Here is a 56,233-nt window from a genome sequence, read left to right as displayed (position 1 = left end):
CCGCCGATGCCATCTCGTTCGGCACCATTTTCTGGACGGCGATGTTCGGATTCGCCGCGACGGTTCTCGTCACCGGTTGGCGGGGCAGTGCGTGGTGGCGCCGAATCGTATCGGTGCTGTCGGTGGTGTTGACGGTGGTGTGTGGTCTGGCCGCACTCAACACCGCGACCGGCTATTTCCCCACGGTCCGGGCGGCCTGGCTCCGGGTGACGCACACAGAGCCCGAACAGTGGATCGACGAATCCCAGCTCGCCGCGCTTCGAGAGTCCGGTGAGCTACCTACGCGCGGCACGGTGGTACGCGTGGACATCCCGTCCGACGCATCGGGTTTCGCGCACCGGACCGAGGTGGTCTACCTCCCGCCGGCCTGGTTCGCCACCAACCCGCCGCCGCAACTACCCGCGGTCATCATGATGGGCGGCGAATTCAACCATCCCAACGACTGGCTGCAATCGACCGGCGCCTTGCAGGCCCTCGACGACTTTGCCGCGCTGCACCACGGCAATGCTCCGGTCTTCGTATTCCCCGACATCGCAGGCAAGTTCAGCAACGACACCGAATGCGTCGACGGCACCCGTGGCAACGCCGCATCCCACCTGACCAAAGACCTCGTGCCCTACCTGATTTCACGTTTCGGCGTCAGCCCGAAGGCGCAGAACTGGGGACTGGCCGGGTGGTCTTCAGGCGCGACGTGCGCCCTGAACACCGCGGTGCGCAATCCCGAGATGTTCAGCGCCTTCGTCTGGCTGGACGGCACACTCGGCCCGAATGCGGGCACCAAGGACCAGACCATCGCACGGCTCTTCGGTGGCGACCGGGCGGCCTGGGAGGCATTCGACCCCAAGACCGTGGTCACCCGGCACGGCCCGTACGACGCCATGGCGGCATGGCTCGGTGTCGGCGAAAGCACGCCGACCGTCCACCGTGACGGCACCACCACGCCCCCGTCCGAAGAGGCGATAGCCGGCTGGGACACGTTCTCCGAAGAGCACGCCTCCAACGCCAACAAGCTGTGCGCCCTGCTGAGCGGTTACAACGTCGAATGCTCGGTGGTGGGCTACAAGGGTGGACACGATTTCCAGGCGGCCAGTGCGGCATTCGACGCAGCACTGCCCTGGTTGGCCTGGCGGCTGGGTACCCCGAATGTACGGGAAAGGACCCTGCCGGGAACAGGCGAGAAGTAGCCGGCCACTACTTCCAGAGCGCCTCCAGCGACGTCACCGACTGACCGAGGGCCCGGGCACTCAACGCCCGCAGCGCACGCCGCTCGACGACCTCGAAACTCGCACCCACGTGTTCGTGCAGCGCGATGCGGCCGGCGTCGAGCTCGTCGTCGAGCAGCAGGTCGACGATCTGCAGGTGCTCGGTGATGGTCGCGGTCACTCGCTCCTCGGTGACGAAGTCGTACATCCGGATCAGCCGGATCCGCCGGTTGACGTTGTCGAGCGCAGCCACCATCGCCGCGTTGCCCGACGCGGTGCACAACGCGATGTGGAACCCCTCGTCCAGCAGCACCATGTCCGCCTCCGGCGGGGGCGGGCTGGCTTTCAGTTCTGCCCATTCGGCACGTAGTGCGGCCAGCCGGTCTTTCTCGTACTGCAGTTCGTCGGTTTCCAGAATTCGTGCGATGCCGCGCAGTTCGATCGTGACGCGCAGCTCGTAGAGGTCCCGGACACCGGCGATGTCGAGGGCCACCGGGTAGTACCCGTCCGCGCGTCGCTCAAGCAGGCCGTCGGAGTGCAGCCGCACCAGCGCCTCTCTCAGCGGGGTCCGGCTGACGTCGAGCGCCTCGCACAATTGGGTCTCGACGAGCCGGGTGCGGTGATCGATCTCGCCGACCATGAGCTTCTTACCCAGGTCCACATAGACCCGGTCACGCAGCGATACCGGCTGCTCGACCCGGGTGCCGGTCATTGCAGCTCCTTGAGCGCGGCCACCACGTCGATGCTCGTGGCGTGCGCCCCGAACACCCCGCCCTGCATGGTGATCATGTCCAGCGCCGCAACGTGATTGGCGTAGTCGGTCGCCCCGGTGGCATCCGATACGACCAGGCACTCGTAGCCGCGGTCGTTGGCGTCACGCATGGTGGTGTGCACGCACACGTCGGTGGTGATGCCCGTCAAGATGAGGTGCGTGATGCCGCGGGTGCGTAGCACCAGGTCCAGATCGGTCGCGTAGAAGCTGCCCTTGCCAGGCTTGTCGATGACGGGTTCTCCTGGCAGAGCAGCCATCTCGGGTACCAACTGCCAACCCGGCTCGCCCCGGGTGAGGATCCGGCCGCACGGTCCGGTCGATCCGATCTCGGCGCCGATCTGCGCCGACCGCCACCGTTTGTTGGCGGGCAGGTCCGACAGGTCTGGGCGGTGGCCCTCGCGGGTGTGAATTATGAACAATCCGGCCGCCCGGGCCGCGGCGAGCACCCCCTGCGCAGGACCGAGCGGGGTACGGACCAGGGACAGGTCATAGCCCATGCTGTCGACATAGCCGCCCTCACCGCAGAAGTCGACCTGCCAGTCGATGTTGATCAACGCGGTGCGGCCGGCGGGAATGTCACCGTCATACGGCCAGACGTAGGGGTTGGCCTCGATCGTGATCATGCGGTTTCTCCCACGAGGGCCGGTTGCACAGCGCGGACCGGCAGGTACGCCAACGCGGTGAAGGCCAGTCCACCGACCACCATCGCCACCACCGCGTCGGACAGTTGCGGGGCGTAGAAGTGCGTCAGCAGCGCGCCTCCGGCTCCGATTCCCCACGCCGCGAACGGTTTCCAGGCAATCGCCGCCGTGGCCCGACGGCGGGCGAACACCAGCTGCTCGAGGATCAACACGATGCCTATCGGGGGCACCAGCACCGCGAGGATGTTCAGCCACGTCGCGAAGTATGACCAGATGCCTGCGACGGCGGCGACAGTTCCCACCACACCCAGCACGATCGTCAACTGACGCATGGTCTTTCCGGTGATGTTGCCGAACCCGACCGCACCGTTGTAGAGGCAGTGCGCACACACGCTGCCGAGGTTGACGAAGACGAAGACGATCGCCAACGGCACCAGGACTCCCCCGGCGCCGACCAGGACATGCAGGAAGTCACCGCCCGCCGTACCGGGTGCGGCAGCGGCGCCCAGTGCGACCACGAGCGCGCCGGCCAGCTGAGCGATGAGATAGGCGACCGGAAACGCGGAGAATGCCGCCAACGCGCCTTCTCTGCCGTTGCGGGCCCACCGGGTGAAGTCAGCGGTCATGGTCCCCGAGTCGGCGAAGCAGGCGAACACCATGGTCACCGCGACGCCGAAGCCGAAGGCGCTCACGCCGGCGCCGCCGCCGTAGGACAACGCGGAGCCGATACCGTGATCGGCCGCCGCCAACACCACGGCCACCACTCCGAGCGGGATGAACAGGACCGACGCCACCACCCCGATCCAGGAGATCGCCCGGATCCCGACGAAGGTCAGCGCGACGAACAGCACCCCGGCCAACAGGGTGATCCACGGCGCGCTCCATCCCATCGAGAGGTTGAGCGTGGATCCGACCATGCCGGTCTGGAAGGCGAACCAGCCGATCACCAATGCCGACAGGAAGGCCGAGACAATGCGGAAACCCTTGGCCCCGAAGGTGTCCGCTGCGGTGAGCGCGAAATTCTTGCCGGATCGGCCGGCCAGGTAGCTCAACGTGCCGACATAGCCCATCAGGATCAGGTCACCGACCACGATGGCGCCCATGCCCATGACGAAGCCGAGGTTGTAGACGACGATGCCCGCGAAGACGGCCGAGGTCATGATCATCGGGAAGCCGACCCACACCGCGGACACCGCGAACAGTGACTTGCGGGCGGTCAGTGGGACGGGCTGGTTCTCGTACTCCTCACCAAGCGCCGAATGCTGTTCGGCGAGCGCTGTATCCATGGCTGTATACCGTCGGGTATACGGGTTTCCCTGGCATTTCTGTCGATGAACGTTCCGTAACGAGGTCCTCACGGCCGTCCGGTACTCAGCTTTACGTCGTCGCAACACAACAAGTCGGTCCACGTAACAGAAACGTCGTCAACTCCCAGTGATCGGCCCGACCGGGCCGCCACCCCCCAGGAGATGTTGATGGATACAGGAACCACGGCGTTCATGCTGTGTTGCATCATCGGCCTCACGCTGATGATCCCCGGCCTTGCCCTGTTCTACGGCGGCATGGTCTCGGTGAAGAGCTCGACCAACATGATGATGATGACGTTCGGCGCGGTGGCCCTCGTGGGCGTGCTGTGGGTGCTGTTCGGATTCTCGATGGTCTTCGGCACGTCCTACGGCGGATTCGTCGGCAGCTTCACCGAATTCGCCGGCATGAAGGACCTCATGGAGCCGATGACGACGGTCGCGGGGCTCCCGGTCAGCTTGTTCTCCATCTTCCAGGCCCTGTTCGCGGCCATCACCGTGGCGCTGATCTCGGGTGCGGTCGCCGATCGGATGAAGTTCGGCGCCTGGATGATCTTCGCCGCCGCCTGGGCGGTGCTGGTGTACTTCCCGGTCGCACACTGGGTTTTCGCCTTCGACGGTGTCGTCACCGAGAACTCGGTCGGCGGCTGGATCGCCAACAAGCTGCATGCCATCGACTTCGCCGGCGGCACCGCCGTGCACATCAACGCCGGCGCGGCCGCCCTGGCCGTGGCCATTGTGCTCGGCAAGTCAGCCATGTTCGGCCAGCTGCGCAAGCCGCACAACGTTCCGCTGACCCTGCTCGGCGCGGGCATGCTGTGGGCCGGCTGGTATGCCTTCAATGGCGGATCCGCCCTGGCCGCAGGCAATTCCGCGGCAATCGTCATGGTGACCACTTTCGTCGCCACCTGCGCGGCCGTGTTGGCCTGGATCGGCGTCGAGAAACTCAAGGACGGCCACGTCACCGGCGTGGGCGCCGCCTCGGGCGCGATTACCGGCCTGGTGGCCATCACCCCGGCCTGCGGTGCGGTCACCCCGATCGGTGCGATCTTCGTCGGCGGCATCGCCGGGGCGATCTGCGTCTACGCCGTCGGCTTCAAGGAGAAGCTGGGCTACGACGACTCGCTCGACGTGGTCGGCGTGCACCTGGTCGGTGGCGTGGTCGGCACTCTGCTGATCGGCTTCTTCGCCAGCGAGGGCATGCCCAATGCCACCAACGGCCTGTTCTACGGCGGCGGATTCGACCAGCTCTGGAAGCAGGCGGTTGCAGCCGGTGCGGTGATGGCCTACTCGTTCGCGGTTGCCTTCGCCATCGCGTTCGTCCTGAAGAAGACCATCGGAATCCGCATCTCGTCCGAGGAAGAGGAGAAGGGTATCGACACCACATTCCACCGGGATTCGGCCTACGAGCTCGAATTCGCCTGACAGAGAAGATGATCCCCGGCCCGGCTGCCGAGGACCCGCATCCGCGGCAGCCGGTGACCGGGGTTTCCTCGACTTGCCGAAGTTTCCTACCGTGATACTTTGATTCTCAACAAGAGACGAAAGTGCTGGTGCTATGCCCTCCGATCTCGCCACCCTCGCCGAACAGTCCGGCACCAAGTTCATCCTCGCGCTGTTCGTAGACCTTCGCGGAAAGCCCTGCGCCAAACTGGTTCCCGTCGAATCGGTCGAACTTCTGGCCACCGACGGCGTCGGCTTCGCCGGCTATGCCGTCGGCGCGATGGGCCAGGAACCCAAGGACCCGGACCTCGTGGCCATCCCCGACCCAGCCTCCTTCACCCCGATCCCGTTCATCAAGGAGGGCCTGGCTCTCGTGCACTGCGACCCTCACGTTGGGGGTGCACCGTGGCCGTATGCACCGCGGGTGATCCTGAAGGGCCTGATCCAGCGTGCCGCCGACGCCGGGTTCGAACCCTGGGTGGGCGCCGAGGTCGAGTACTTCCTGTTGCGGCGCAATGCCGATGGCGTCCTGGCCACCGCTGACGCCGCCGACACCGCCGCCCAGCCCTGTTACGACGCGCGTGGCGTCACCCGCATGTACGAGCACCTCACTTCCATCTCGACGGCGATGAACACCCTCGGCTGGTCCAACTACGCCAACGACCACGAGGACGGCAACGGGCAGTTCGAGCAGAACTTCGAGTTCTCCGACGCGCTGACCACCGCCGACCGGGTGATCACGCTGCGCTACCTGCTGTCGATGATCGCCGCCGAACGCGACATGGTGGCCACCTTCATGCCCAAGCCGTTCAGCGACCGCACCGGCAGCGGCCTGCATCTGCACCTGTCGCTGACCAGCGGCGGTACCCCGGCCTTCCCTGCCGACGCCGACGAGCGGGGCCTGGGTCTGTCCGAGACGGCGTACGCATTCATCGGCGGCATCCTCGACCACGCCTGCGCGCTGCAGTCCGTCGTCGCCCCAACGGTCAACTCCTACAAGCGGACCGGCGCGACCTCGACCGCGTCGGGTGCCTCGTGGGCCCCGCGCAAACCCAGCTACGGCGGCAACGACCGCACCCACTACATCCGGGTACCCGACAGTCAGCGCATCGAGTTGCGCGGTGGCGACGGCTCGGCCAATCCGTACCTCGCGATCGCCGCGGCACTGGGCGCCGGGCTCGACGGCGTCAAACGCAGCCTCGATCCAGGAGCCGTGGGCGCCCAGGGACCGGCCGCACTGCCGCCCACGCTGCTGCACGCGGTCGAATCACTTGAGACCGATCCGATCGTCACCGGGGTGCTCGACGTCGCGGGCGACGGCGTTGCTTCCTACTTCGCCGACGTCAAACGCGAGGAGTTCTTCGCCTACCACGGCACCGTCACACCGTGGGAGATCGACCAATACCTGACGGCCTTCTAGAAAGGGAGACAACACATGTGCGGGATCGTGGGGCTACACCTACGCACACCGGAGCTGTATCCGAGGCTGGGTGAGCTGCTCGCCGCCATGCTCGGCGAGATGTCGGACCGCGGTGCCGACTCGGCGGGGATCGCGGTCTACGGGGACCCGGAGTGGTCACCGTACGGGCAGGGCTGCGTGTCGGTGACCGATGTCGTGGAGCGGCCCGATCTGGGTCCGGATGTCGATGTGGTGCAGGTGGATTCGACGTACCTGCTGTCGGCCGACATGGATTCCGAAGAGCTGCTGGACCTGGTGCGGACGGCCTACCCGACTGCACTGATCTCGGGGTTCGGCGCCGATCTGGCGGTCCTCAAAGGGGTCGGCCATCCCCGCGCGCTCACCGATGCCTGGGGCTTGGCCAAGGCCCAGGGTTGGCAGGGCGTCGGGCACACGCGGATGGCCACCGAGTCGGCGGTGACACCGTCGGGCTGCCATCCCTACACGGTCGGCCCCGGCCAGTGCCTGGTGCACAACGGATCTTTCGCCAATCACGCCACCATCCGCCGCGAGCTGCGCCGGGCGGGGGTGATGTTCGACAGCGAGAACGACACCGAGGTGGGCGCCCGGTTCGTGGCCGAACAGCTGGCCGCGGGCCGCGACGTGGCCACCGCGCTCAAGGAGCTCTGCGCCACATTTGATGGCTTCTACACCCTGCTTGTCTCCGATCACGACTCGTTCGCGGTGGTGCGCGACGCCATCGCCTGCAAGCCCGCGGTGATCGCCGAGACAGCCGACTGGGTGGCCATGGCCAGTGAGTACCGGGCGCTGGCCGGGCTGCCCGGCGTCGAGCAGGCACGTATTTGGGAACCGGAACCGGAGGTGGTCTACGCATGGAGACGCTAGTTGGATATGACCTGCGCACAACGCCGTTGCGTGAGGTGAATGCCGCACTGCATCAGCCAGATGTCGAAGGTGACCACGTCATCGCGCATCCCGACGGTGCCCACAACGTCGCCGTCGGCCTCAACGCGCCGGTGCGGGTGACCGTCGAAGGCCACGTCGGCTACTACGCCGCCGGGATGAACCAACTCGCCGAGGTCACCATCAACGGCAACGCGGGGACCGGCGTCGCCGAGAACATGATGAGCGGCACCGTGCGGGTCACCGGAAACGCCTCACAGTCCGCGGGTGCCACGGCACACGGCGGCCTGCTGGTCATCGAGGGAGACGCAGCCGCACGGTGCGGCATCTCGATGAAGGGCGTCGACATCGTGGTGGGCGGCAGCATCGGGCACATGAGCGCGTTCATGGCCCAGGCCGGACGCCTGGTCGTACGCGGCGACGCCGGGGAGGCGCTGGGCGACTCCATCTACGAGGCCCGCATCTACGTCCGCGGCGAAGTGGCCTCGCTGGGCGCGGACTGCGTGGCCAAACCGATGCGGCCCGAGCACCACGCCGAGCTCGCAGAGTTGTTGGCCGCCAGTGGCTTCAGCAATGACGACACCGCGACCTACACCCGCTACGGCTCCGCCCGAAACCTCTACCACTTCCACGTCGACAATTCGAGTGAGTACTGATGCGCGAATCCGCCACCTTCGATCGATCCACCATCGCCGACATCCAGCGAGCCGCCGAAACCGGGATCTACGACATCCGCGGCTGGGGCGCCAAACGCCGCCTGCCCCACTTCGACGACCTGCTGTTCCTGGGCGCATCCATGTCGCGCTACCCGCTGGAGGGCTACCGGGAACGCTGCGGCACCGACGTGGTGCTCGGTGACCGGCACGCCAAACACCCACTGCACCTGGATATCCCGGTCACCATCGCAGGCATGAGCTTCGGCGCACTGTCTGGCCCGGCCAAGGAGGCCCTGGGCCGCGGGGCCAGTGAGGCCGGCACCTCGACCACCACCGGCGACGGCGGCATGACACCCGAGGAGCGCGGGCAGAGCAAGCACCTGGTGTACCAGTACCTGCCCTCGCGCTACGGGATGAACCCCGACGACCTGCGCAAGGCCGATGCCATCGAGGTCGTGCTCGGCCAGGGCGCCAAGCCCGGCGGCGGCGGAATGCTGTTGGGGCAGAAGATCTCCCCGCGGGTGGCCCAGATGCGCACCCTGCCCGAGGGCATCGACCAGCGCAGCGCCTGCCGGCACCCGGACTGGACCGGACCGGACGACCTGACCATCAAGATCAACGAGCTGCGGGAGATCACCGACTGGGAAAAGCCGATCTACGTCAAGGTCGGGGCCACCCGCACCTACTACGACGTGAAGCTCGCCGTGCACGCCGGGGCCGACGTGGTGGTGGTCGACGGGATGCAGGGCGGCACGGCCGCCACCCAGGAGGTGTTCATCGAGCACGTGGGTATCCCGACTTTGGCCGCAGTGCCGCAAGCCGTTCAGGCACTGCAGGAGCTCGGCGTCCACAGGCAAGTGCAACTGATCGTGAGTGGCGGCATCCGCTCGGGCGCCGACGTGGCCAAAGCCCTCGCGCTGGGTGCCGATGCCGTCGCAATCGGCACCGCCGCGTTGATCGCACTCGGCGACAATCACCCCCGCTACGCCGCCGAGTACGAGAAGCTCGGCAGCGCAGCCGGTTACTACGACGACTTTCAGGACGGACGCGATCCGGCCGGCATCACGACTCAGGACCCGGAACTGGCGGCCCGGTTCGACCCGGTCGAGGGCGGCCGCCGGCTGGCCAAATACCTGCGCGTGCTGACCATGGAGGCCCAGACCATCGCTCGAGCCTGCGGCAAGGCCCACGTGTGTCATCTGGAACCAGAAGACCTGGTCGCGGTGACCATCGAGGCGGCGGCCATGGCCAGGGTGCCGCTGGCCGGCACGAACTGGATCCCGGGCCAGTGAACACCGCGGATGTCGTCATCGTCGGCGGCGGACTGGAAGGGGCCGCGGCCGCGTGGGCCCTGAGTCAGCGCGGCGTCACCGATGTGACTGTGCTGGAGCGCAATACCGTCGGCTCCGGGATGACCGGTAAATCCAGCGGGATCGTGCGCTGCCACTACGGGGTCAGCTCGCTGGCCGCGATGGCGACCGTCGGTCTCGAGGTGTTCGAGAACGCCGAGCAGATCTTCGGCACCGACATCGGGTTCCGGCAGACCGGCTATGTCGTCGGTGTCGGTGAACCCAACGTCGACAACCTGCGCAAGAGTCTGGCCGCCCAACGTGAGGTCGGGGTGCAGACCGAGGAGATCGACGCCGCCGAGGTGGCCAAGCTGTGGCCGTGGGCCGATCTGGAACCGTTCGCGGCCTTCGGCTGGGAGGCTCGCGGCGGGTACGGCGACGCCTACCAGACCGCGCAGGCGTTTGCGGTGTCAGCCAGGGCCGCCGGGGTGCGAATCATGCAGGGCGCCAACGTGACCGCGCTGGTGATCGACGGTGGGAGGATCACCGGCGTCGAACTGGCCGACGGAACCCGGGTTACGGCGGGCACCGTCGTCGTCGCCACCGGCGTGTGGACCGGGCCGTTCCTGGCGCCCTATGGCGTCGACGTGCCGATCCGCGTGCACCGCGAACAGATCGTGATGATCAAACCCGGGGTGGACACCGGCCCCGTGCCCGTCTTCTCCGACCTGGTCTCGCTGCAATACATCCGGCCCGAGCCCAACGGCGAGTTGCTGTTCGGAAACTCCGATCTGGCCGAACTGGAACCCGCCGACCCGGACGGTTACCTGAACCGGGCCACTGACGATTTCGTCGACCTGACCGTCGACAAGGTCGGCACCCGGTTCCCGGGCTTCGGAGACGCGGCGATCAGCGGTAGCTACGCCGGCTGCTACGACGTCACCCCGGACTGGAACCCGGTCATCTCCCCGACCGGAATCGACGGCCTGCTGGTGGCGGCCGGATTCAGCGGGCACGGCTTCAAGATCGCACCGGCGGTCGGCAAGCTGGTCGCCGATCTGGTGACCGAGGGGCACAGCTGCGACCCGCGGATACCCGAGTCGGATTTCCGGCTCACCCGGTTCGCAGAGGACAATTTGCTCAAGAGCCGGTATCCGTACGTCGGTGCCGGGGAGATGCGTTAGACGGGAGTGCAGTGAGCGACCTGCTCCGTAACGCCGGCACGGCCCGCGAACGCGATCCCCACGCCTCGGTCGAAGAGCTCGAGTTCGAGGCGGCGATCGGGCGCAACGTGCGGCAACTCCGGCAGCAACACGGGCTCACCGTCGCCGACATGGCCGCGCGAGTGGGTATCTCCAAAGCGATGCTGTCCAAGATCGAGAACGCCCAGACCTCCTGCAGCCTGTCCACCCTGGCGCTGTTGGCCAAGGGCCTCGACGTTCCGGTGACCAGCCTGTTCCGCGGGGCCGACGTCGAACGCCCGGCGGCCTTCGTCAAAGCGGGCACGGGGCCGGAGATCGTACGCAACGGCACCAAACAGGGTCACGAATATCAACTGCTCAGCTCGCTACGCGGGGAGCACAAGCGGCTGGAATGCCTGCACGTCACGCTGACCGAGAAGAGCCAGACCTACCCACTGTTCCAGCATCCCGGCACCGAGTTCATCTACATGCTCGAAGGCGTCATGGACTACAGCCACAGCCGCTCGGTCTACCGGCTGCAGCCGGGTGACTCCCTGCAGATCGACGGGGAAGGCGCTCACGGACCGGTTGACCTGATCGAACTGCCGATCCGGTTCCTGTCGGTGATCGCCTTCCCCGATTCGCAGGTGTGAGTCATCCCCCCGCTCACTCGTAGATGCTGGTGATCCGCTGCGGGCCGTGGTGGTTGTGCCAGCCGGGCTTCATGCCGGGGGCCGGGGTGGCGTAGGTGTCCGGGCTGTACAGGTTGCCCGAGCCCTGCGGCGTCTGCGCAGCGGCAGTACCGGCCAGACCGAGCGCGACGGCGCCGAAGACGCCAGCGGACAGGATGGGCAGTGCCAGAGCCTTGGTGAACTTCGTCATGATCGTGAATCCTTCTGTCTCAGTGAGTATTTCGGTTTCTTCTGCGGCCTGTTCGGCCTCTGAGACAAGAATGCGATCCGGACGGCCCCTGGTCTGTCCGGCAATCAGGCGATCAACCTGGTGAAGATGCGTTCCCCCGATCGGGGGACGTGTCGGAGTTGGCAGGCAGCCACGCGGGTGTCACTGTGGTTCCATGCGCCACCGTGCCCGTCAAGCGGTCCGCGACGCATCCACCGGCCTCGCCGTGATCGTTCGGATGGCGTTGACCAGCGCGATCGCCGTCGCGCCCAGCCTGGTCGGCCTGATACAGGAGAACCGGGTACGGCCGGTGGCCGCGGTCCTACCGTTGCCCGACCTCGCCGGCCAACCCTGGGCGGCGCTGCCGTCTGCGCGTCCGACTCCCGCGGCGCCGGCCACGACGGGGTCACCGCCACCCCCGGAGGTTCGGGCACCGGGCGGGGTGCACATCCCCGCGATCGCACTGGCGGCCTACCAGAACGCAGACGCCATGATGGCGCAAAGCCAACCCGACTGCGGTGTGACCTGGAACCTGCTCGCCGGGATCGGGTACGTCGAGTCCACGCATGCGTTCGGCGGCGCCGCCGACGAACGCGGTGACCCCGTCAGTCCCATCTATGGCCCCGCCCTCGACGGCTCACTGCCGGGCAACGAGATCATCGTCGCCGGCAGCTTTGGCGGCGGCACGCGCTACGCCCGCGCGCTGGGGCCCATGCAGTTCCTGCCGAGCACGTGGCTGCTGCACGGGGCCGACGGCGACGGCGACGGCCGGGCCGATCCGCACAACCTCTTCGATGCCACCCTGGCCGCGGCCCGCTACCTCTGCAGCGACGGTGCGGACCTGCGCAACCAGACGCAGCTGACAAGCGCGGTGCTGCGCTACAACCACTCGATGCCCTACGTCGCCAACGTGCTGGGCTGGGCGGCGGCCTACGCCGCCGGCGTGGCTCCGGTGAGCCTCCCGCCGCTCACCGCGCCGCGTTCGCCGAGCGTCGCCGTTCGCGCGGTCGACGGCACCGCTGCATCGGCTGGCGGCTCGACTGAAACCGCCACCGCCACACCGGACAAGACCGCGCGTCGAGACGATGGCCGCGACACCGGTTCATCGACACCCCGGTCGGGCTCATCGGTGCCGAGCAAGGGCTCCGCCAACACGAGCGCGACGAGCGGGTCCCGGCGCAGCGCCGGCACCGCCAAACCCACGGTGAAGATCGGCAACGGCCGTTCCGGCAGTGCGCGCTGACGCCACGGACCGGCATCTAGCGACATTTTGGCCAACCAGGCCCCCGGGCGTACAGTGAACGACGTGCAGCGGGTGCTCCTTCTCGGACGCCGCGACGGGGTCTGACCAGACCGGCTTCCCGTCGCGGGTTTTTTGCGATGCGCCGGTCGAGTCCCCCTGATCTCCCGGAGCAAACATCATGACCAGCCCAGACGCCTACACGTCCGCCCGCACCATCACCACACCGTCCGGCCCCGGCAACCCCGATCAGCCCGTCTGGAACACCCAGCGCGGCTCCGCCATGCCGGTCAGCCGCTATCGCAGCTTCGCCGACGAGGTGCCGGGCGGCAGCCCGGCGTTCGGCCAAGGCGTTCCGTTCGACCGCACCTGGCCGGACCGCGTCATCGACACCGCGCCTCAGTGGTGCGCAGTGGACCTGCGCGACGGTAACCAGGCCCTGATCGACCCCATGAGCCCCGCGCGCAAGCGCCGCATGTTCGACCTGCTGGTACGGATGGGCTACAAGGAGATCGAGGTCGGCTTCCCCTCTGCCAGCCAGACCGACTACGACTTCGTCCGCGAGATCATCGAGGACGGCGCCATCCCGGACGACGTCACCATCCAGGTGCTGACCCAGTGCCGGCCCGAGCTGATCGAGCGGACGTTCGAGGCCTGCGCGGGAGCTCCCCAGGCGATCGTGCACTTCTACAACTCGACGTCCATCCTGCAGCGCCGCGTGGTGTTCCGGGCCGACCGCGAGGCCGTGAAGAAGATCGCCACCGACGGCGCGCAGATGTGCGTCGAGGAAGCCAAGAAGTACCCGCAGACCCGGTGGCGCTTCGAGTACTCCCCCGAGTCCTACACCGGCACCGAGCTGGAGTACGCCGTCGAGGTATGCAACGCCGTCGCAGACATCGTCAAGCCCACCCCCGAGTGGCCGCTGATCGTCAACCTGCCCGCCACCGTCGAGATGGCCACCCCGAACGTCTACGCCGACTCGATCGAGTGGATGAGCAGGCACCTGACCCCGCGCGACTCGATCATCCTGAGCCTGCACCCGCACAACGATCGCGGAACCGGTGTTGCCGCAGCCGAATTGGGCTACCAGGCCGGTGCCGACCGGATCGAGGGCTGCCTGTTCGGCAACGGTGAGCGCACCGGCAATGTCTGCCTGGTGACGCTGGGGCTGAACATGTTCAGCCGCGGGGTCGACCCGCAGATCGACTTCTCCAACATCGATGAGATCCGGCGCACGGTCGAGTACTGCAACCAGCTGCCGGTGCACGAGCGGCATCCCTACGGCGGTGACCTGGTCTACACCGCCTTCTCCGGCAGCCACCAGGACGCCATCAACAAGGGCCTGGACCAGATGAAGTTCGATGCCGACAAGGCTGACGTCGATGTTGATGATCTCCTGTGGCAGGTCCCCTACCTGCCGATCGACCCCAAGGACGTCGGCCGCACCTACGAGGCCGTGATCCGGGTGAACTCACAGTCCGGCAAGGGCGGCGTGGCCTACATCATGAAGGCCGACCACGGCCTGGCCCTGCCGCGGCGGCTGCAGATGGAGTTCTCGAAGGCCATCCAGCAGATCACCGACGGTGAGGGTGGCGAGGTCTCGCCCAAGGCGATCTGGGACGCGTTCTCCGAGGAGTACCTGGCCCCGATTACCCCGTTGGAGCGCATCCGCCAGAAGGTGGTGGCCTCCGAGGTGGACGGTGGTACCGACACCATCACCGCGATCGTCAAGATCGACGGCGTCGAGCGCGAAATCGTCGGTGCCGGCAACGGCCCGCTGGCGGCTTTCGTCGACGCCCTCGGCGCCATCGGCTACGACATCAACGTGCTGGACTACTCCGAGCACGCCATGTCGTCCGGCGAAGAGGCCCAGGCCGCGGCCTATGTCGAGGCGTCGATCGGCGGTAGGACCGTCTGGGGCGTCGGCATCGCGACTTCGATCACAACTGCATCACTTCGAGCAGTTGTGTCTGCTGTCAACCGCGCCGCGCGTGCTTAGCTGACGTCGGCGTAGATCACTACGCCTGACGTCGAAGGCAAGGAGCGCTCCATGGACTGGGGCTCAACGTGGGATTTCCTGTGGCATTTCCTGATCATCTTCGCCTGGATCGCGTACCTGCTGGTCCTGTTCCAGATCCTCACGGACCTGTTCTGGCGTGATCACAAGACCTCCGGCTGGGTGAAGGCCGTGTGGGTGGTCTTCCTGATCGTGTTCCCGTGGCTCACGGCGCTGATCTACCTGATCGCCCGCGGCAAGGGCATGTCGGAACGCGCCCAGGCGGCCGCGCTGGCGGCCAAGCAGGAGACCGACGCCTACATCAAGCAGGCGGCAGGCCGGTCACCGGCGCAAGAGATCGCCGACGCCAAGGCTCTGCTGGATTCCGGCACGATCACCCAGGCAGAGTTCGACGGACTGAAGGCCAAGGCACTGAGCTGAAATCCGAGCTGAGTCAGAACAGCGTGTACTGATCGCTCTCTGCGGGGGTGTCGCAGAACTCCTCGATATCGGCGCCACCGACGACATGGGTCAGCAGTCCCATGAACGACTCGTCGTCGAGTAGCGGCACCCCCAGCTCGACAGCCTGGTACCCCTTGCCCTGGCTGGGTGCGGTCTCGTTGCAGATCACCAGTGAGGTCTGCTGATCCACCAGATCGGTGTAGGACAGCCCGGCGTGCAGGATGCGCTCGACGAGCTCCTCGTGGGTGCGCACCACTTCCGTCGACAGCGCCACCCGCATGCCCTGCACCAGCGGCCGCCCCGGCACGAAGACACCTGGGTTGGCGTACTCGCACGGCAGCCGCGAGGCCAGCATCTTCAACGGCCGCAGTTCTTCGTGGGTGACGTGGCCGTTGGGCCAGCGGCGTCGACTCACCTCCCGCAGCGGCAGCCAGACCTTGCGGTCGCGCGCCCGCGCGAGCGTCGGTTTGAGGATCTGTGCCAGCACCAACGCGTCGTCCAGCGCGTCATGCGGCCGCATCTGGCTCACGCCCCAGTGTGCCGCCAACGTCTCCAACCGCAGATTCTCGGTACCCAACGCCAGCCGACGCGCCAGCTCGACCGTGCACATCACGCTGTCGACCGGTAGCTCAGCCCCGACCAGCTCGGCCTCGGCCGTCAGGAAGCTGTAGTCGAAGCCCACGTTGTGCGCCACCAGCGTGCGTCCCCGCAGGACATCACTGAGTTCGTCGACGACGTCACCGAAGGTGGGTTGGCCCTCCAGCATCTCGGAGGTCAGCCCGTGCACATGGGTGGGCCCGGGATCCACCCCGGGATTCAGCAGGGACGCGACACTGCGCTCGACATTTCCGTCGTCCCCGACCGCCAGTGCGGCGACGCTGACGATGCGCGCCTGCCCGGGCCGGAACCCGGTGGTCTCCACGTCGACGACCGCCCAGCCCGCTCCCGGCTCCTCCGCCGGCCTGCCCCACGCGCTGCTCATATTCGCCAGGATGGCACGCAGGCCCGACAGAGTCGGGCGGCGCGGCAGCGTGTCGTGCCCCTAAAATCGCCGGAATGCTGACCATCCGTGGGCGCGCCGCTCTGGCCGCCGGAGCAACCGCACGCTGGGCGTCGCGGGTCACCGGCCGCGGTGCAGGCGCGATGATCGGCGGACTGGTCGCCATGACACTGGACCGTTCGATCCTGAGCCAGCTCGGCCAGGGCCGCCGCAGCGTCGTCGTGACCGGCACGAACGGCAAATCGACCACCACCCGGATGACCGCGGCCGCCCTGGCGACGCTCGGACCCGTGGCCAGTAACTCCGAGGGCGCCAACATGGATGCCGGCCTGGTGGCGGCGCTGGCCTCGGCACGCGACGCCGAGCTGGCCGCCCTGGAAGTCGACGAGATGCACGTCCCGCACGTGTCCGATGCCGTGGACCCCTCGGTGATCGTTCTGCTGAATCTGTCCCGGGACCAGCTCGACCGGGTCGGTGAGATCAACCACATCGAACGCACCCTGCGCGGCGGCCTGGCGCGGCACCGCGACGCGGTGATCGTGGCCAACTGCGACGACGTGCTGATGACCTCCGCGGCCTACGACAGCCCCAACGTGGTGTGGGTGGCCGCCGGCGGCAGTTGGTCCGGTGACTCGGTGAGCTGCCCGCGGTCCGGCGAGATCATCGTGCGTGACGGGCGGGACTGGCGCTCGACCGGGAGCGACTTCAAACGCCCCAGCCCGCAGTGGTGGTTCGACGACACCCACATCTACGGGCCCGACGGTCTCGTCCTCCCGATGACGCTGGCCCTTCCCGGCGCCGTCAACCGCGGTAACGCCACCCAGGCCGTCGCGGCTGCCGTGGCCCTCGGTGCGGACCCGACAGCCGCGGTGGCCGCGGTCTCGGGCGTCGACGAGGTCGCCGGGCGGTACCGCACCGTGCAGGTCGGCTCGCACACCGCCCGGATCCTGCTGGCCAAGAACCCGGCCGGGTGGCAGGAGGCGCTGTCGATGGTGGACAAGCAGGCGGCCGGCGTCGTCATCTCCGTCAACGGACAGGTGCCCGACGGGGAGGACCTCTCTTGGCTGTGGGACGTTCGGTTCGAACACTTTGAGGACACTGTCGTGGTGGCCGCCGGTGAGCGCGGCACCGACCTGGCCGTGCGGCTCGGGTACGCAGGCGTCGAACACTCACTGGTGCACGACACCGTCGCCGCGATCGACTCCTGCCCGCCCGGGCATGTCGAGGTGATCGCCAACTACACCGCGTTCCTGCAACTGAATCGGCGGATCTCATGAGTGGCGCGCACGCGAGGAGCAGTAAGGCCCCAGTGCAGATCGGGCTCGTGCTGCCCGACGTGATGGGCACCTACGGCGACAGCGGCAATGCGGTGGTGCTGCGGCAACGGTTGCGGCTGCGTGGCATCGACGCCGAGATCGTGGAGATCACGCTGGACGATCCAGTGCCCGACTCCCTGGATCTGTACACCCTCGGCGGAGCCGAGGACTACGCCCAGCGGCTGGCCACCAAGCACCTGATCCGGTATCCCGGCCTGCAGCAGGCGGTTTCGCGCGGGGCACCGGTCCTGGCGATCTGCGCGGCGATCCAGGTGTTGGGTCATTGGTATGAAACCTCGGCGGGTGAGCGGGTGGAGGGCGTCGGGCTGCTCGATGTCACCACGTCGCCGCAGGAAGCCCGCACCATCGGCGAGGTGGCCTCGCGCCCACTGTTGGATGGGCTGTCGCAGCCGTTGACGGGCTTCGAAAACCACCGTGGCGGAACGGTTCTGGGACCCGACGCCAGGCCGCTGGCCGCGGTCACCAAAGGTGCGGGCAACCGCCTGGGCGACGGCTACGACGGTGCCGTGCAAGGCAGCGTCGTCGCCACCTATCTGCACGGGCCGTGCCTGGCGCGCAATCCCCAACTGGCCGACCATCTGCTCTCACAGGTGGTCGGTGAGCTGCCGCCCCTGGAGCTGCCGGAGGTCGACCTGCTGCGCCGCGAACGGTTGGCTGCGCCTCGGCGGGTGTAGGGGTGCCCCCTTTCGCCGAAACGGCATTCCAGCAGGCTTCTACTCGCACTTCCTCTGCCGGAATGCGATTTCGGCAGGGTCAGGCCGCGAAAACGTCGACCGCCGAGGCAATTCGGGCCGCGGCGTCCTCAAGAATCGGCTCGCCGTGGCCGAACCCGGCACGCTGTGCGCCCGTGGCAGCAAGCTTGGCCACGGAGTCGGCGAGGGAAGCACGGTCGGTGTTGAAGACACCCAAGATCACCTGACCGTTGAACTCGGCAACCACATCTCCGGTGAGCAGCGCATCAGCCTCCGGCAGATAGAGCGCGATGCCGCCCGGGGTGTGGCCGGGCACGCCGATCACGCGCGCCCCGCCGGCGAAGTCCAATACATCACCGTCGCCCACCACCAGGTCCACCCGGCACGCCGGTCCGTGCGGTGCGGCGTCGAAATCCGGGCGGAGCTTCCGCTCCGAGTCGGTCAGTGCCGGCAGCGGTCCGGGTTCGTCGCCCCGGACGAAGTCGGCGTCACCTTTGCCTGCGATGACCTCCACATCGGACCAGCCGGCAATCTCGGCGGCCGCACCGCAATGGTCCTCGTGAAAATGGGTGAGCACGATGCGCTTGACGTGGATCCGTCGCCGCCCCAGCTCGGTGAGCGCGTCGGCGATCAGTTCGGCACTGTCCGACCACCCGGTGTCGATCAACGTCACGCCGTCAGGTTCGGTCCACAGGTAGCTGTTGAGCAGGTGGGCCTGGCCGCCGGGAATCCGCAGCCGGTACAGCGATTCCGCCATCTGGAGTAGGTCGGGCATGGCTCCGACGCTACCGTCGTCCGCCGAAACCGCATTCCAGCAGGCTGCTACCCGCACTTCTTCTGCTGGAATGCGGTTTCGCGGGGTGTGGAGCGAAGGGTGCCGTCCCAACCACGCGCCTTCAAAGCGGAGTAGGCACGCTGGACGACCTCGTGTTCCCGGTCCTCTTTGATCACCTGCATGACGTCCCAACCAAGTCGGCGAAGCTTCGGCAACGCCTTCAGATCCTTGACGTATTGAGCACGGTCGGTCTGGTGCTGGCCACCGTCGTATTCCGAGGCAACCTGGAAGTCCTCCCAGCCCATATCCACGGTGCGGATCACCCGCCCCCACTGGTCGGCGATGGCAATCTGCGTTGTCGGCCGCGGCAGCCCGGCATCGATGTAAAGGAGCCGCAGCCGAGTCTCCGGAGGTGACGCCGCGCCGCCGTCGACCAACGGGAGCACTGCCTTGAGCTTCGCCACCCCACGTGCACCTCGGTATCGCTTGGTCAGCATGAGGACGTCCTCGGCGGAGAAGGGGCATACATGCATGAGCGCGTCCAACCGCTCGAGTGCCTTCTTACGCGGCAGGAAGCGCCCGAGGTCGAATGCCGTACGCGCGGGTGTCGTCACCGGCATGCCTGCGACACAGGTGATCTCGTCGTCCGCGATGCGCTCGTGCCGGATGACGATGCCACGCGGCGACCGGATGTAGTCCCAGATGAGTTCAACGGCGACATCGTCGTCCACCCACTCCGCGCCGTGCAACGCCGAGGCCGCGACTCCAGTCACAATGCCGTTCCGCTGTGTCCACATCCAGGCCGCGGTGATGTGGTCCCGCAGCGACAACGCTTGTCCCTTCGGCACATGCACGTTCCGAAAGATCGGCCGATACCAGCGCTGCAATTCATGTCGTGTGACGACACCACTGGCAATCGCCTCGGTGCCGATCAATATCTCCCCCATGGGCAGATGCTTGCCCTCGGGTCCGACAAGCCCGCCGAAATGGCATTCCGGCAGGAGAAGTGCGAGTAAGGCCCTGCTGGAATGCCGTTTCGGCGGAGGAGTGGTCCGTGATCAAGCCATCGCGCGACGGCCGGCGAGCGCGCGGCCCAGCGTGAGCTCGTCGGCGAACTCCAGGTCACCACCCATCGGCAGGCCCGAGGCGATGCGGGTGACGGTCAGACCGGGGATGTCGCGCAGCATCCGGACCAGATAGGTCGCAGTGGCCTCACCCTCGGTGTTGGGGTCGGTGGCGATGATCACCTCGGCCACGTCGACGCCGTCGACGCGTTCACCGATCCGGTTCAGCAACTCCCGGATCCGCAACTGATCGGGCCCGACGCCCGACAACGGATCCAGCGCTCCGCCCAGCACGTGGTAGCGGCCGCGGAATTCGCGGGTGCGCTCGACAGCCTGGACGTCCTTGGGCTCCTCGACGACACACACCAGCGAGGCGTCGCGGCGCGGGTCCTTGCAGATGCGGCAGCGTTCCTCGTCGGAGACGTTGCCGCACACGGCACAGAACGTGACACCGTCCCGGATGCGGCCCAGCACCGCGGTCAGCCGATCGATGTCCGGCGGCTCGACGCTCAGCAGGTGAAACGCGATCCGCTGCGCGCTCTTGGGCCCGATGCCGGGCAGTTTGCCCAGCTCGTCGATCAGATCCTGTACTGGGCCTTCGAACACTTACAGCCCCGGAAGTCCGAACCCGCCCAGACCGCCGGCCAGCGGACCCAACCGGCTCTGGGCGAGGGTGTTCACCTGGTTGGAGGCATCGGCGAGGGCGCCGACGATGAGGTCCTGCAGGGTCTCGGGGTCGGCGGGATCGATCACCTTGGGGTCGATGGCCACCGCGACCACCTCACCGCTGCCCTTGACCGTGACCTGCACCAAGCCGCCGCCGGCCTGGCCGTGCACCTCGGAATTGGCCAGCGCCTCCTGCGCCTCCATGAGCTGCTGCTGTACCTGCTGCGCCTGCGCAAGCAGGGCCGACATGTCGGGTGTGCCTCCGGGTTGCATGACTGGGTCCCCTTGCCGTGTTGATTGCGTCTTGGTCTCGACTTGGTTGCTCTCGCCTGTCGGCGGCGATTCGGACTTTCAGCCTAGTCGGCGGGCGGGCTAGCGTGGCGCCCGTGCGAGTCCCAGCCTGCGTGCGTGTCGGCACCGCCATGGTCAGCAGCGTCATCATCGCTGCGACCGCATCGGCGGTCGTCGACGCTCCCCACGCCTCCGCAGCCCCCTCGAACATCGCCGGCATGATCGTCTTCCTCGATCCCGGCCACAATGGCGCCAACGACGCGTCGATCAGCCGCCAGGTGCCGACCGGCCGCGGCGGCACCAAGGACTGCCAGGCCAGCGGTACGTCCACCGCAGACGGTTTCCCCGAGCACACCTTCACCTGGGACACCACCCTGCGGCTCCGCGCCATCCTCACCCAGATGGGGGTGCGCACCGCGATGTCGCGCGGCAACGACAATGCGCTGGGCCCGTGCGTCGACGAACGCGCATCGATGGCCAACGCGCTGCGCCCCAACGCCATCGTCTCCATCCACGCCGACGGCGGCCCGGCCAACGGTCGCGGCTTCCACGTGCTCTACTCGTCGCCGCCGCTGAACAACGTGCAGGCCGGACCGTCGGTGCAGTTCGCCAAGACCATGCGCGACCAGTTGTCCGCGTCGGGCATTCCGCCCGCCACCTACATCGGTTCGGGTGGCCTGGACGCCCGCTCGGATATCGCCGGGCTCAACCTGGCGCAGTTCCCGTCGATCCTCGTCGAGTGCGGCAACATGAAGAACCCGGTCGACTCCGCCCTGATGAAGACCCCTGACGGTCAGCAGAAGTACGCCGAGGCCATCGCCCGGGGCGTCGCGGCCTATCTGGGCACCCAGGCGGCCTCTGCCCCGGCCCCGGCCCGCTAGCTCTCGACTTCCTTCTTCAGGTTGGCCAGCACCTCGTCCTGGATCTTGCGCAGGCCGAGCGGTGCGAACGTCTTCTCGAAGAAGCCCTTGATCCCGCCGGCACCGGTCCAACTGGTCTTCAGATTGACCGACGATCCGGTGCCCGCAGGGGCGACGGTCCAGTTGGTCACCAGGCTGGAGTTGGCGTCCTTCTCGATCACCGTGTGGCCGGCGACGTCGACCGAGGCCTTGATGTCACGCACCCGCGACTCAGTGGCCTGCAGCTTCCAGCTGGCCACGGTTCCTGCGCCCTGACCGCCCTCAAGCACCTGGTAATCGCGGTAATGCGAGGAAAGGATCTTGGGGCGCACGGTCTGGTAGTCCGCGATCGCGGCGAACACAGCGGCCGGCTCGGCGTTGATCAGAACCGTGCTGACCGCACTGACCTGTCCCATGACTGAAACTCCTTCAACTCGTGTCTGCGGTCGCATCGTCGGCAACCTCCGACTAGCGTATATGTGTGTCTGTTGTTACGACTGACGCACAAGCTGTCCATGCCATGGGCGTGCAGCGCCTATTGGACAGTTACCGCGCCATACCGCCCAATTCGACCGTGCGGCTTGCCAAGCCCACGTCGAACCTGTTTCGTGCGCGAGATCGCAGCGACGCCAAAGGTTTGGACGTCTCGGGTCTGACCAATGTGATTGCGGTCGACGCCGAAGCCCGCACCGCCGACGTCGCAGGCATGTGCACCTATGAAGATCTGGTCGCCGCGACGCTGCCGCACGGCCTGGCTCCACTGGTGGTGCCCCAACTCAAGACCATCACCCTGGGCGGCGCGGTCACCGGTCTCGGTATCGAGTCGACGTCGTTCCGCAACGGCCTGCCACACGAATCGGTCCTGGAGATGGACATCCTCACCGGGGCAGGCGAAATCGTCACCGCATCACCGGACCAGCATTCCGACCTGTTTCGAACCTTCCCCAATTCGTATGGCACGCTGGGTTATTCGACGCGGCTGAAGATCGAACTCGAGCCCGTCACACCGTTCGTCGCGCTGCGCCACCTGCGCTTCCACTCACTTACTGACCTTGTGGCGGCGATGGATCGGATCATCGAGACCGGCGGCCTCGATGGCGAACCAGTCGATTACCTCGACGGCGTCGTGTTCAGCGCCGACGAGAGCTACCTGTGCGTCGGATTCAAGACGACGACACCGGGGCCCGTCAGCGACTACACCGGCCAGGACATCTACTACCGCTCGATCCAGCACGCCCAGGGTGAAAAGCACGATCGGCTGACCATCCACGACTATCTGTGGCGATGGGACACCGACTGGTTCTGGTGTTCACGCGCTTTCGGTGCGCAGAACCCGACGATCCGGCGGTTCTGGCCACGCAAGCTGCGCCGCAGCAGTTTCTATTGGAAGCTCGTCGGCTACGACCAGCGGTTCAACATCGCCGATCGGATCGAAAAGCGCCACGGCCGCCCACCCCGGGAGCGGGTGGTCCAGGACGTCGAGGTGCCGATAGAGCGCTGCGCAGAATTCCTCGACTGGTTTCTGCAGAACGTCCCGATCGAGCCGATCTGGCTGTGCCCGCTGCGGTTGAGGGAGAATCGGCACAAGGACCCGGGCTGGTCCGGAGGCTGGCCCCTGTACCCGCTGCGCGCTCACCACACCTACGTCAATGTCGGGTTCTGGTCCTCGGTTCCGGCCGGCCCGGTAGAAGGCCATACCAACAAGCTGATCGAGACCAAGGTCAGCGAGCTCGACGGACACAAGTCCCTGTATTCGGATTCCTACTATCAGCGTGAGGATTTCGACGAGCTCTACGGCGGCGAGACCTACAAGACCGTCAAGAAGTCCTACGACCCCGAAACGCGCTTGTTTGACCTGTATTCGAAAGCCGTCTTGCGCCGATGAACGGAGAACAGCGATGACCACCTTCAAGGATCACTCGACGCACAGTACCGACCACAAGCTCACCCTGGCCGAGATCCTGGAGATCTTCGCCTCGGGCTCGCTGCCGCTGAAATTCACTGCCTACGACGGCAGTTCCGCAGGACCGGAGAGCGCAACGCTCGGCCTGGATCTCAAGACCCCGCGCGGCACCACCTATCTGGCCACCGCCCCTGGCGATCTCGGCCTGGCCCGCGCCTATGTGTCCGGCGACCTGGAGCCGCACGGCGTGCATCCCGGCGATCCGTACCCACTGCTGTGCGCGCTAGCGGAGAAGATGGCGTTCAAGCGCCCACCGGCCCGGGTGCTGGCCAACATCGTCCGGTCCATCGGCATCGAACACCTCAAGCCCATCGCGCCGCCGCCACAGGAGGCCCTGCCTCGGTGGCGCCGCATGATGGAGGGCTTGCGGCACAGCAAATCCCGCGATGCCGACGCGATCCACCATCACTACGACGTGTCGAACACCTTCTACGAATGGGTGCTCGGCCCGTCGATGACCTACACGTGCGCGTGCTACCCGGATGCCGATGCGAGCCTGGAAACCGCACAGGACAACAAGTATCGGCTGGTTTTCGAGAAGCTGCGGCTGCAGCCCGGCGACCGGCTGCTCGACGTCGGCTGCGGCTGGGGCGGCATGGTGCGTTACGCCGCGCGCCACGGCGTCAACGCGCTCGGCGTGACGCTGTCGAAAGAACAGGCCCACTGGGCCCAGGCTGCCATCGACAGGGAGGGCCTCGCGGACCTGGCCGAGGTACGCCACGGCGACTACCGCGACATCACCGAGACCGGATTCGACGCCGTGTCCTCGATCGGACTGACCGAGCACATCGGCGTGCACAACTACCCGTCGTACTTCGCTTTCCTGAAGTCGAAGATGCGTCCCGGCGCACTACTGCTGAACCACTGCATCACCCGTCACGACAACAGATCGACGGCGGGTGCTGGGGGCTTTATAGACCGCTACGTGTTCCCGGACGGAGAGCTGACCGGTTCCGGGCGGATCATCGCCGAGGTGCAGGACGTCGGCCTTGAGGTCACGCATGAGGAGAACCTGCGCAACCACTACGCGATGACGCTGCGCGATTGGTGCGCCAACCTCGTCGAGCACTGGGATGAGGCGGTCGCCGAGGTCGGACTCCCCACCGCGAAGGTGTGGGGTCTATACATGGCCGGGTCCCGGCTCGGTTTCGAGACGAATGTGGTTCAGCTGCACCAGGTTCTGGCCGTCAAGCTCGACGAGCAGGGCAAGGACGGCGGCCTGCCACTGCGGCCGTGGTGGACGGCCTAGCGTCGCGACTCCTACCTAGCTCTCGATCTTTCGCGCACCGAGTTCGTTCTGAAGGAGTTCCAGCGCAACCTCTTCGGGATCACGACGGGGCCCGGCCTCGCTCTGCGAAGCCTCGGCGAGCATCTCTGCCTCTTCTTGCTCCGGGGAGGACGGCGGTTCCGGCGCGGGCTCCGGCTCAGGTTCGGGAATGACGCGGCCCGGCCTGGTGGGGACCCGTGGCGGGGGCTTACTGGCCTTCGGCGCGGGCGGCGGGGCCGCCTCTGCCGTGCCGACCTCACAGCGGATCTGCCAGTCCACACCGAGCGCGTCCTTCAACGCATCCCGGATCACGTCGGCATTTCGCGACTCGGTCAGCCGCTTGGCCAACGGCGGTGAGTCATGGGACAGCACAAGGGTTTTGTCCTCGACGGCCCGCACGATGGCACCCGAGAGCATGACCTCGGTGGTCCGACTGCGCTCGCGTACCTTCTCCCGCACCGTCGTCCACATCGAGCGCACCGCGGCGGCGTTGGGTTCACCCCCGGGAGTCACCGATGCCTGCAGCGGTTCCGGCTCGGGTTCGGGCTCCGGAGCGGGCTCAGGCTCGAAGTCCGGCTCCGGCGGCAGCGGTGGCTCTGGCTCGGACTGGGGCGCGGGTTCTGCAACAGGGGGCGGCGGTGGCGGCGCGGAAACAGGTTCGGGCGCGGACACCGGTTCGGGTGCACGCTCGGGCTCGGGAGCAGGAGCAGGCGGTGCCGCAGCAGGGGCGGGGTCGGGTGCCGGTGACGGGGCCGGAGCGGGGTCAGGTGCCGGAGCCGCTTGGCTGCGGCGGGTGAATGTCTTGGTGGGTTCGGCGGCGGGCACGGACGGCTCGGCGACCGCGGCGGGCCGGGCCGGTGCTGCGGGCCGAGCGGTCGACGACGCCTCGCCGGCCGGGAGCGACATGTCCAGCCGCGTCTCGATACGTTCGATGCGCTGAAGGAGGGCCGATTCGGTGTCGTGCGCCGAGGGCAGCAGCAGCCGGGCGCACACCACTTCCAGCAGCAGCCGCGGCGCGGTGGCACCGCGCATCTCACCGAGGCCGGCGTGGACCACCTCGGCATACCGGGCCAACGTCGCCGCGCCCACCCGGTCGGCCTGCTCCCGCATGCGTTCCAGCACGTCGGCCGGGGCATCCACGACACCCCGGGTGACGGCGTCGGGCACGGCCTGCAGCACGATCAGATCGCGGAAGCGCTCCAGCAGATCGGTGGCGAACCGCCGCGGATCGTGACCGGCGTCGATCACGGCCTCGACGGCTCCGAACAGCGCCGCCGCGTCGCCGGCGGCCAGCGCCTCGACCGCTTCGTCGATGAGTGCCATATCGGTGGCGCCCAGCAGGGCCAGCGCCCGTTGATAGGTGATGTGGTTGCCGTTGGCACCCTGCTGGGAGCCGGCCAGCAGCTGATCGAGCACCGAGAGCGTGTCGCGAGGTGAACCGCCGCCGGCCCGGATCACCAATGGGTACACCGCGTCGTCGACGTGGACGTTCTCCTCGGCGCAGATGCGCTCCAGCAGCGGACGCATGGTGCGCGGGGCCAGCAGCCGGAACGGGTAATGGTGCGTACGCGACCGGATGGTCGGCAGCACCTTCTCCGGTTCGGTGGTGGCGAACACGAAGATCAGGTGCTCGGGCGGCTCCTCGACGATCTTGAGCAGGGCGTTGAAGCCGGCCGTCGTGACCATGTGGGCCTCGTCGACGATGAAGATGCGGTACCGCGACTGGGCCGGTGCGTAGAACGCGCGGTCCCGCAGCTCGCGGGTGTCGTCCACACCGCCGTGGCTGGCCGCGTCGAGCTCGACGACGTCGACGTTGCCCGGTCCGTTCGGTGCCAGCGCGACGCACGAATCGCACACCCCGCACGGTGTCGGTGTCGGCCCCTGCTCACAGTTGAGCGAGCGGGCGAGGATGCGCGCCGAGGACGTCTTGCCGCATCCGCGCGGCCCGGAGAACAGATATGCGTGGTTGATCCGGTTCGCGGTCAGCGCGGTCGATAGCGGCTCGGTGACATGTTCCTGGCCAACGACTTCCGCGAAGCTTGCCGGCCGGTATTTGCGGTAGAGAGCCACGGGAGAAGGCTACCGACTGCGTCCGACTACTCGCCGAGCAGTGACTCGGTGGCCGCCAACAGCGCGCAGGTGGCCAGGCCGTCGATCGCCTCACGCACATCGGACAGCGACGGGAACGTCGGGGCGATGCGGATGTTCTTGTCCTCGGGGTCCCTGCGGTACGGGAAGGCCGAACCGGCCTCGGTCACCGCGATGCCGGCGTCCTTGGCCAAGGCGACGGTGCGCTTGGCGGTGCCGGGCCACACGTCGAGGCTGACGAAGTAGCCGCCCTTGGGATCGGTCCACGATGCGATCTTCGACTCACCCAGCCGGTCCTCGAGGATCTCGGCGACGAGGGCGAACTTGGGCGCGATCAGCTCACGGTGACGCTGCATCTGCAACTTCACGCCGTCGGCGTCGCCGAAGAAGACCCGGTGACGCAACTGGTTGATCTTGTCCGGCCCGATCGACTTCTTGCCGGCGTGCTGCAGGTACCAGGCGATGTTGCCCAGCGAGCCACCCAGGAAGCTCACCCCGGCACCGGCGAAAGTGATCTTGGAGGTCGAGGCGAACACCAGCGGACGGTTCGGGTTGCCGGCCGCCTCGGCCAGCCCCAGCACGTCGACCTGACGGATGAACTCGTCGGTGAGGGTGTGGACCGCGTAGGCGTTGTCCCACATCAACCGGAAATCGTTTGCCGCCGTGCGCATCTGGACGAGGCGCCGGACAACTTCCCAGGAGTACGTGACCCCGGTCGGGTTGCCGTACACCGGAACGCACCACATACCCTTGATCGCCGGGTCGGCCGCGACGAGTTCCTCGATCAGGTCGACGTCGGGGCCGTCTTCCCGCATCGGCACCTGGATCATCTCGATCCCGAACGACTCGGTGATCGCGAAGTGGCGGTCATAACCGGGCGAGGGGCACAGGAACTTCACGACGGGCTCTTGGATCCAGGGCCGGACCGAATCCACCCCGCCGTGCAGCAGCGAGAACACGATGACGTCGTGCATCATCTCCAGGCTCGCGTTGTTGCCCGCGATCAGGTTCTGCACCGGGATTCCGAGCAGCTCACCGAAGATCTCGCGCAGTTCGGGCAGCCCGTGCAGTCCGCCGTAGTTGCGGGTGTCGGTGCCCGTGCGGTCGCGGAAGGAATCTTTCTCCGGGCCGGGCAGCGACAGCAGCGCGTTGGACAGGTCCAACTGCTCGGGGGCCGGCTTACCGCGCGTCAGGTCCAGGCTCAGCTTCTTCGCCTGTAGCTCTGCGTAGTTTCGCTGTTGGACTTCATGCTGCGCGAGCAGATCGTCGCGGCCAAGAGACTGGAACGACACCGCGCGCCTTTCACAGAAGCGGAATGAGCTGGACATAAGGGGACCCCGCGCACCCGCCAGAGCCCGTTGACCCTTGCTGCCTTCCGGCCCTGGGGGAGTTCACAGGATGGACGCCGCGCGGGGTCCAAGGCGAGTGTAATACCCGTCCCTTTCCCCGGCGTTTCGGGACTGGTTCTCCCGTCCGCTACGATTGCCGACGGAGGATTCGCCTAGTGGCCTATGGCGCTCGCCTGGAACGCGGGTTGGGTTAACAGCCCTCAGGGGTTCAAATCCCCTATCCTCCGCGCTCGGGTCCGGGGTGCGACCTGCTGAATCAACCCTGATCAGCAGCTCGCACCCCGGCCCAATTTCAGTACCCGAGGAGGAGTATGGGCCGCACCGTCGCGGTGATCTGGCACGTGTCGTTTTCGATCGTGGCCGCCGGCCTCTACTTCTTTTTCGTTCTCCCCAGATGGCATGAGCTCGTCGGCGATACCTCGCCCACGCTCGGACTGATCCTGCGCATCGTCACCGGAGTGCTGATCGGTCTGGCCGCCCTGCCGGTGGTGTTCACGCTGCAGCGGACCAAGCGTCCCGAGCTGTCCACCCCCGAGTTGGCGCTGCGGCTCCGGGCCGCCTCGATCGCGCTGCACGTGCTGGCCGCGGTGCTGATCATCGGCGCCGCAGTCTCCGAGATCTGGCTGTCCCTGGACAGCGCCGGGCCGTGGCTGTTCGGGATCTACGGCGCCGCCGCCGCGATCGCACTGCTCGGCATCTTCGCCTTCTACCTGGCCTTCGTTGCCGAACTGCCGCCACCGCCGCCGAAGCCGGTCAAGACCCGGGAGAAGTCCGAGCGCCGCGGTCGCAAGAAGGCCGCAGCCGAGACCGAGGATGCTGCCGAGTCGGACGAGGCCGAAGAAACCGAAGAGGCCGAAGAGTCCACTGAAGCCCAGTCCGAGGACGACGCCGCAGAGGCGGAAGAGACCGAGGACCAGGTCGAAGAGTCCGGCGCCGAGGAGCCTCAGTCGACGGCAGAGGAAGCCGAGCCGATCGAAGGCAACTCCCTGCGTAACCGGCGGCCGTCCAGCAAGAGCGGTAGCAAGCGGCGGGGCTGGCGCTCGCGCGGCGAAGTCGCCACCGAGGACTGACGCACACCAATCGCGTCGACATCGGCTACTTATCCAGCCAAGATGGGTATATGAGCAAAGTGAGCTCACATCCGTTCAGAACGATCGTCGCGGTGGCAGTGACCGCCGCGACGGCCGTTATCGCCCCGATTGCACCTGCCGCCGCCGCACCCGGTGACCCCGAGACGGTGGCCTCCCAGATCGAACCGTCGGTGGCCCGCATCGACACCGTCGTGGATTACCAACAGGCCTACGGCATCGGCACCGGCATCGTGTTGTCGCCGAACGGTGAGGTCCTGACCAACTACCACGTGGTCCAGGGAGCCAACTCGATCAGCGCCACGGTCGGCGGCCAGCGGTACCCGGCCGACCTGGTCGGCTACGACCGGCAGAACGACATCGCAGTGCTGCAACTGCACGGTGCGGCAGGCCTGCCGCCGGCGCCGATCGGCGATTCGGCCGCTCTGGCACCCGGGCGTCCCGTCGTCGCACTCGGCAATGCCGGGGGCAGCGGCGCGCCCCTGACCCGCGAGGTCGGCACCATCAGCGCGTTCAATCGGACCGTCAACGCAGAAGACGAGCTGACGGGCACGAGCGATGAGATCAACGGTCTGTTCGAGTTCGCCGCGCCGGTGCGTGCCGGTGACTCCGGCGGTCCCGTGGTCAACGATGCCGGGCAGGTCGTGGGTATGACGACCGCCGCGTCGGTGAACTTCCGCATGGGTCCCGGCGGCAAGGGGTTCGCGATCCCGATCAACGACGCGATGGCGATTGCCGGGCAGATCCGCTCCCGTACCCCGTCGGGCTCGGTGCACATCGGGCCACCGACCCTGCTCGGCGTCGGTGTCCGCACCGCGCAGCGCCAGAGCGGCGGCGTGATCGTCCAGGACGTCATCGCCGGCGGCCCGGCCGACGCGGCCGGCCTGATCCCGGGCGACGTGCTCACCGCCATCGACAACACCCCGCTGGATTCGGCCCGCGCCCTGACGCTGGTCCTCGATCGGCACTACCCGGGCGACGTGGTCGGCCTGACCTGGCTGGACCAGGGCGGCCAGCAGCACACCGGCAAGGCCACACTGGCCGCCGGGCCGTAATCCGTGGTCACGCTGGACCGCCTGATCAACGTCCTGGGCGGCTACGGGGTGCGGCTGCGCGCCCCGACACACGGATCCTCTCCGGCGCCCCGCTCGACCGAGCTGCGCAGTGTGGTGATGCACGAGCCCGGACCGGTCATCGGCGATGTCCTGCTGGCCGTCGGAGCCGGTTCTGTGACCGAGGCGGTTCAGTGGGCGAAGGCCGCGCGCGCCGTGGTGGTCCTGGTCCGCGGTCCGCACGACCCGGCCGACGACGTAACGGCCGACGAGCGCATCGCGGTGATGACGGTCGATCCGGAGGTCTCCTGGAGTGAGCTCGCGGCCGTGGTCTACGGCGTCGTACTTGAAGGCCGGGAGACCGAATCCGGGCGCGGCCCAACCGATTTGTTCGCCCTGGCCGACAGCCTCGCCGATGCCGTGGGTGGCGCGGTCACCATCGAGGACCGGCGCAGTGCGGTGTTGGCGTACTCGCGACTGCAGCAGCATGCCGACCCGGCGCGCGCCGAGACGATCCTGAGCCGCGGGGCACCCGAACGGCTGCGCACCCTCTTCGAGGCCCGCGGGGTGTTCCGGCACCTGGTCGAATCCGACGACCCGATGTTCGTCGACGGCGATGACGAGCTCGGCCTGACCGGGCGGATGGTGGTGGCGGCCCGGGCCGGCCGCGAACTGCTCGGTTCGATCTGGGTGACGTGTGCCGCTCCCCTGCCCGACGCGCGCCGCGCCGCACTGGCCGACGGCGCCCGCATGGTCGCCCTGCATCTGTTGCGCTCCCGCGCCAGCGCCGATCTGGAACGCCAGGTGGAGTCGGAGCTGGTGATCCGTCTGCTCGAAAGTGCCGCCGATGCCACCACGGCGGCCAGCCGGCTCGGGCTGCCGCAGACGCCGCTGCGGGTGATCGCATTGCGTGCCCGCACCGGAAACGAGCGGCATGCCGCGTTGCTCCTGGCGTTCGAGCGGGCGACCGCGGGCTTCGGCTGGTCGCGTCCCGGGCGCAGCGCCCTGGCCGGCAACACCGTCTACACCGTGTTGCCCGGGGCCGAGGCAGAAGCTGCGAGCCGGTGGGTGGCGGGGCTGCGTGCCGCATTGCCCGAGCCGGTGACCGTGCTGGCCGGGATCAGCGGTCCGGCCACCGCCGCCGAGCTGGCCCTGGCCCGCAGTGAGGCCGACGAGTGCCTGGCCCTGCACGAAGTCCGTCACGAGGTCCGGCACGAGGTGCACAGGGACGACGACGTCGGCCTCGACGACAGAGTGCCGGTCTACGACGAGGCCTGGGACGAGATCCTGCTGCAGCGACTACGGATCGCCGCGCGCGCCGGCCGTGCCCCGCAGCGCGGACCTGTCGCCGAGCTACGGGCCCACGACCAGGCCAGTGGCACGCAGTACGCCGCCACGCTGCGAGCCTGGCTGGAAGCCCAGGGCGATCTGGCCGGGGCCGGGCGGGCGCTCGGTGTGCACGAGAACACCGTGCGCTACCGGCTGCGCAAGATGATCGAACTGACCCAGCTGGACCTCGACGATGCCCGCAAGCGACTGGCGATGATGATCGAGCTGGCGGCAACCGAAGAGTTGTCGTAACTCGACAATCACTCCGCTTCTGTTTGTCGAGATGGTGCAAACACCGAGCGCGTGAGCGGCCTCACCATGGGAGCATGTATGGGGTCGAGCGCATTGACGGTGCACCGCGGTCAGCGGTTGTCGTGGGTGCAGGCATTGTCGGCCTGTCCACCGCATGGTTTCTCCAGGAGCACGGAGTCAAGGTCACCGTGGTCGACCGCACCGGGGTCGCCGCGGGTGCGTCGTGGGGCAACGCCGGCTGGGTTTCGCCGACGCTGACCATCCCGCTCAATGATCCGGCGGTGCTGCGTTACGGCGTGCGGTCGCTTTTCGACCCGGCCGCACCGCTGCACATCCCGCTGACCTCGGGCCCTCGCCTGCTGGCGTTCCTGGCCCGATTCGCCATGAGCTGCCGTCTGTCGACCTGGACCAGGGTGGCCAAGGCCAACGTGCCGCTCAACGAGGAGTGCCTCGAGGCCTACGACGTGCTGACCGCCAACGGCGTGGCGGTACCCACCACCGACGGGCCGATCACCGCGCTGTTCGAAACCGCCCGTCAGGCCGAACATCTGATGACCGAACTGCGCCGGATGGCTGCCGTCGGGCAGACCGTCACGGTCACCGGCCTGTCCGGTGACACGCTGCGCGACCATGTCCCGCTGGCGTCGCCGGCGATCACCGCGGGCATCAGCGTGGAAGGCCAGCGCTTCGTGGACCCGGGCCGGTTCGTCCAGGCGCTCGGCGATGCCGTCATCGCCAGGGGCGCGGAACTGGTCATCGGCGAGGTCACCGATGTGCGCGCCATGGGTGCCGGAGTGAACGTGGACCTGGCCGACCGATCACTGAGCGCGGAGACCGCCGTGATCGCCACCGGGGCGTGGCTTTCGAAGCTGGCGAAACCCCGGGTCCGTACGCCCGTGCAGGCCGGTCGCGGTTACTCGTTCACCGTGCCGGTCGACCGCCCGATTCTCGGACCCATCTACCTGCCCGACGCCCGCGTCGCCTGCACGCCGTACCAGGGCAAGCTGCGGGTGGCCGGAACCATGGAGTTCCGCTCCCCCGACGACCCGGTGCAACCGCCGCGGGTCGACGCCATCATCGCGTCGGCGGCCCCGCTGCTCGACGGTGTGGACTGGGAGGCCCGCACCGATGTGTGGGTGGGCCCACGCCCGGTCAGCTCAGACGGTCGCCCCCTGATAGGCGAAGTCGCACAAGGCATCTACGTGGCCGGCGGTCACGGCATGTGGGGACTGGCTCACGGTCCGGTCACCGGCCGACTGCTCGCCGAGTACATGACCACCGGAAAGCAACCCGAGGCACTGCGGGAATTCGATCCCCTGCGCTGACGAACCACGACTTTGCCCTGACGGGCCGACAAGCCGTCAGGGGCGGCGAACATCCCGCCCCTGGCGGCAACTCCGCATCATCGGAAGGAAATCACAATGACTGTCAGCCAACGTGTTTGGTTATCTCCACAGGCGTATGAGCGCCTCCAGGTCGAGCTGTCGACACTGCGCGATCTGATCGCAGGCGAAGCCGCGTCCGATTCCGACGAGAACGAGGTGGCGATCCAGCGGGCACGTCAGACCCGCATCCAGCAGATCCACGACCTGCTGCTCAACGCCGTCGTCGGTGAGGATCCGCCGGACGACGGGGTGGCCGAGCCGGGCATGGTGTTGACCGTGCGCTACGACCAGACGGGCGAGATCGAGACCTTCCTGCTGGGCGTCCGCGGCGCGGAATACGGCGACCTGGAGGTCTATTCGGTGAACTCACCGTTGGGCGAGGCGATCGTCGGCGCGCGTCCAGGCGAGCAGCGCCACTACCCGGTCCCCAGCGGCGAGGCCCTGCCGGTCACCCTGATCAGTGCAGTGCCGTTCGGGATGCACCTGCCGGCCGTGGGATAAGGCGTGTGCGTCCTAGTCTGTTCGGATGGCCGAACGCAAGGGCACGCCGGGCAGCCTGACCGCCGATGACTGGGTGCAGGCCGGGTACGCCCTGCTGGCCTCCGACGGGATGCGGGCGCTGAAGATCGAGCGACTCTGCGAGCAGATCGGCGCGACCCGGGGCAGCTTCTACTGGCACTTCACCGACATGAAGGGCTACCGGGCCGCCCTGGTCGCGTCGTGGAATGCGTTCCTGGAGCAGGACCGCCGCTCATTGGCCGAACTCGAACACCTGCCGCCTCGCGAGCGGCTGTCGGGAATGATGAAACAGCTGCTCAGCCCGCAGCACTGGACGCTGGAACGCGCGATGCGGGAGTGGGCGCGCTCCGACGACGTCGCCGCGGCCAACGTACGGGCGGCCGACCACCGCGTGCTGGTCGCCGTCACCAAGGCCTATCTCGACTACGGGTTCAGCCCCGAGGACGCGGCGCTGCGCGGACAGGCCACCTTCGCCACAGGGATCGGCGTGCTGCACCTGATGGACTCAGCCGACGCCCTGACCACCGCCGACCGCTACGAGAGATTCCTGGATCTCATGCTGGCTCGATGATCGCGGAGAACACGCGCTCGAACAGGTCGGTCAGCCGGCCGGCGTCGGCATCGGTCAGGCCCGGGCTCCTGATCACCCGCCGCATCAGCAGGACCCCGCTCATCACCGACAGCATGGCGTCGGCGCGGAGCTCACGGTCAGACCCGGGGAGCTGGCGGGCCAACCGTTGGCCGACGTGGCGTGCGATCGCGTCGCGCACGATGTTCACCGCAACCGGGTTCGAGACCGAACGGAGCATGATCAGGAACGGCTCCAGCGGGTCGGCATCCGAGTCGGAGCGTTCGGTCAGCGCGGTCGCAGCATCGCGCGCCAGCGCGTCCGGCTCCTCCGCGACGATCGTCGGTGGCGCGAAAGAGGTTTCGACCGCCTCGGCGAACAGCTGCTCCTTGGACCCGAAGTAGCGGTTCACCAGCATCGCGGTGACCCCGGCGTCTCGCGCGATCTCACGAACGCCGACCCCGTCGTACCCGGACAGCGCAAAGTGCCGGATCGCCGATTGCAGGATCGCCTCGCGGGTGGCGGCCGCATTGCGTGGTCGGGATGAAGCCATGCCCAGAACGCTAGGGAATAACCGGCGCCAAGTCTACGTATGTATACCTGTCAGATGTATACAGTCGTAGACATAGGAGAGTCATGGACATCGAGTTATCGGCAAAGCCATCTGTGTTCCTGGTATCCGGCGCATCCCGCGGGCTGGGCCGCTCGATCGTCGAGGCCGCGTTGGGCGCGGGGCACCGCGTCGTCGCCGGCGTCCGCTCCACCACGGCCCTGTCCGATCTGGCCGCTCAGGAGCCGGACCATCTCGCCGTCGTCCAACTCGATGTGTCCGACGACGAACAAGTGCGCGCCGCCGTAGCCACCGCCGTCGAGCGGTTCGGCCGACTCGACGTGTTGGTCAACAACGCCGGCTACGCGAACATGGCCGCGATCGAAGACTTCGACTTCGACGACTTCCGTGCCCAGATCGACGCCAACTTCTTCGGCGTCGTACGGCTCACGCAAGCCGCACTACCCGTCATGCGTGCCCAGCGCGCCGGCCACATCGTGCAGATCTCTTCGGTCGGCGGGCGACTCGTGCGGGCCGGCTTGGGCGCCTACCAGTCGGCCAAGTGGGCAGTCACCGGCTTCTCCGGTGTGCTCGCACGGGAAGTCGCACCCCTCGGAATCACGGTCACCGTCCTGGAACCCGGTGGCATGCGCACCGATTGGGCCGGGTCGTCGATGCGGGTCTCCGAGGTCCGCGCCGAATACGCCGACACCGTCGGTACGTCGATCGCCCAGAGCACTCCGGAGAACCTCGGCGCCAGCGACCCGGCCAAGGTGGCCGAACTGGTGCTCACCATCGCCGAGATGTCTGATCCTCCAGAGCGGTTGCTCGTCGGACCCGACGCCTACCGCTACGCCACCGCTGCCGGACGCAACCTACTCGCCGACGACGAGAAGTGGGAGGCCCTCAGCCTGTCCACCGCAGCCGATGACGTCACCACCGCTCAGGTCGACCCGCTGGGAGCAGTCAAATGACGACAACAAATCACAGCTCGGCATACGGGGCGGCGACCGTCACCCTCGGGCACTCCGATTTGACGGTGCACGCAGTCGGCTTGGGCTGCATGGGAATGTCACAGTTCTACGGGCCTGCCGACGACAACGAGTCAATGGCCACCATTCGCGCTGCACTCGAACTCGGGGTCGACTTCCTCGACACCTCCGACGTCTATGGCGCTTCCGACATCACCTTCGGTGTGCCGATCCGCGGCTTCGGCCACAACGAACAACTGATCGGCGAAGCGATCGCCGGGCACCGCGACGAGATCGTGCTGGCGACCAAGTTCGCGGCGAAGATCAACGACGACGAGAACGGGATCGCCATCGACGGCCGGCCCGAGTATGTGCGGCAAGCTTGTGAAGCAAGCCTGCGGCGTTTGGGTACCGACGTCATCGACCTGTACTACTACCACCGCCTCGATCCGAACGTGCCGATCGAGGAAACCGTCGGAGCGATGGCCGAACTCGTGACGGCGGGCAAGGTCCGCGCCATCGGACTCAGTGAGGTCGGTCCGGATCAGATCCGCTGTGCCCACGCCACTCACCCGGTCTCCGCACTGCAGTCCGAGTACTCGCTGTGGGAGCGACGTGTCGAGGGCGGCATCACTTCGACGTGCCGGGAGTTGGGCATCACCCTGGTTCCCTACAGCCCGCTGGGCCGCTCGGCGCTCACCGGTTCCCTGAAATCCGGCAGCACCTTCGCCGCGGACGACTTCCGCGCCACCAATCCGAGGTTCTCTGCCGAGAATCTCGCGGTAAACCTCGAGCCGGTGCAACGCCTTCAGTCGCTCGCAGCAGAGAAGGGTTGCAGCCCAGGACAGCTCGCGTTGGCATGGTTGCTGGCGCAGCCGCTCGATGTGGTGCCGATCCCCGGCACCAAACGGATCCCTTTCGTCCGGGAGAACATCGCCGCCACCGACGTTGCGATCAGTGCAGACGAGGTGGCACTGCTGGCCGAAATCTTCGCACCGGGGCGCATCACCGGCGAGCGCTACGCCCCGGTTCACGCCCGGACAGTCCGGTGAGGCCGCTGGGACGTTGAACGGTTCCGAGCCGCTCGTGCGCAGATTGCGAAAACTGTCTACTGCGGCCTGCGCGTGTCATAAATTGACGCTCGAGAATCGACGCTTCTCGGGTCAGGAGACATTGTGGCGCGACTGTCAGTGTGGCTCGGCGCAGGCGCTGTCACGGCCGGGGTTTCTGCTGCATTGGTAGCAGGAGCCGATGTGGCGAATGCCGACACCACATCTGGTTCGGACGGTCCGAAGACATCCGAGTCCACTTCAAGCGCAAGTCCGTCGAGCAAGGGTGACCGGGCCGGTCCACGTCGCAGCTTCAACCGAACACGCCATTCAGCCCAGTCAACTGACGCTGCTCACGCCGTCATACGCAAGAAGGCGACCAAGCCCGCCAAGACAGCCGTGTCCCGGCCCGCGCAACGGAAGAGTGCACTAGCGAACTTCCTCTCGAAGGCAGACCCGAGCTCTGCACCCGACACACTGGCGGCATCTGTGGAAACCGCCGAGCCCGTCAGGTCCGTGACGACCGCAGTCAAAGCCGTCGAAACTGGAGAGCAGCAAGCCGCCCCGCCGATGCTGCGAGACGTCTTCAAGCGTGCCGCGGCCCCGTACGCAGCATCTGTTCCGCAGGCGGTCGCGCCCATCTCGCCGGTGTCGGCAACCGCTGCGCCGTCGCTGTCGCTGCCGGAGCAGATCCAGTCATTCGTCTTCGACTTCGTCGGCGTCGCCGTCACCACCATCGCGGGTCCCCCCAGGATTCCCGCCGGGAGCAACGTCACGGTGCGAAGCTCCTCGTTGGAGATCACCGAGGGCCGCAACGTACCGGCCGACTGGTACTACCCGGAGGGCGACGAGGCGCCGGAGCGGATCATCCTGCTGCAGCACGGGTTCCTCGGCGTGAGTGCGATGTACAGCTACACCGCGGCAAATCTTGCCGAGCGCACCAACAGCGTCGTGGTGGTGCCGACCTACTCGTCGAATCGTTTTGTCCGGGACGGGTTCTGGCTGGGAGACGACCAGGTCTATCGCGCAACAGCCGAGCTGTTCCTCGGTGACCGCGAGGCGCTGACCGCCAGTGCGAACGCAGCCGGATACGCCGCCAGGTACGGTGACGACGTTCCCCTGCCGGAAACGTTCGTCCTGATCGGGCACTCTCTGGGCGCGGGTGTGGTGGCCGGCGCCGCGGGCTACTACGCGGATGCGATCAAATCGACTGGCGCAGAGAACCATCTGGCCGGCGTGGTACTGCTCGACGGGGCACCGCCAGAGGACGTGCTGCCAGATGCACTGGACAAACTGGACGGTCTGGGTGCTTACGTCCCGGTACTGGAACTTGGTGCGCCCAAGGAAGTCCGCAGGGTCGATGCGGCCCTGATCGAGCATCGACCGGACATGTTCAACGGCGTGGTGCTGGCCGACGGCCAACACCTGGATGCCATGCAGGGCGGTAGCCCACTCATCCAGTTGCTGTCGTACCTGTTCTACGGCTTTTCGACGGCGCCGAACAAGGCGGCCTCACAAACTCTCATCTCCGGCTGGGTGGATGACATGTTCGCGGGCCGGATCGATGCGTCCACCGGTGCTTGTGAAGGCGATGACTGCTCGGGCATCTACGGCGAGCCAGGCCAGACCCTCAACCTCCCGACACCGGCCGGACCGACCCGCGCCGTCGTGATCGGCGGTGCCGCCCTGGCACAGATCACCACCGCATTCCAGCCGATGCTTGCGACGGCGCCGGTGGCTCCCCGGCCACCGTCAGACTTCGCTTTGATCCCGCTGCTCTGACGGCGCCTAGTCCTGACGGCGATTGCCGTCCTCGTCCCAGTTCTCGGCGACTTTCTTGCTGGGCTGCACCCGCGGCGGCTCACCCGGCATCTTGGGATAGCTCGGCGGGTACGGCAGGTCACCGAGGCCGCGCTCCTCGTCGGCGGCCACCAGGTCCAACAGTGGTTGTAGCGACTGTTTCTTCTTGTCGATATCCGCCCAGGGATCCTCGCGTCCGGCAAGGAAATCCGGCACGGTGGCGATCGTGTAGTCGTCGGGGTTGGCGGTGCGAAGTTCGTCCCAGGACAGCGGGGTCGAGACGGTCGCGATCGGGGTCTTGCGGGCCGAATAGGGCGAGGCGAAGGTGCGGTCACGGGCATTCTGGTTGTAGTCGATGAACAGCCGCTCACCCCGCTCTTCCTTCCACCACGACGTGGTCACCGCATCGGGTGCACGCCGTTCCACCTCACGGGCCAGGGCGATTCCGGCGCGGCGCACCTCGATGAAATCCCAGTCGGTCTTGATCCGCAGGAAGATGTGCACGCCGCGACCGCCCGAGGTTTTCGGATAGCCGATCAGGTCCAGCTCGTCGAGGAGCGGCTTGAGCACATCGCAGGCCACCGCGGCGGCCTCGGCGAAACCGGTGCCCGGTTGCGGGTCGAGGTCGATGCGCAGCTCGTCGGGATGTTCGGTGTCCGGACAGCGAACCTGCCAGGGATGCAACGTAATCGTGCCCATCTGCGCGGCCCACGCGATCGATGCCGGGTGTGTCACCTTGAGCGCGTCAGCGGTGCGCCCCGACGGGAACGTCACCGTGCAGGTCTCCAGGTAATCGGGATGCTTCTGCGGCACCCGCTTCTGGTAGATCTCCTCCCCCTCTATGCCGTCGGGGAACCGCTGCAGATGCGTGGGCCGGTCTTTCAACAGCGTGACCATACGGTCGGCGACGGACAGGTAGTACTCCATCAGCTTGCCCTTGGTGCCGCCCTTGCCCAGCTTCGGGTAGTACACCTTGTCCGGGTTGGTGAACCGGACCTTGATTCCGTCGACATCGAGTTCGGTTGCTCCTCCAGCTTTTTCAGCCATTTCAACCTTCCTTCGTCAGGACGTCGTACAGGTCGTAGTTCAACGGCACGTCGAGCTGGTCGAACGTACAGCTCGACGGTTCGCGGTCCGGGCGCCAGCGCAGGAACTTCACCGCGTGCCGGAAGCGTCGACCGTTCTCGGTGTTGCCCTCCATCTGGTCATACGCCACCTCGCACACGCGATCCGGGCGCACCGGGATCCAGCGCTTGTCGGCGGCCGAGTTCCAGCGGCTGGGATCACCCTCGCGGACTTCGTCGCCCTCCCGCAGCGGCTCCAGGTCGGCCAGCAGCTTGATCCGGTCCTTGACGCTGAACGAGGCTGCGCCACCGACCATCTGCAGCTCGCCGTCGGACCGGTAAAGGCCGAGCAGGATCGAGCCGACACCCTCCCCGCTCTTGTGGATGCGGTAGCCGATCGCCACGCAGTCGGCGTCGCGGTGATGCTTGACCTTCACCATCTCCCGCTTGCCCGGCAGATACGGGCCGTCGAGCTTCTTGGCGATCACCCCGTCGAGGCCGGCCCCCTCGAAGGTCTGCAGCCACTGCGAACCGAGCTCGGGATCCGTGGTGGTCCGCGTGACATGGCACCACGTCGTGGCATTGACGGCCTCGATCAGCGCCTCGCGGCGCACCCGGAACGGCTCAGTGAGCAACGACCGGTCGCCGGTGGCCAGGGCGTCGAAGCCGATGAAGTGCGCCGGCGTCTGTTCGGCGAGCATCCGCACCCGCGACTCGGCAGGGTGGATGCGTTGCGACAACGACTCCCAGTCCAGGCGCATGCGGCCGTCGATCTCGCGGGGCACCACCACCTCACCATCGAGGACACAACGGTCGGCGAGTTCGTCACGCAGCGCGTCGAGCAGTTCGGGGAAGTAGCGCCCGAGTTCCTTTCCGCTGCGAGACTGCAACACCACCTCGTCGCCGTCCCGGAAGACGAGAGCGCGGAAGCCGTCCCATTTCGGCTCGTAGGACCACACCCCGGCCTCGTCGGGCACTTTCACCTGGGCTTTGGCGAGCATCGGTTCGATCGGCGGCACTACGGGTAGGTCCACGGGCTCCATCCTGGTTCATGGGGGCGTCACGGATCTAGACCGCCGCGCCGCGGCGAACTCATCGCGCGGACACCGGCGGCGGGTGGGACCAGCCGTGCTCTGCTTGACGCATACCCGATGAGGCCGCCTGAAACCCAGTACTCCCGCTCTTGTCTCGCGGCTCGGCCGGACTGTGTCGCGCATACTGAGTAGCCACAAACCACGTAGCCACAAACCACCCAATCCACACCAGGTCCGGACCCATGCTGCTACCCGTGATGCCGCCCGTCTCACCGATGCTGGCCAAGCCGGCAACAGTGATTCCACCGGATGCGTCCTACGAACCGAAGTGGGACGGCTTCCGGGCGTTGGTGTTCCGCGACGGCGACGAAGTCGAGTTGGGCAGCCGTAACGAGCGGCCGATGACCCGGTATTTCCCCGAACTGGTCGAGGCTGCGAAAGCCGAGCTCCCACCGCGGTGCGTCATCGACGGCGAGATCGTCCTGCCGACCGAGCAAGGCCTGGACTTCGAAGCGCTCCAACTGCGTCTGCACCCCGCGGCTTCCCGGGTGCGCCTGTTGGCCGGACAGACCCCGGCCAGCTTCATCGCCTTCGACCTGCTCGCCCTCGGAGACGACGACCTCACCGGCCGACCGTTCGGTGAACGCCGCGCCGCTCTGGTCGGCGCGCTGGGTCCCGGCCCCGCCTTTCACGTCACCCCGGCCACCACCGATATGGCGACTGCGCGGCGCTGGTTCGACGAATTCGAGGGAGCCGGGCTCGACGGACTGATCGCCAAACCGCTGACGCTCACCTATCAGCCCGACAAACGGGTCATGGTGAAGATCAAGCACCAGCGGACCGCCGACTGCGTGGTCGCCGGCTATCGGCTCCACAAGTCGGGGCCGGATGCGATCGGCTCGCTGCTGCTGGGGCTCTACACCGATGACGGCGAGCTGGCATCCGTCGGCGTCATCGGTGCCTTCCCGATGGCGCGACGCCAAGCCCTGTTCACCGAATTGCAGTCTCTGGTAACCAGTTTCGAGAACCATCCGTGGAACTGGGCCGCCCAGGTGGCCGCCGACCCGGACCTCGCGCGTAGGTACGGCGGCGGCTCACGTTGGAACGCAGGCAAGGACCTGTCTTTCGTGCCGTTGCGACCCGAACGCGTTGTCGAGGTCCGCTACGACCACATGGAGGGTAGGCGCTTCCGACACACTGCCCAGTTCAACCGCTGGCGGCCCGACCGGGACCCGCGCTCGTGCACCTACGAGCAGCTGGAACAGCCGGTCACCTTCGGGCTCAACGACATCGTCCCGGGCCTGCTCCCCAGCTAGTAGCGTCCCACGGGCTGCAGCCAGGTGGCGAGATTGCGGACATAGTCCTTGAACACGCCCAGACGGGACGGATCCGCTCCGATCTGCCAGCCGGGTCGATCGGTGACGAACGACGGCGCCCCATGCGCCAGGTCCCAGTTGTAGTCGGCGAAGTGGTGGAAGGTCGACTCGGCAACGGCCCGCCCCATCGGCCTGCCCTCCGGCGTGCTCTCACCATCGAGTGCCACCGCGAGATTGAACTGTCTGCCGGTCGCGGTGCTGCGCCCCTGAGCCACCACCGTCGCGAACGGCCCCCGGGCCGAGACCGCACCCTCATGCGGGTGCGCCGGAAACCACTCGATGCGGCCGGTGGCGGTCCGGGAGGTGCGCAGCAGCTGGTGCACCGGCTCATCGGCCAGCACCGGCTGGTAGTCGCCGTTGGCGCCCGAGTGATAGTTGGGCCACGAGATGTCGGGATTGTCCTGGTCGTCGCACCGCGACTGCGGGTCCAAGCTGGCGTCGTGAAAATCGTTGACCTGCCCCAACGAACCCAGTCCCTTCAGACAGCTGCCCAGGTCCTGATGATCACGAGCGGTGAGCACCCCACCGCCGAGTCCGCGGAAGCGGCCGATCGCCGCGCATTCGTCGGGCGTCAGACCGTTGCCGACGTCGACGGCCATCAGCCACAGCTGGTCGAACCCGAGCTCGTCGAGATGGCTGAGCACCGGATCCTGCCCGCCATGATCGGTCCGGTTACGGGCCAGTACCTCGTGGCCGTCCGCGCGCAGCTCGCCCGCCAGCATCGAGAATCGTCCGACATCCCAGTCGTCGGGATTCTCCGTGATCGTCGTCTGCAACAAAATTGTCGCCATGTGACGAGTCTCGTTACCGCCAGGACCCTCGGGACCCTTGAAAACCCGTGGTCTTGGAGCGAGCGCGGTTCAGCTACTCCACGACACGGAGCGCAGCTGTCGGCGTGACCGGACACCGAGCTTGACGAAGACCTTGCGCAGGTGCCATTCGACGGTGTGGGTGCTGATGAACAACTGTGCGCCGATCTCCTGATTGGTCAGTCCGTCACGGGCCAACTGGGCGATCTGCGCCTCCTGGGCGGTCAACACGTCGCCCGAGGCCATCGGCTGTTTGCGCACCTTCTCACCGGTGGCAGTCAGCTCACGCCGGGCCCGCTCGGCGAATCCTGCGGCGCCCATCCTGGTGAACATCTCGTAGGCGGTGTTGAGATGCTCTCGGGCACTGGTGCGTTGCTTCTGGCGACGTAACCATTCCCCGTAACGAAGATGGGTCCGCGCCAGCTGCACCCCGATCCGAGTGCGGCCGAGCCGCTCGACGGACTCTTTGAACAGCACGTCGGCCTCGGCGTCGTCGGCGACGACAGCCCGGACCGCGGCCAATACTCCCAGCCCCCAATCGGTTTCGCTGGACTCCGTACATCTCTCCAACCGTCGCACCGCGTCCTCGGCGACATCTCGCTCGCCGACCCGCATGGCGGCCTCGACCAGTTCGATCAAAGTCCAGCAGTAGAACCCGATGTCGTGGAACTCGCACGTGCGTTTGGCAGCTGTCAGGGCCTCCTCGTAGCGGCCCAAGCCGTTGTAGAGCACTGCGGCGGCATAGCCGGCCGCCCCGAGCAGTCGGCCCTCACCCTTGGCGGTCCCCTCTGCCATCCCCGCCTCGATGAGGTCGCCGGCCTCGGTGAGATCGCCGCGCCAGGCGGCCAATTCCACCTTGTGGTACTTCATCGGACGGTGGCCGATCGCCTCCGAGATAGAGTCGGCCTCCTCCATAAGCCTTGCAGCTGTGACGAATTCGCCTTTGTGCGTCTGGACACCGGCCTGGTAGGCGATCGCCGGCGGCAGGATGGCCAGCGCGCCGATGGCGCGGGCGTAGCCGATCATGTCGGCGGCCAGCCGGTCGACCAGGTCGTCGTCCCAGATCTCATGGGCAGCAGATTCGTGCACGATCGGGAAGGCCAATGCCAACCAGCGCAACGCCCGGCCGTCGTGGCGACGGGTGTGCTCACTCCACAGCTCCAGCGCGGTGCGCAGGGGCTCGACCGCCGCGGGCAGTCCATCGGTGATCAGGTTCGCCATGCCGACGAGGAGTAGATCGATGGGCCCAGTCGGCGTCTCGACCCTTTCGACTGCGGCGCGCGCCGCCTCGGCGGCCACCACGAGGGCTTCCGGTTGACTGCGCGAAGCAAACATCGCAGCGGCCAGCGCCTCCATGTAGGTCTCGCGGGCCAACTCGTCGTCGAGATTCTCCAACCGCTTGGCGGCGTCGAGCAGCAATCCGGCCGCATGCCGGACCGGTGGCGCACCTGGTAGTCCGCCCCGGCTGCGGGTGAATTCCATCTGCGCCCGCAGCCGGCCCACCTGTGCCCACTGCAGCTCGGTCAACGGATTCAATTCAGCCAGGGAGAGCAGCTCATAGGCGGCTTCGGGGGCAGCAGCCTCACGTTTGGCCTCGGCGGCCGCGATCGCCCGGGAACTGCGCAGGGCCGGATCGGCGGACAGGATCGCCGCCCGTTCCAGGAAAGTCGCCGCGGCGGCGATCCCGCCTCGGCTCTGGGCTCGCCAAGCCGAGGCTTCCAGTTCGGCGGCCACCGCGTCGTCGGGACCGGCCGCGGCATTGGCCGCATGCCAGGCCCGGCGATCCGGATCGAGCTCGGGGTCGGTGGCAACTGCCAAGGCGCGGTGTACTTCCCGGCGGTCGGCTGCATCGGCGGCCCGGTAGGCGGCCGACCGGACCAGCGGGTGGTGAAAGCGCATGCGTGACCCGAACTCGATGACACCGGCGGCCTCGGCCGGCGCCAACGCATCCACGCTGATCCCCAAATGCCCTGTGGCACGCGAGAACAAGATCGGGTCGCCGAGCGGATCGGCTGCGGCGAGAAGCAACAACCGCCGAGTGTCGTCCGGCAGCGACTGGATGCGGCGGACGAACCCTTCTTCGACGTGGCCTACCGATAAGCGCGCCGAGCCGAGCCAGAAACCGCCGGCAAGCTCGGCGGCCGGCACGTTACGCGGAATCTCCAGCAGTGCCAACGGGTTACCGCGAGTTTCCGCGATGACCCGGTCTCGGACCCGCTCGTCGAGCCGGCCGAGGAAGACCGAGTCCAACAGCTCTTTGGCGTCGGTGTCCGACAACCCCTCGACCCGCAGTTCGGGCAGGCCCGGCAGCACGTCGGGGGCGCCGGCGTGAGTGTCTCGGACGGCGAACACCATGACGACCGGCTCCGCAAGCAATCGGCGCGCGACGAAACCCAGGGTCTGCACCGACACCTGATCTAGCCACTGCGCATCGTCGATCAAACACAGCATCGGCTTCCGGTCAGCCGCGGCAGCCAACAGGCTGAGCACCGCCAGACCGACCAGAAAACGGTCAGGCACCGGGCCGACACCGCGACCGAAAGCCACCGAGAGCGCGTCGCGCTGCGGCTCGGGGAGCTTGTCGAGATGATCCAGCAGCGGTGCACACAGGTGGTGCAATCCGGCGAAGGCAAGTTCCATGTCGGATTCGACCCCGGCCACCTGGGTCACCCGGAACCCCGGCGCATGTTCGACGACGTAGTCCAGCAGGGCGGTCTTCCCGACGCCCGCCTCGCCCCGCACCACCAGCACTGCGCTGCCGCCCGAGCGGCCACCCGAGACCAGGGTTCGAAGGGCCGCGCATTCGCTGACGCGTCCACGTAGAGACGGGACTGCGCCCATAATCGCCATCACACCACCGAGTCCGAATTTTGCCGAAACTTTATCAAGGCAGACCAGGTCGGGCCTCCCCGGCAGAGGTGCCTCTCGGGCCGGCTACTGAACTAGCCGAACCGCAATGTCGGGGCGGGCAGCGATTCGACTCCGTGGTGCGCGAATTGCGTCCAGCGAGTGCGCATCTCGGCGGACAGCTGGTTGTCGATCGCACGCTGCGGGCCGAGCATGGGGGCGTCCGCCCAGGTCTGCGGTGAGCCGAACAGGAACGGCAACTCCATGCAGTGGCAGGCACCCAGCGGCGCGCTGACCGGTGTCCAGTCGAAACGATAAGTACCGACCCGGCCGCCGTGGGATCGCCAGGCCTGCGCCAGACGCTCGGCGGGGCCGGAGAACGCCTGTTTGGTGATCGTCGCCAACCCGGCCCGGACGGCGAGCCGGCCGAGGGCAGGCACCCGGTTGAGCCTGACCACCCGCGGATCCATCGTGACGAACGGCGCCGCGTCGTCCTTGGTGTAGCCGATCAGCAGCTCGATGCGGCCCGCGGCGGTAGCGATGACCGCTGGGACGTCTGCGGGTGCCGGCAGCGGCCCCCGGCCGAGCCGGGGCGCGAACGCCAGACCGCCCAGCAGGCCGAAGCCCTGCGCCGCGGCAACGGCGGCAGCTTCGGCGGCAAGCAGCTTGTCCACGCTGGTCTCGGCCGGGTCGGCCCCGGCGAGCGAGCCGGCCATCGCCGCGCCCATGGCATGCGCCATGTCGTCGCGCCCCTCGTCCAACTCCAGCGGGGCGCTCTGCAGGATCGCGCGGTGGAACAGCCCGGCCGCCTCCTCGCACAGCATGAGCGACATGACCGAATGTGCACCCGCGGACTGACCGAACGCGGTGACGTTGGCCGCGTCCCCGCCGAACGCCGCGATGTTGTCCTGGACCCAGCGCAGCGCCAGGATCTGGTCGCGCAGTCCGAGGTTGTCCGCGCCGACCCCGGGCGGCGCGAGATAGCCGAAGATGCCGAGCCGGTAGCTCACGTTGACCACCACCACGTTGCCCGCACGGACCAGGGCACCGGGGTCGTACTTCGCAGACTCACCGCTGCCCGCGACGTACGCGCCGCCGTGAAACCACACCATGACGGGTAACCGGTGCGCATCGGCCGGAGCCGTGACGGTCAGCACGAGACAGTTCTCGTTGGTCGACAAGCCCGCAAGTGCGTCGCCGGTCACCCAGCCCAGGCGCGACGGCCGCTGCGGGCAGGCCGGACCCCGTTCGGTCGCGTCACGAACGCCCGACCAGGCCGCGGGCGGTTCGGACACGGCGAACCGCTTCGCGGTGCCGTAGCGCACGCCTCTCGCGCGCACCAATCCGTCCTCGCGTTCAACCTGGATAGTGCCGCCGGTGATTCTCCGCTCTGCCATTTCCTGAACGTTAGCGGGCACAACTTCGAACAACGGATTGACCACGTCGACAATTGGGTATCGATAGCAAGTGGGTCGAACTTCGCCCCTTGCGCAGGAATCCTTAGACGTCGATGCGCGTCTGACGGAGATCGAGCGCGAACTCAACCTCCTGCTCTACGTCACTCCGGCCAATGGAGCCGAGGCGTGGCGGGATTTCGCGCGCTCGGGGTTCGAGTCATCACCCGTCCTGGAGTCGAGACCGCTGAACTTCGACCCGGATCTGGTCAAGCGCGACCTGTACGACGTCGAGATCGAGCGAGTGGAGAACCCTGCGCTCAACTCTCTCTTCCGCGGAAAACGCGACGAGATCGCCCGGCAGATCACGTTGCTCGAGGACCGAGGCACATCGCGGTTCAGGTATGGCGCGCTGCAACTCTATGGAGATCCGGGCCACTCGCTGTGCGCAACGGCCCGCTCACTGCTCGATCTCATCGACCCGCAACCGATCAGCCCGACCAGCGTCACCGCCATGGAATTCGCGGAGGCGGCACGCGCGGAGCTGGAGTCGGCCTACCCGGATTTTCCCGTAGCGGTCGAGGTGCGCGACGACGTCGCCGATCTGATGGTGTCGTTCGGCAGGCTCTACATCCCTGCCACCGCCGTCTTCCGCAAGGATCGAGTGCAGCCACTGATCCAGCACGAGGTCGGGACCCACGTGCTGACCTATCGCAACGGCGAGGCGCAGCCGTTGAGCCTGCTGGCCGTCGGGCTGCCGTCTTACGAGGAGACGCAGGAAGGTCTGGCGGTGCTGGCCGAGTACGTCGTTGGGGGGCTCGATCCCCGGCGCATACGCGTGCTCGCCGCGCGGGTCGTTGCCGCATCGATGATGTTGGCCCACGCGGAGTTCGTCGAGATCTTCAATCACCTGACCGACGCCCATGGCTTCGCGCCGCGCACCGCGTGGTCGGTGACGAGCCGCGCAACATTCGGCGGAGGTTCGACCAAGGACATCATCTATCTGCGCGGTATCGAACGAGTCCTCGGGTACTTCGCCGAAGGACGCAGCATCGAACCCCTTCTCGCCGGCAAGCTCGCCCTCGACCATGCGCCGCTCGTGGAGGAGTTGATCCAGCAAGGGGTTCTCGAACCGCCGCGAGCGCGCCCACGCTGGCTGTCCGCGCCCGGGGCGCAAGTGCGGATCGACCGTATGCGCGGCGGCATGGGCCCCGCAGACCTACTTGAAATGGATGTGGCCGCATGAGGATTGCATTTCTGGTCAATCGCGCGGAGACCGAGGTCGACGAGTACGCGACCACCCGCCTCGCGAAGGCGGCTGCCCTGATGGGCCACGAGGTCTGGTACGTCGGGCTGAGCGACGTCAGTATCGGCGAGCCCGACGGTCAGATCGGGGCGCACGCACGTCCCGGCATCGCCCGGGGTGAGGACACGCTGACCTCGTTCGTCGATCGCATGAAGGAGAGTTCGCCCGAGCGCATACGCATGGACGAGCTCGACGCCGTGTTTCTGAGGAACGACTCGGTCGAGGATCGGCAGGATCGGCCGTGGGCCAGCAGCTTGGGTTCCATGTTCGGTCAGCTGCTCGTGGCGCACGGCGTCACCGTGGTCAACGACCCCGCGGTGCTCATGCGTGCGGCGTTGAAGGTATACCTCGACGAGTTTCCGGCGCAGATCCGCCAGCGATCCCTGGTGACGCAAAACGTGAACGACGTCCGGAGCTTCATCTCGTCCGTGGGACGCTCCATCATCAAACCGCTGTGCGGCGCGCAGGGCCGCAACGTGTTCATGATCGTCAGCGATGACGAGCCCAACTTGAATCAGATGATGGAGTCTGTGCTGGAAGACGGCTACATCTACGCCCAGGGATACGTCGAGGGCGCCGAGGACGGCGACATGCGGATCTTCCTGCTCGACGGAGAGCTCATCGAGGTCGACGGGCATCCCGCCGCTTTCCGGCGGGTGCCAGAGGGGAACGACCCGCGAGCCAACATCTGCAAGGGCGGCACAGTTCAACCCGAAGAGGTCACCGACAAGCAGCGCGCGGTGATCGAGACGATGAAGGACAAACTCGCGCAAGATGGGATGTTCTTCGTCGGCATCGACATGATCGGCGACAAAGTCATCGAGATCAACGCCGAGAGTCCGGGCGGCCTGCAGGCGATGGAGCATCTGTACGGAGTCGACATCTGCCCGGCCGTGATCGAAGCACTGGAGCGCCGGAGTAGGGCGTGAGTGGCGGGTTTACCGGGCGCCCGGTTCGGGCACGCCAACAGCATGTCTGTAACCGCATTTCAGGATCTGCCACTGGCTGACCGGGACCGGGAGTGGGACGGCGATGCTGCCGACAAACGGGTCCGCAAGTGGGCCGGTGCGGAGGACGAACCCAACGAGAAGTACCGCGACGCGCACGTCTGGTACGACAAGGACGCGAAGGACAACTTCACCGGCTACAAGCTGCTGATCGCCGACGTGGTCGGCGGCAAACTGGAGGTAGTACCTCGCGGGGTGATGGCTGCCGGCGGGATCATGGACGGCGCGCGCGGCGGCGTCGACCTCCCGAAGGACGACATCGACCGGGTGAAAAGCCACCTCGCGAAGTACTACGAGAAGATGGGCGAGACAGCGCCCTGGGACCGCGATTAGCTAGATTGCGGGCGTGAGCCCAACCCCCGCCGGGCGGTTCGCGCCGAGCCCGTCGGCCGACCTGCACATCGGCAACCTACGCACCGCGGTGCTGGCCTGGTTGTTCGCCCGGTCCACCGGGCGCCGGTTCCTGCTGCGCGTCGAGGATCTCGACGACCGCACTTTTCCCGAGATCGGACACCGTCAGGTGGCTGACCTGGCCGCGATCGGGCTGACCTGGGACGAGCCGGTGCAATGGCAGACGGGCCACCAGGAACGCTACGACGCGGTGGTCGGCGACCTGTTCGAGCGTGGGCTGCTGTACGAATGCTATTGCAGCCGAAGGGATATCGCCCAAGCCCCGCGAGCCCCGCACGCCCCTGAAGGCGCCTATCCGGGCACCTGCCGAGACCTGACCGACGCCGAACGCGCGCAGCGCCGCGCCGAGACCGGACGCCCACCTGCGCTGCGGCTGCGCACGGACACCTTCGTCGGCACCGTCACCGACCTGCTGCACGGCAGCTACACCGGCATCATCGACGATTTCGTGGTGCGACGCGGCGACGGAGTCCCCGCCTACAACCTGGCCGTCGTGGTCGACGACGCCGCCGGAGGCATCGACCAGGTGGTGCGCGGCGACGACCTGCTGAGTTCGTCTCCGCGGCAGGCCTACCTGGCGCGGCTACTGGGGTGCCCGGAGCCGGTCTACGCCCATGTCCCGCTGGTGCTCAACGAGGACGGCGCCCGGCTGGCCAAACGCGACGGAGCGGTCACCCTGGCCGAGATCGGCGTCGAGCGGGCGCTGGAGCAGATCAGCGCGTCGCTGGGGTGGCCTGCGCTCGACGTGGTCGGCATGCTGGACCGGTTCGACCCGGCCGCTCTGCCGCGGCATCCGTGGATATATCGGCCGGGCTGAGCAGAAGCCTGCCGAACAGGGCGTGCCCCTGTTAGCGTCCGGCCGTGCGCTCCCGACGAATTCCGCTACTGGGCCTCCTGCTGATCGTCACGGCGATGCTGGCGGCATGCGGGGGGACTACCGGCAATACGGATGAACCGCTGAAATCGGCCGGTGTGCTGCGCGTGGGCACCGAAGGTGTGTACTCCCCGTTCAGCTACCACGACACCGCCACGAACCAACTCGTCGGCTACGACGTCGACGTCGCCCGCGCGGTCGGCGACAAACTCGGCGTCAGAGTCGAATTCGTCGAAACACCATGGGATTCGATCTTCGCCGCGCTCGAGGCCAACCGGTTCGACGTGGTGGCCAACGAGGTCACGATCACGCCGGAACGCCAGGCCAAATACGACCTGTCCCAGTCGTACTCGATCGGCGAGGGCGTCATCGTCACCCGCGCCGACGACAACTCCATCAAGAGCCTCACGGACCTGAAGGGCAAGGTCGCTGCCGAGAACGCCACCAGCAACTGGTCGGAGATCGCCCGTAAGGCCGGGGCCCGGGTGGAAGCGGTCGAAGGGTTCACCCAGGCCATCAAGCTGCTCAACCAGGGTCGGGTCGATGTCGTGGTCAACGACAGCATCGCGGTCTACGCGTATCTGGCCGAGACGAACGACAAGTCGGTGAAGATCGCGGGCAATGTCGGGGAGAAGAGCGAACAGGGCTTCGCGGCCCGCAAGGACAGCGGTTTGCTGCCCGAACTCAACACCGCACTCGACGAGTTACGGGCCGACGGCACGCTGGCCGCCATCTCGCAGAAATACCTCAAGGCCAACGCATCCGGGGCGCCTGCGGAAGGTGCCCCGGCTCCACGTTCCACCTGGCAGCTGATCGCCGACAACTTGTGGCCGCTGGCGAAAGCGGCTCTGACGATGACCATTCCGTTGACGATCATCAGCTTCATCATCGGTCTGGTGATCGCGTTGGCGGTGGCGCTGGCCCGGCTGTCGCCGAATGTGGTGCTGAGCAACATCGCCCGGTTCTACATCTCGATCATCCGCGGCACCCCGCTGCTGGTGCAGCTGTTCATCGTGTTCTTCGCGCTGCCCGAGTTCGGGGTGAAGATCGATCCGTTCCCCGCCGCGGTGATCGCCTTCAGCCTCAACGTCGGCGGCTATGCGGCCGAGATCATCCGCTCCGCGATCCAGAGCATCCCTAAGGGGCAATGGGAGGCCGCCGAGACGATCGGGCTGAACTACACCGGCACGCTGCGACGCATCATCCTGCCCCAGGCCGCCCGGGTGGCGGTCCCGCCGTTGTCCAACACCTTGATCTCGCTGGTCAAGGACACCTCATTGGCGTCGACGATTCTGGTCACCGAACTGCTGCGGCAGGCCCAGATCATCGCGGCGCCCACGTTCGAGTTCTTCGCCCTGTACGGCACAGCCGCGATCTACTACTGGGTGATCTGCCTGGTGCTGTCGTTCGGCCAGAGTCGTCTGGAACGCCGACTGGAAAGGCACGTTGCGCGATGACCACAGAACGCGAAGACCGGATCGTCGCGACCGATGTGCACAAGGCGTTCGGCGACTTCCAGGTACTCAAGGGTGTGTCGTTCACCGTGCCGCGCGGCACTGCGACCACCGTCATCGGTCCGTCGGGTTCCGGTAAGACCACGCTGTTGCGCACGCTGAACGCCCTCGATGTCGCGGACTCCGGGGTGATCCGGGTCGGCGACACCGAACTCGACTTCTCCGAGCCGGTACCCAAGGACCAGCTGCGCCGCTACCGGGCGCAGAGCGGCTTTGTGTTCCAGTCCCACAACCTGTTTCCGCACAAGAGCGTCCTCCAGAACGTCACCGAGGGCCCGTTGATCGTGCAGAAACGCCCGCGTGAGGAGGTGCTGGCCGAGGCCACCGAACTGCTGGGCCAGGTGGGGCTGGCCGACCAGCGCGACAAGTACCCGTATCAGCTCTCGGGTGGCCAGCAGCAGCGCGTCGGCATAGCCCGGGCGCTGGCTTTGAAACCGAAGGTGGTCTTGTTCGACGAGCCGACCTCGGCACTGGACCCGGAACTGGTCGGTGAGGTGCTCGCGGTGATCCGCGACCTGGCCGTCGAAGGTTGGACGCTGGTGATCGTCACCCACGAAATCCAGTTCGCCCGGCAGGTTTCCGATCAGGTGCTGTTCACCGACCGCGGCGTGATCCTGGAGCAGGGCCCGCCCGCCGCGGTGATCGGCGATCCCAAGGAAGAACGCACCCGCCAGTTCCTGCAGCGGATCCTCAACCCGCTGTAGTTGTCCCAGCACCTGCGATTCCCCTCGCGAGCAGACGCGGAGGTACCCATTTTCGCCCGGTCAGGGGTGCGTTCGCGTCTGCTCGGCAGAGATGGTGACGGCCCACCCGACCAGCGAACGGAGGTGGGTCAGAACTTCCTCGTCGGGATGTTCGCGCGGGTCCTCCAGATGCAGTCGCGCGAGTTCCTCCACGGCGGACAACAGGATTCGTACGGTTGTGCCGTCCGGATCGATGCCCACGCCCGCGGCGACCGACAGTGGGCGGGCCGCGACCTTCCTGGCGTACCGGCGGCCCAGCTCGATGCGCTCGCGCACCTGCGGCGGTGCACCGTCCGGGGGCCGCAAGATGATGCGCCAGCTCGTCGGCGCCGCATGCAGGTAGGCCAGGATGCCTTTGCCGAGTTGCTCGGGATCGAGGTCGGGCCGGTCCACGGTGCTGATTCCCGCGAACGCGATCGCCGACTCGCGGTCCAGCAGAGCGGTGATCAGACCTGCAAGATCGGTGAACTGTTGGTAGACAACGGTTCTGGTTACACCCGACCGGCCGGCAACCTGCTCGATGGTCAATGCGGGGTAACCGCCCTCGGCCACGAGGTCACGCGCGACGTCGAGCAGCTGCACCCTGCGCTCGGCACCGCTGAGCCGCCGCCGGGTCATTGTCGGAGTTCCAGTAGCAGGTCGACGGCCTTGGCGGCGCTCTGCACGGCGCTCTCCATGGTCGCCGACCAGTCCGTCGCAGTCCAGTCACCCGCCAGCACCAGTGAGGGCACCGAGGTCTTCTGCGGCGGCCGCAGCGCATCCGTGCCCACCACCTGGGAGAACGTGGCCTTGGGCATCTTTACCACCTGCGCCTGAACCACTTTCGCGCCGCACGCCGCCGGGTAGTAACGACGCAGCAGCGCCATCTGCTCGTCGACGATCTCGTCGTTGCTCTTGTGGATCTGCTCGTAGGCACCGCTGGTGGTCAGGCAGTACAGCCAGGCGCGGTCGGTGCTGCGGCCGTGCATGATCTGGCGGTCGAAGACCTCGTCGATCACCCCGGTGCCGCCGATGAGCCCCTCGAATGCGGACTCGGTGCCCAACGGCCGGTCCAGGTAGAGGTTGGTACTGACGATCGGCGTGTAGCCCAGTTTGTCGGCAGCGGCATAGATTTCGGGATGTTCGGGCAGATCGTCGAGCAGCCCGCCGATGTTCGAGTTCGGTACCGCGCAGACCACAGCGTCGGCGGGGATCCGGGTGCCGTCGGCGAGCAGCACCGCGGTGACGGCGCTGTTCTCGATCACGATCTTTCGGGCCACGGCGCGGTACCGCACATCGACACCACGCTCCTCGAACACTTTCAGCGCCCCGGAGATGTAGAGCGTGTCGAGATCCACTGTGGGGTAACCGATGGTGACGGGGGTGCGGTGTTTGACGCCAAGCCGGAAGCCGGTCGCCATCACGTTGGCGAACACCTTGGCCGATTCACGCGCCACCGGCTCGGCCGCGATCCCGAGGGCCAGCCAGTCCCACAAGGCTTCTCGCGCCGGGGCCGGCATGCCGACCCGCTCGAACCACTGCTCGGTACTCAGATCCGCCAGGTCGGCCGGTTGATGCAGGGCCTGCCAACCCAACCGCAGCGTCGCGCGGGCTGCCCGCAGGCGGTCGGCCCAGCTCGCGTCGGGGTGAACCCCGAACAGGGTCCGGATCGCGCCTGCGCCCGTGGTCTGCATGGTGACCTTGCGCCCGTCGGGCCAACGCAGCGTGGACGATTTCGGGAAGGCGATGTGCTGCCGGGTGCCCACGCTCGTCAGATAGCGGTAGAGATGCTGATAGCCGCTGGCGATCACGTGCTGGCCGTTGTCCGGGATGTCGTCGACCGTCTCGGCCCGCATCGCATGGGTGCGCCCACCGAGTTGGCCTCGACGCTCCAGCAGGGTGACGTTCTTGCCCGCTTCGCTCAGCCACACCGCGGCGGCCAGCCCGGCCAGCCCGCCGCCGATCACCACGTAGCGTTCGCCCATGTCGCAGCCCCTTCGTCGACTAACTTGCAAATTGTAAGTTAGCTGCCAGGCCTCGTGGGTGCTATTGGACGGGCGAGCGTCCTTGCGCGGCACGATGCGCAGCGGCCAGCAGCGCGTCGCGGAACTGCGGGTGGGCGATCGCGGCCAACGCCTCGCCGCGCTCACGGACCGTCCGGCCCTCCAACTCGGCTGCGCCGTACTCGGTGACGATTACATCCACCTGATGCCGGGGCGTCGTGATCACGGCACCGGGGCCGAACCACGGCACGATCCGCGACTGCAGCACTCCGTCCTTCTCGAACGTCGAGGGCAGACAGATCAACGAGCGGTCCGACAGCTCAAGCCCGACTCCGGCCACGAAATCCTCGGCGCCGCCGATCCCGCTGAACTGATCGCCCGCGATGGTGTCAGCGACCACCTGGCCGTGGATGTCGACCCCGAGCGCGCCGTTGATCGTGATCATGTCGTTGTTCGCCCCGATCACCTCGGGCGCGTTGACGATCTCGACGGGGAGGAACGCGACATCG

Annotated in this window: 53 protein-coding genes, 1 tRNA gene and 1 other RNA gene (2 of these 55 running past the window's edge); 33 read left to right on the top strand and 22 right to left on the bottom strand. The window is 67.2% G+C overall.

Annotated features, from left to right (window positions below; genetic code table 11):
- On the top strand, positions 1–1,184 hold the 3' portion of the coding sequence (locus AC4ELS_RS16990; RefSeq protein WP_499048236.1) for an alpha/beta hydrolase. The gene continues 187 nt to the left of window position 1, outside the view; the window shows 1,184 of its 1,371 coding nt (coding positions 188–1,371); its start codon lies beyond the left edge, outside the window; it ends in the stop codon at positions 1,182–1,184.
- Positions 1,185–1,191: 7 nt separating this feature from the next.
- Here AC4ELS_RS16990 and AC4ELS_RS16985 read toward each other — a convergent pair whose 3' ends face one another.
- The 3 genes from AC4ELS_RS16985 to AC4ELS_RS16975 are packed head-to-tail and all read right to left on the bottom strand — an operon-like array spanning position 1,192 to position 3,901.
- Positions 1,192–1,914, bottom strand: a complete 723-nt coding sequence (locus AC4ELS_RS16985; RefSeq protein ID WP_448446340.1) for a GntR family transcriptional regulator — start codon at positions 1,912–1,914, stop codon at positions 1,192–1,194.
- On the bottom strand, positions 1,911–2,597 hold the full coding sequence (gene biuH, locus AC4ELS_RS16980) for a biuret amidohydrolase (protein ID WP_448446338.1): 687 nt from the start codon (positions 2,595–2,597) through the stop codon (positions 1,911–1,913). Before biuH ends, AC4ELS_RS16985 begins: the two co-directional genes overlap by 4 nt.
- Positions 2,594–3,901, bottom strand: a complete 1,308-nt coding sequence (locus tag AC4ELS_RS16975) for a cytosine permease (RefSeq protein WP_499048233.1) — start codon at positions 3,899–3,901, stop codon at positions 2,594–2,596. The genes biuH and AC4ELS_RS16975 overlap by 4 nt, the downstream gene beginning before the upstream one ends.
- 189 nt (positions 3,902–4,090) lie before the next feature.
- Between AC4ELS_RS16975 and AC4ELS_RS16970 the strand changes: the two genes are divergently transcribed.
- The 7 genes from AC4ELS_RS16970 to relB all read left to right on the top strand — a co-directional run bounded on the left by AC4ELS_RS16970 (position 4,091) and on the right by relB (position 11,464).
- Positions 4,091–5,344: an ammonium transporter gene (locus AC4ELS_RS16970; RefSeq protein WP_064878815.1), complete on the top strand. Its 1,254-nt coding sequence runs from the start codon at positions 4,091–4,093 to the stop codon at positions 5,342–5,344.
- Positions 5,345–5,477: 133 nt separating this feature from the next.
- Positions 5,478–6,782 (top strand): type III glutamate--ammonia ligase, encoded by a 1,305-nt coding sequence (gene glnT / locus AC4ELS_RS16965; RefSeq protein ID WP_499048231.1) that lies wholly within the window; start codon positions 5,478–5,480, stop codon positions 6,780–6,782.
- A gap of 15 nt (positions 6,783–6,797) precedes the next feature.
- Positions 6,798–7,667 (top strand): class II glutamine amidotransferase domain-containing protein, encoded by an 870-nt coding sequence (locus tag AC4ELS_RS16960; protein ID WP_448446331.1) that lies wholly within the window; start codon positions 6,798–6,800, stop codon positions 7,665–7,667.
- A complete protein-coding gene (locus tag AC4ELS_RS16955; protein ID WP_064878775.1) occupies positions 7,655–8,341 on the top strand; it encodes a GltB/FmdC/FwdC-like GXGXG domain-containing protein in 687 nt (228 codons plus the stop codon). Before AC4ELS_RS16960 ends, AC4ELS_RS16955 begins: the two co-directional genes overlap by 13 nt.
- A complete protein-coding gene (locus AC4ELS_RS16950) occupies positions 8,341–9,633 on the top strand; it encodes an FMN-binding glutamate synthase family protein (protein WP_499048228.1) in 1,293 nt (430 codons plus the stop codon). The genes AC4ELS_RS16955 and AC4ELS_RS16950 overlap by 1 nt, the downstream gene beginning before the upstream one ends.
- Positions 9,630–10,814 (top strand): NAD(P)/FAD-dependent oxidoreductase, encoded by a 1,185-nt coding sequence (locus tag AC4ELS_RS16945; protein WP_499048226.1) that lies wholly within the window; start codon positions 9,630–9,632, stop codon positions 10,812–10,814. Before AC4ELS_RS16950 ends, AC4ELS_RS16945 begins: the two co-directional genes overlap by 4 nt.
- An 11-nt stretch (positions 10,815–10,825) precedes the next feature.
- The gene (relB, locus tag AC4ELS_RS16940) at positions 10,826–11,464 is read left to right on the top strand and encodes a type II toxin-antitoxin system RelB family anti-toxin (protein ID WP_499048224.1); all 639 of its coding nucleotides are present in this window, start codon (positions 10,826–10,828) and stop codon (positions 11,462–11,464) included.
- Positions 11,465–11,477: 13 nt separating this feature from the next.
- Here the strand turns inward: relB and AC4ELS_RS16935 are convergent, their stop codons facing one another.
- Entirely contained in the window at positions 11,478–11,693 is a 216-nt protein-coding gene (locus AC4ELS_RS16935) for a hypothetical protein (RefSeq protein ID WP_064878783.1), read from the bottom strand.
- A 193-nt stretch (positions 11,694–11,886) separates the two neighbouring features.
- Between AC4ELS_RS16935 and AC4ELS_RS16930 the strand changes: the two genes are divergently transcribed.
- From AC4ELS_RS16930 to AC4ELS_RS16920, 3 genes are all read left to right on the top strand, one after another.
- Entirely contained in the window at positions 11,887–12,954 is a 1,068-nt protein-coding gene (locus AC4ELS_RS16930; RefSeq protein WP_499048221.1) for a lytic transglycosylase domain-containing protein, read from the top strand.
- Between the two features lie 178 nt (positions 12,955–13,132).
- Positions 13,133–14,950, top strand: coding sequence for a 2-isopropylmalate synthase (gene leuA, locus AC4ELS_RS16925; RefSeq protein ID WP_064878787.1), 1,818 nt, complete (start codon positions 13,133–13,135; stop codon positions 14,948–14,950).
- A gap of 51 nt (positions 14,951–15,001) precedes the next feature.
- Positions 15,002–15,388, top strand: coding sequence for an SHOCT domain-containing protein (locus AC4ELS_RS16920; protein WP_064878789.1), 387 nt, complete (start codon positions 15,002–15,004; stop codon positions 15,386–15,388).
- A gap of 13 nt (positions 15,389–15,401) precedes the next feature.
- Here the strand turns inward: AC4ELS_RS16920 and AC4ELS_RS16915 are convergent, their stop codons facing one another.
- The gene (locus AC4ELS_RS16915; RefSeq protein ID WP_499048219.1) at positions 15,402–16,391 is read right to left on the bottom strand and encodes a DEDDh family exonuclease; all 990 of its coding nucleotides are present in this window, start codon (positions 16,389–16,391) and stop codon (positions 15,402–15,404) included.
- Positions 16,392–16,465: 74 nt separating this feature from the next.
- Between AC4ELS_RS16915 and AC4ELS_RS16910 the strand changes: the two genes are divergently transcribed.
- Both AC4ELS_RS16910 and AC4ELS_RS16905 read left to right on the top strand, forming a co-directional pair.
- Positions 16,466–17,686: a MurT ligase domain-containing protein gene (locus tag AC4ELS_RS16910; protein WP_499048217.1), complete on the top strand. Its 1,221-nt coding sequence runs from the start codon at positions 16,466–16,468 to the stop codon at positions 17,684–17,686.
- Positions 17,683–18,420: a type 1 glutamine amidotransferase gene (locus AC4ELS_RS16905; RefSeq protein ID WP_499048215.1), complete on the top strand. Its 738-nt coding sequence runs from the start codon at positions 17,683–17,685 to the stop codon at positions 18,418–18,420. The genes AC4ELS_RS16910 and AC4ELS_RS16905 overlap by 4 nt, the downstream gene beginning before the upstream one ends.
- Positions 18,421–18,499: 79 nt before the next feature.
- Here the strand turns inward: AC4ELS_RS16905 and AC4ELS_RS16900 are convergent, their stop codons facing one another.
- The 4 genes from AC4ELS_RS16900 to AC4ELS_RS16885 form a co-directional block, all read right to left on the bottom strand.
- Positions 18,500–19,213, bottom strand: a complete 714-nt coding sequence (locus AC4ELS_RS16900; RefSeq protein WP_064957276.1) for an MBL fold metallo-hydrolase — start codon at positions 19,211–19,213, stop codon at positions 18,500–18,502.
- Between the two features lie 47 nt (positions 19,214–19,260).
- The gene (locus tag AC4ELS_RS16895) at positions 19,261–20,160 is read right to left on the bottom strand and encodes a type IV toxin-antitoxin system AbiEi family antitoxin (RefSeq protein WP_064878799.1); all 900 of its coding nucleotides are present in this window, start codon (positions 20,158–20,160) and stop codon (positions 19,261–19,263) included.
- 111 nt (positions 20,161–20,271) lie between these two features.
- On the bottom strand, positions 20,272–20,883 hold the full coding sequence (gene recR, locus AC4ELS_RS16890; protein WP_003883644.1) for a recombination mediator RecR: 612 nt from the start codon (positions 20,881–20,883) through the stop codon (positions 20,272–20,274).
- Positions 20,884–21,216, bottom strand: coding sequence for a YbaB/EbfC family nucleoid-associated protein (locus tag AC4ELS_RS16885; RefSeq protein WP_055118362.1), 333 nt, complete (start codon positions 21,214–21,216; stop codon positions 20,884–20,886). It abuts the gene before it with no gap.
- Between the two features lie 149 nt (positions 21,217–21,365).
- Between AC4ELS_RS16885 and AC4ELS_RS16880 the strand changes: the two genes are divergently transcribed.
- Positions 21,366–22,115 carry an Rv3717 family N-acetylmuramoyl-L-alanine amidase gene (locus tag AC4ELS_RS16880; protein ID WP_064957278.1) on the top strand — a complete coding sequence of 250 codons (750 nt, stop codon included), beginning with the start codon at positions 21,366–21,368 and terminating at the stop codon, positions 22,113–22,115.
- Here the strand turns inward: AC4ELS_RS16880 and AC4ELS_RS16875 are convergent.
- The gene (locus tag AC4ELS_RS16875) at positions 22,112–22,549 is read right to left on the bottom strand and encodes an SRPBCC family protein (RefSeq protein ID WP_003883641.1); all 438 of its coding nucleotides are present in this window, start codon (positions 22,547–22,549) and stop codon (positions 22,112–22,114) included. The two genes, AC4ELS_RS16880 and AC4ELS_RS16875, sit on opposite strands and share 4 nt — an antisense overlap.
- Before the next feature lie 65 nt (positions 22,550–22,614).
- On the opposite strand from AC4ELS_RS16875, the gene AC4ELS_RS16870 reads away from it, so the two are divergent.
- Positions 22,615–24,018 carry an FAD-binding oxidoreductase gene (locus AC4ELS_RS16870; RefSeq protein ID WP_448446311.1) on the top strand — a complete coding sequence of 468 codons (1,404 nt, stop codon included), beginning with the start codon at positions 22,615–22,617 and terminating at the stop codon, positions 24,016–24,018.
- 13 nt (positions 24,019–24,031) lie between these two features.
- Positions 24,032–25,345 (top strand): class I SAM-dependent methyltransferase, encoded by a 1,314-nt coding sequence (locus AC4ELS_RS16865; RefSeq protein WP_499048212.1) that lies wholly within the window; start codon positions 24,032–24,034, stop codon positions 25,343–25,345.
- A 15-nt stretch (positions 25,346–25,360) separates the two neighbouring features.
- Here the strand turns inward: AC4ELS_RS16865 and AC4ELS_RS16860 are convergent, their stop codons facing one another.
- From AC4ELS_RS16860 to ffs, 3 genes are all read right to left on the bottom strand, one after another.
- The gene (locus AC4ELS_RS16860) at positions 25,361–27,433 is read right to left on the bottom strand and encodes a DNA polymerase III subunits gamma/tau (protein ID WP_499048210.1); all 2,073 of its coding nucleotides are present in this window, start codon (positions 27,431–27,433) and stop codon (positions 25,361–25,363) included.
- Positions 27,434–27,459: 26 nt separating this feature from the next.
- Positions 27,460–28,743, bottom strand: a complete 1,284-nt coding sequence (locus AC4ELS_RS16855) for an aspartate aminotransferase type Ic (RefSeq protein ID WP_499048272.1) — start codon at positions 28,741–28,743, stop codon at positions 27,460–27,462.
- 34 nt (positions 28,744–28,777) lie between these two features.
- An RNA gene (ffs, locus tag AC4ELS_RS16850) (signal recognition particle sRNA small type) lies at positions 28,778–28,872 on the bottom strand.
- A gap of 69 nt (positions 28,873–28,941) precedes the next feature.
- Here ffs and AC4ELS_RS16845 point away from each other — a divergent pair.
- The 7 genes from AC4ELS_RS16845 to AC4ELS_RS16815 all read left to right on the top strand — a co-directional run bounded on the left by AC4ELS_RS16845 (position 28,942) and on the right by AC4ELS_RS16815 (position 34,996).
- Positions 28,942–29,027, top strand: a tRNA-Ser gene (locus AC4ELS_RS16845).
- A gap of 84 nt (positions 29,028–29,111) precedes the next feature.
- A complete protein-coding gene (lucA, locus tag AC4ELS_RS16840; protein ID WP_448446305.1) occupies positions 29,112–29,870 on the top strand; it encodes a lipid uptake coordinator LucA in 759 nt (252 codons plus the stop codon).
- Between the two features lie 50 nt (positions 29,871–29,920).
- Positions 29,921–30,943 (top strand): S1C family serine protease, encoded by a 1,023-nt coding sequence (locus tag AC4ELS_RS16835; RefSeq protein WP_448446303.1) that lies wholly within the window; start codon positions 29,921–29,923, stop codon positions 30,941–30,943.
- 3 nt (positions 30,944–30,946) lie between these two features.
- Positions 30,947–32,521, top strand: a complete 1,575-nt coding sequence (locus AC4ELS_RS16830; RefSeq protein WP_448446301.1) for a PucR family transcriptional regulator — start codon at positions 30,947–30,949, stop codon at positions 32,519–32,521.
- A gap of 74 nt (positions 32,522–32,595) precedes the next feature.
- Positions 32,596–33,846, top strand: coding sequence for an NAD(P)/FAD-dependent oxidoreductase (locus AC4ELS_RS16825; RefSeq protein WP_448446299.1), 1,251 nt, complete (start codon positions 32,596–32,598; stop codon positions 33,844–33,846).
- Between the two features lie 96 nt (positions 33,847–33,942).
- Positions 33,943–34,407, top strand: a complete 465-nt coding sequence (locus AC4ELS_RS16820; protein ID WP_448446297.1) for a GreA/GreB family elongation factor — start codon at positions 33,943–33,945, stop codon at positions 34,405–34,407.
- Between the two features lie 25 nt (positions 34,408–34,432).
- Positions 34,433–34,996, top strand: a complete 564-nt coding sequence (locus AC4ELS_RS16815; protein ID WP_064885753.1) for a TetR/AcrR family transcriptional regulator — start codon at positions 34,433–34,435, stop codon at positions 34,994–34,996.
- Here the strand turns inward: AC4ELS_RS16815 and AC4ELS_RS16810 are convergent.
- Complete coding sequence (locus AC4ELS_RS16810; RefSeq protein ID WP_448446294.1) at positions 34,980–35,546, bottom strand: TetR/AcrR family transcriptional regulator; 567 nt, start codon at positions 35,544–35,546, stop codon at positions 34,980–34,982. The two genes, AC4ELS_RS16815 and AC4ELS_RS16810, sit on opposite strands and share 17 nt — an antisense overlap.
- A gap of 83 nt (positions 35,547–35,629) precedes the next feature.
- Here AC4ELS_RS16810 and AC4ELS_RS16805 point away from each other — a divergent pair, with 83 nt between their 5' ends.
- The 3 genes from AC4ELS_RS16805 (at position 35,630) to AC4ELS_RS16795 (ending at position 39,345) form a co-directional block, all read left to right on the top strand.
- The gene (locus AC4ELS_RS16805) at positions 35,630–36,517 is read left to right on the top strand and encodes an SDR family NAD(P)-dependent oxidoreductase (protein WP_448446292.1); all 888 of its coding nucleotides are present in this window, start codon (positions 35,630–35,632) and stop codon (positions 36,515–36,517) included.
- Positions 36,514–37,566 (top strand): aldo/keto reductase, encoded by a 1,053-nt coding sequence (locus AC4ELS_RS16800; protein WP_499048208.1) that lies wholly within the window; start codon positions 36,514–36,516, stop codon positions 37,564–37,566. The genes AC4ELS_RS16805 and AC4ELS_RS16800 overlap by 4 nt, the downstream gene beginning before the upstream one ends.
- Positions 37,567–38,079: 513 nt before the next feature.
- Positions 38,080–39,345 carry a hypothetical protein gene (locus AC4ELS_RS16795; RefSeq protein ID WP_448446288.1) on the top strand — a complete coding sequence of 422 codons (1,266 nt, stop codon included), beginning with the start codon at positions 38,080–38,082 and terminating at the stop codon, positions 39,343–39,345.
- A gap of 6 nt (positions 39,346–39,351) precedes the next feature.
- Here AC4ELS_RS16795 and ligD read toward each other — a convergent pair whose 3' ends face one another.
- Both ligD and AC4ELS_RS16785 read right to left on the bottom strand, forming a co-directional pair.
- Positions 39,352–40,410 carry a non-homologous end-joining DNA ligase gene (ligD, locus tag AC4ELS_RS16790; protein WP_064957289.1) on the bottom strand — a complete coding sequence of 353 codons (1,059 nt, stop codon included), beginning with the start codon at positions 40,408–40,410 and terminating at the stop codon, positions 39,352–39,354.
- Position 40,411: 1 nt separating this feature from the next.
- Positions 40,412–41,470, bottom strand: a complete 1,059-nt coding sequence (locus AC4ELS_RS16785; RefSeq protein ID WP_448446286.1) for an ATP-dependent DNA ligase — start codon at positions 41,468–41,470, stop codon at positions 40,412–40,414.
- A 233-nt stretch (positions 41,471–41,703) separates the two neighbouring features.
- Between AC4ELS_RS16785 and AC4ELS_RS16780 the strand changes: the two genes are divergently transcribed.
- Positions 41,704–42,777 (top strand): ATP-dependent DNA ligase, encoded by a 1,074-nt coding sequence (locus tag AC4ELS_RS16780; protein ID WP_499048205.1) that lies wholly within the window; start codon positions 41,704–41,706, stop codon positions 42,775–42,777.
- Here the strand turns inward: AC4ELS_RS16780 and AC4ELS_RS16775 are convergent.
- The 3 genes from AC4ELS_RS16775 to AC4ELS_RS16765 form a co-directional block, all read right to left on the bottom strand.
- Positions 42,774–43,628, bottom strand: coding sequence for a hypothetical protein (locus AC4ELS_RS16775; RefSeq protein WP_064885773.1), 855 nt, complete (start codon positions 43,626–43,628; stop codon positions 42,774–42,776). The two genes, AC4ELS_RS16780 and AC4ELS_RS16775, sit on opposite strands and share 4 nt — an antisense overlap.
- Before the next feature lie 69 nt (positions 43,629–43,697).
- Positions 43,698–46,496 carry a helix-turn-helix transcriptional regulator gene (locus AC4ELS_RS16770; protein WP_448446280.1) on the bottom strand — a complete coding sequence of 933 codons (2,799 nt, stop codon included), beginning with the start codon at positions 46,494–46,496 and terminating at the stop codon, positions 43,698–43,700.
- 92 nt (positions 46,497–46,588) lie between these two features.
- Positions 46,589–47,890 (bottom strand): carboxylesterase family protein, encoded by a 1,302-nt coding sequence (locus tag AC4ELS_RS16765; RefSeq protein WP_448446278.1) that lies wholly within the window; start codon positions 47,888–47,890, stop codon positions 46,589–46,591.
- Positions 47,891–47,960: 70 nt separating this feature from the next.
- Here AC4ELS_RS16765 and AC4ELS_RS16760 point away from each other — a divergent pair, with 70 nt between their 5' ends.
- The 6 genes from AC4ELS_RS16760 (at position 47,961) to AC4ELS_RS16735 (ending at position 53,703) form a co-directional block, all read left to right on the top strand.
- On the top strand, positions 47,961–49,133 hold the full coding sequence (locus AC4ELS_RS16760) for a peptidase MATCAP family protein (RefSeq protein WP_448446276.1): 1,173 nt from the start codon (positions 47,961–47,963) through the stop codon (positions 49,131–49,133).
- Positions 49,130–50,122 (top strand): ATP-grasp domain-containing protein, encoded by a 993-nt coding sequence (locus AC4ELS_RS16755; protein ID WP_448446274.1) that lies wholly within the window; start codon positions 49,130–49,132, stop codon positions 50,120–50,122. The genes AC4ELS_RS16760 and AC4ELS_RS16755 overlap by 4 nt, the downstream gene beginning before the upstream one ends.
- Positions 50,123–50,164: 42 nt before the next feature.
- Positions 50,165–50,533 carry a hypothetical protein gene (locus AC4ELS_RS16750; protein WP_064885890.1) on the top strand — a complete coding sequence of 123 codons (369 nt, stop codon included), beginning with the start codon at positions 50,165–50,167 and terminating at the stop codon, positions 50,531–50,533.
- A 13-nt stretch (positions 50,534–50,546) separates the two neighbouring features.
- Entirely contained in the window at positions 50,547–51,428 is an 882-nt protein-coding gene (gene gluQRS / locus AC4ELS_RS16745; RefSeq protein WP_448446272.1) for a tRNA glutamyl-Q(34) synthetase GluQRS, read from the top strand.
- A 95-nt stretch (positions 51,429–51,523) separates the two neighbouring features.
- Entirely contained in the window at positions 51,524–52,942 is a 1,419-nt protein-coding gene (locus AC4ELS_RS16740) for an ABC transporter permease subunit (RefSeq protein ID WP_448446400.1), read from the top strand.
- A complete protein-coding gene (locus tag AC4ELS_RS16735) occupies positions 52,939–53,703 on the top strand; it encodes an amino acid ABC transporter ATP-binding protein (RefSeq protein WP_448446270.1) in 765 nt (254 codons plus the stop codon). The genes AC4ELS_RS16740 and AC4ELS_RS16735 overlap by 4 nt, the downstream gene beginning before the upstream one ends.
- Before the next feature lie 60 nt (positions 53,704–53,763).
- On the opposite strand, the gene AC4ELS_RS16730 is transcribed toward AC4ELS_RS16735, so the two are convergent.
- The 3 genes from AC4ELS_RS16730 to AC4ELS_RS16720 all read right to left on the bottom strand — a co-directional run.
- Complete coding sequence (locus tag AC4ELS_RS16730) at positions 53,764–54,360, bottom strand: TetR/AcrR family transcriptional regulator (protein ID WP_448446268.1); 597 nt, start codon at positions 54,358–54,360, stop codon at positions 53,764–53,766.
- Complete coding sequence (gene hpnE, locus AC4ELS_RS16725) at positions 54,357–55,706, bottom strand: hydroxysqualene dehydroxylase HpnE (protein WP_499048201.1); 1,350 nt, start codon at positions 55,704–55,706, stop codon at positions 54,357–54,359. The genes AC4ELS_RS16730 and hpnE overlap by 4 nt, the downstream gene beginning before the upstream one ends.
- A gap of 61 nt (positions 55,707–55,767) precedes the next feature.
- Positions 55,768–56,233: the 3' portion of an acetyl-CoA hydrolase/transferase family protein gene (locus tag AC4ELS_RS16720; protein WP_064957300.1), read on the bottom strand. The gene runs 848 nt beyond the window's last position; the window shows 466 of its 1,314 coding nt (coding positions 849–1,314); its start codon lies beyond the right edge, outside the window; the stop codon is at positions 55,768–55,770.

The sequence above is a fragment of the Mycobacterium shunyiense genome, from assembly GCF_058270035.1.
The sequence above is the reverse complement of the archived record's forward strand: the minus strand, read 5'-3'. Positions and strand labels throughout refer to the sequence as shown.

Bases quoted from the DNA above. Each gene is read 5' to 3' on its own strand.
- AC4ELS_RS16985 (WP_448446340.1), bottom strand. From the start codon at position 1,914: ATGACCGGCACCCGGGTCGAGCAGCCGGTATCGCTGCGTGACCGGGTC.
- biuH (WP_448446338.1), bottom strand. From the start codon at position 2,597: ATGATCACGATCGAGGCCAACCCCTACGTCTGGCCGTATGACGGTGAC.
- AC4ELS_RS16975 (WP_499048233.1), bottom strand. From the start codon at position 3,901: ATGGATACAGCGCTCGCCGAACAGCATTCGGCGCTTGGTGAGGAGTAC.
- AC4ELS_RS16970 (WP_064878815.1), top strand. From the start codon at position 4,091: ATGGATACAGGAACCACGGCGTTCATGCTGTGTTGCATCATCGGCCTC.
- glnT (WP_499048231.1), top strand. From the start codon at position 5,478: ATGCCCTCCGATCTCGCCACCCTCGCCGAACAGTCCGGCACCAAGTTC.
- AC4ELS_RS16960 (WP_448446331.1), top strand. From the start codon at position 6,798: ATGTGCGGGATCGTGGGGCTACACCTACGCACACCGGAGCTGTATCCG.
- AC4ELS_RS16955 (WP_064878775.1), top strand. From the start codon at position 7,655: ATGGAGACGCTAGTTGGATATGACCTGCGCACAACGCCGTTGCGTGAG.
- AC4ELS_RS16950 (WP_499048228.1), top strand. From the start codon at position 8,341: ATGCGCGAATCCGCCACCTTCGATCGATCCACCATCGCCGACATCCAG.
- AC4ELS_RS16935 (WP_064878783.1), bottom strand. From the start codon at position 11,693: ATGACGAAGTTCACCAAGGCTCTGGCACTGCCCATCCTGTCCGCTGGC.
- AC4ELS_RS16930 (WP_499048221.1), top strand. From the start codon at position 11,887: ATGCGCCACCGTGCCCGTCAAGCGGTCCGCGACGCATCCACCGGCCTC.
- leuA (WP_064878787.1), top strand. From the start codon at position 13,133: ATGACCAGCCCAGACGCCTACACGTCCGCCCGCACCATCACCACACCG.
- AC4ELS_RS16920 (WP_064878789.1), top strand. From the start codon at position 15,002: ATGGACTGGGGCTCAACGTGGGATTTCCTGTGGCATTTCCTGATCATC.
- AC4ELS_RS16915 (WP_499048219.1), bottom strand. From the start codon at position 16,391: ATGAGCAGCGCGTGGGGCAGGCCGGCGGAGGAGCCGGGAGCGGGCTGG.
- AC4ELS_RS16910 (WP_499048217.1), top strand. From the start codon at position 16,466: ATGCTGACCATCCGTGGGCGCGCCGCTCTGGCCGCCGGAGCAACCGCA.
- AC4ELS_RS16905 (WP_499048215.1), top strand. From the start codon at position 17,683: ATGAGTGGCGCGCACGCGAGGAGCAGTAAGGCCCCAGTGCAGATCGGG.
- AC4ELS_RS16900 (WP_064957276.1), bottom strand. From the start codon at position 19,213: ATGCCCGACCTACTCCAGATGGCGGAATCGCTGTACCGGCTGCGGATT.
- AC4ELS_RS16895 (WP_064878799.1), bottom strand. From the start codon at position 20,160: ATGGGGGAGATATTGATCGGCACCGAGGCGATTGCCAGTGGTGTCGTC.
- AC4ELS_RS16885 (WP_055118362.1), bottom strand. From the start codon at position 21,216: ATGCAACCCGGAGGCACACCCGACATGTCGGCCCTGCTTGCGCAGGCG.
- AC4ELS_RS16880 (WP_064957278.1), top strand. From the start codon at position 21,366: ATGGTCAGCAGCGTCATCATCGCTGCGACCGCATCGGCGGTCGTCGAC.
- AC4ELS_RS16875 (WP_003883641.1), bottom strand. From the start codon at position 22,549: ATGGGACAGGTCAGTGCGGTCAGCACGGTTCTGATCAACGCCGAGCCG.
- AC4ELS_RS16865 (WP_499048212.1), top strand. From the start codon at position 24,032: ATGACCACCTTCAAGGATCACTCGACGCACAGTACCGACCACAAGCTC.
- lucA (WP_448446305.1), top strand. From the start codon at position 29,112: ATGGGCCGCACCGTCGCGGTGATCTGGCACGTGTCGTTTTCGATCGTG.
- AC4ELS_RS16835 (WP_448446303.1), top strand. From the start codon at position 29,921: ATGAGCAAAGTGAGCTCACATCCGTTCAGAACGATCGTCGCGGTGGCA.
- AC4ELS_RS16825 (WP_448446299.1), top strand. From the start codon at position 32,596: ATGTATGGGGTCGAGCGCATTGACGGTGCACCGCGGTCAGCGGTTGTC.
- AC4ELS_RS16820 (WP_448446297.1), top strand. From the start codon at position 33,943: ATGACTGTCAGCCAACGTGTTTGGTTATCTCCACAGGCGTATGAGCGC.
- AC4ELS_RS16815 (WP_064885753.1), top strand. From the start codon at position 34,433: ATGGCCGAACGCAAGGGCACGCCGGGCAGCCTGACCGCCGATGACTGG.
- AC4ELS_RS16810 (WP_448446294.1), bottom strand. From the start codon at position 35,546: ATGGCTTCATCCCGACCACGCAATGCGGCCGCCACCCGCGAGGCGATC.
- AC4ELS_RS16805 (WP_448446292.1), top strand. From the start codon at position 35,630: ATGGACATCGAGTTATCGGCAAAGCCATCTGTGTTCCTGGTATCCGGC.
- AC4ELS_RS16800 (WP_499048208.1), top strand. From the start codon at position 36,514: ATGACGACAACAAATCACAGCTCGGCATACGGGGCGGCGACCGTCACC.
- ligD (WP_064957289.1), bottom strand. From the start codon at position 40,410: ATGGCTGAAAAAGCTGGAGGAGCAACCGAACTCGATGTCGACGGAATC.
- AC4ELS_RS16785 (WP_448446286.1), bottom strand. From the start codon at position 41,470: ATGGAGCCCGTGGACCTACCCGTAGTGCCGCCGATCGAACCGATGCTC.
- AC4ELS_RS16780 (WP_499048205.1), top strand. From the start codon at position 41,704: ATGCTGCTACCCGTGATGCCGCCCGTCTCACCGATGCTGGCCAAGCCG.
- AC4ELS_RS16775 (WP_064885773.1), bottom strand. From the start codon at position 43,628: ATGGCGACAATTTTGTTGCAGACGACGATCACGGAGAATCCCGACGAC.
- AC4ELS_RS16770 (WP_448446280.1), bottom strand. From the start codon at position 46,496: ATGGCGATTATGGGCGCAGTCCCGTCTCTACGTGGACGCGTCAGCGAA.
- AC4ELS_RS16765 (WP_448446278.1), bottom strand. From the start codon at position 47,890: ATGGCAGAGCGGAGAATCACCGGCGGCACTATCCAGGTTGAACGCGAG.
- AC4ELS_RS16755 (WP_448446274.1), top strand. From the start codon at position 49,130: ATGAGGATTGCATTTCTGGTCAATCGCGCGGAGACCGAGGTCGACGAG.
- AC4ELS_RS16750 (WP_064885890.1), top strand. From the start codon at position 50,165: ATGTCTGTAACCGCATTTCAGGATCTGCCACTGGCTGACCGGGACCGG.
- AC4ELS_RS16740 (WP_448446400.1), top strand. From the start codon at position 51,524: ATGCTGGCGGCATGCGGGGGGACTACCGGCAATACGGATGAACCGCTG.
- AC4ELS_RS16735 (WP_448446270.1), top strand. From the start codon at position 52,939: ATGACCACAGAACGCGAAGACCGGATCGTCGCGACCGATGTGCACAAG.
- AC4ELS_RS16730 (WP_448446268.1), bottom strand. From the start codon at position 54,360: ATGACCCGGCGGCGGCTCAGCGGTGCCGAGCGCAGGGTGCAGCTGCTC.
- hpnE (WP_499048201.1), bottom strand. From the start codon at position 55,706: ATGGGCGAACGCTACGTGGTGATCGGCGGCGGGCTGGCCGGGCTGGCC.